The sequence below is a fragment of the Streptomyces sp. CB02056 genome (genome assembly GCF_001905545.1).
Taxonomy (GTDB): domain Bacteria; phylum Actinomycetota; class Actinomycetes; order Streptomycetales; family Streptomycetaceae; genus Kitasatospora.
The window spans coordinates 802,503-858,023 of sequence record NZ_LIPD01000001.1 but is presented as its reverse complement, the minus strand read 5'-3'; the positions used below and the strand labels follow the sequence as shown (position 1 = coordinate 858,023).

The following is a 55,521-nucleotide window of genomic DNA, read 5'->3' as shown; positions in this document are numbered from 1 at the left end:
CGCCGCGGCCGGCCTCACCCCGTCCACCGAACGCCTCGCCCTGCGCCTCGCCCACCCCCTGCCGCACCCCGCCGACACCCTGCCCCTGTGGCCCGGCATCACCCCCGTGCCACCGCACCACACCGCCCTGCTCGCCCCCGCCCGCCCCGCCCGCACCCTCGCCCACTGGCAGCCGCCCGCCCCCGAACGACCCCGCCCCGAAGCCGCGACGGCCCTGCGCCACGCCCTGCACCGCGCCGTCGCCGCCCGCACCCGCGACGGCGGACTCGTCGCCGCCGACCTGTCCGGCGGCCTCGACTCCACCCCCCTGTGCTTCCTCGCCGCCACCGGCCCCGCCGACCTGCTCACCGTCACCATCGGCTCCCTCGACCCCCACCACGAGGACGCCCCCTGGGCCGACCGCGCCGCCCGCCACCTGCCCGGCACCCGGCTCGTCCTGCCCGCCGAGGACCTCCCCGCGATGTTCGCCGACACCGACACCCCCGGCCCCCAGGGCGACGAACCGTTCGCCTGGACCCGCACCAGGGCCCGCGACGAGGCCGTCGCCCGCCTCCTCGCCGCCCGCGGCGCCCGCCTGCGCATCAGCGGCGAAGGCGGCGACGAAGTCCTCCAGGCCCTCCCCGCCTACCTGCGCACCCTCGCCCCGCGCCACCCCGCCACCGCCGCCCGCCACCTGCGCGGACACCGCGCCCGCCTGCGCTGGAAACTGCCCGACGCCCTCGGCGCCCTCGCCGACCCCCGCCCCTACCCCGCCTGGCTCGCCCACGCCGCCGACCGCCTCACCCACCCCGCGCCGCCCACCACCCAACTCCTCGGCTGGGGAACCGAACCCCGGCTGCCGCCCTGGGCCACCCCGCACGCCGCCGCCCTGGTCCGCGACCAGCTCAAGGCCCTGCGGGACGCACGGCCCCTGGCCCCGCAGCACGCCCAGCACCAGGTCCTGCGCACGGTCCGGCACAGCGCCTCCGCCATGCGCCAGCTCGTCGACGCCACCGCCCGCGCCGGCACCCCGTACAGCACACCCTTCCTGGACGACCAGGTCCTCGACGCCTGCCTGGCCGCCGACCCCGCCACCCGCGGAACCCCCTTCGCCTACAAGCCCCTGCTCACCACCGCCCTCGCCCCGGACGTCCCCGCCGACCTCCTGCGCCGCACCGGCAAGGGCGACTTCACCCCCGACGCCCACCAGGGCCTCGCCCGCCACCGCGCCCGAATCGCCGCCCTCACCGAGGACAGCGCCCTGGCCCGCGCCGGCCTGATCGACCCCGACGCCCTGCGCCAGGCCTGCCTCGGGCTCTACCCCACCGGCACCCCCTACGCCGCCCTGGACGCCACCCTCGCCTGCGAACACTGGCTGCGCGCCCACGGCAGCCGCCACCGCACCGCCGCCACCACCACCGGAGGGACCTGATGCCCGCCCAGCTGCGCCCTGACGTGACGCTCACCCCGACCGACGACGGCGCCGTCCTGCTCGACGAGCGCTCCGGCCGCTACTACCAGCTCAACCGCACCGCACTGCTCGTCCTGCGCTCCCTGCTGGACGGCCGCACCGCCGAGGAGACCGCCGCCGACCTCAGCGCCCGCCACCCGGTCACCGCCGACCGGGCGCGCGCCGACGTCGACCGGCTGCACGAGACCCTGCGCACCGCCGGACTGGTCACCGGCGGACCGGGCGCCGGCGGACCGGCCGGCACGGGAGCGGGCACGGCCGGATGAGCCTGCACGCCCACGCCACCCGCGCTGGCCGCCCGCCCTGGCACCGGCGGCCCGCCGCCCTCGCGGCGATCGGCGCGGCCCGGCTGATCGAGCGGCTCCCCCCGGCCCGCATCCGCCGGGTGATGCTCGCCCTGCGCCGCGGCGCCCGGCCCGCCGACCGCGCCGAGGCCCTCGCCGCCCGGCAGGCCGTGGTCGCCCTCAGCATGCGCTGCGCCGGCCAGGGCTGCCTCCAACGCTCCATCGCCACAGCCCTGTTGTGCCGCACCCGGGGCGCCTGGCCGACCTGGCGCACCGGCGTGCGCACCGCCCCGTTCCGCGCCCACGCCTGGATCGAGGCCGAGGGCGGCCCCGTCGACGAGCCCGCCGAACTCGCCCACTTCCACCCGCTGATCACCATCGCCCCGGAGCCCCGGCCGGGCTGGTGACCGGCGGAGGGCCGCGCGGGAAGTCGGCCCGGCTTCCCGCGGGCGGCAGGGGGCGCTACCGGTGCGGGGACGGGACGCCGGCGGCGCGCAGCCGGGCCTCGGTGAGCGCGGTCAGCCGGGCCGAGACCGGGGCCTGGTCGTCGCGGTGGCGGTCGATCAGCCGGTACTGGGTGGCGGCCCTGGCCCAGGCACGCAGGCCGGCCGGGTCGCCCAGCAGGGCGGGGTTGGCGAGGTAGTGGTCGGCCATGGCGGCGGCGAGCTCCTCGACCCTCGGATCGTCCGGCTCCCAGGCCTCGGCCTCCTGGCCGCGTCTGGTCAGTTCGACGAACCCCGGGTCGTCCAGGCGCAGTTCGAGCTGGGCGAGGAGGCCGTCGAAGCCCTCCGGCACCAGCGCCCGCGCCAGCACCAGGGCCTCGCGCTGCGCCGCCACGTAGTCGGGGCCGAAGCCGAGCCCGGGCATCCGCTCCAGGACCGCGCAGGCGCGGTCGGGCAGCAGGGCCCGGTCGCCGTCGGCGAGCCGGTGCAGGGTGTCGCGGCGCGCGGTCAGTTCCGTGATCCGCTCGGTCAGGCGCCGCTCCACGTCGGCGAGGGCGGTGGCGAACCGCTCGCCGTCGGCGTCGAGCAGCGGCCCGACCTCCGCCAGCGGCACCCCGGCGGCGGCCAGCGTCCGGACCTGCACCAGCCGCAGCAATTCGCCCGACCCGTACCGCCGGTAGCCGGAGGCGTCGCGCAGCGGCTCCTCGACCAGCCCCTGCCGGTGGTAGTGCCGCACCGTCTTCACCGTGACGCCGACGTACGCGGCCGCCTGCCCGATCGTGACTCCGTTTGCCATCCGTTCAGCCTGCCGTACGACCGGATGCCGTGGGGCCGGGCCCGGTGCCGAACACCTCGTCGACGAGCCGTCGCTGGGCGCTCTGGAACGCCGCGGCGACGGACACGTCGGCGTCGTCCACGTAGGTCAGCCCGGCGGTCAGGGTGGTGCCGCCGTCCGGCGAGCCGTACATCAGCGCGGCCGAGCCGATGGTGGCGCCGTTGTGGTGGAAGACGGTGCCCGTGTCCGTGGCCTGGGCGAAGATCCCCAGCCCGTAGCCGACCGTCGCCTCCGGCGCGCGCATCTCGGCCAGCAGGCCGGGCGGCAGCAGCCGGCCGCCCATCAGCGCGGAGAAGTACACGTGCAGGTCCCGGGTGGTCGAGATCATGTCGCCGCCGCCCGAGACCCAGGACGGGTTGTGCCGGGTGACGTCGACCGTCCGCTCCCGCCCGGCGTCCTCGTAGCGGTAGTAGCTGCGGCCGTGCGGCTCGGGCACCTCCGGCGAGGGGCCCGGGGCCACCGTCCCGGTCAGCCCCAGCGGCTCCAGGACCAGCCGCCGCAGCTCCTCGGCGAACGGCCGGCCGGTGACCCGCTCGACCACCAGCCGGGCCAGCACGTAGTTGGTGTTGGCGTAGCTCCAGCGCGCCCCCGGCGCGAACCGCGCCGGCCGGGACAGCGACAGCCGCACCAACTCCTCGGGCCGGTAGGTGCGGAAGCGGTCCTCCACCCACTCCCGGCCCCGCCACGGGACCCCCGGCACGAACGTCCCGTCCTCCTCCAGCTCGCCGGTGTGGTTGAAGATCCCGCTGGTGTGCTGGAGCAGCATCCGCACCGTGATCCGCCGGTCCAGCCCGAACCCGGGCAGGTGGTTGCTGGCCGGGTCGTCCAGGGCCAGCCGGCCCTCGGCCACCAGCATCAGCACCGAGGTCGCGATGAAGCTCTTGGTGACGCTGCCGACGCGGAAGTGCCCGTCGGCCGGCGGCCTCTCCTCGCGGCCCAGCTCGCGGGACCCGGCGGTGCCGACCCACTCGCCGTGCGCGTCGTTCACCCGCACCTGCACGCCGAGGAAACCGGATCCGGCGATCTCCTCGACCGCCCGTCGCAGCTCCGGGCGGTCCGGGCCGTGGGTGGAGTGGTGGGTGGACATGCTGCCCCCTCGTATCGCGGGGCCCGCGTCGTCGTCGGGCCCGATGAGAGGAGCCTCCACCCTGACCCAAGGTCAACCTCAACCGTGTTCCGGCTCACAGGCGCGGCCCGCCCGCGCGAGGCGGGAGGCGCGGGAGGCGGGGCGAAGCGCCCGGTGGGGTGGGCGGGGGAGCCCGGAGGCCGGGGCCGCCGTCGGCACGATCGGGAAGGCGGCGGCCCCGGCCCCGGTACGGGTTTCCGTACGGGCGGGGCATCGACCGCGGGGTTGCCCGTACGGCTGCGGTCGGCACCCATTCCACGACTTCAACAGGACTTGAAGTCAAGCCCCGCCCGAGGCGAGGCCCCGCCCGAGGGTGCCGCTCCGGGGCCGGGTAGCCTCGCTCCCGGCGGGGGCCCGCGGGGGACGGACACGTACACAACGGACAAGACGGACAGGGGCGGGCGGATGACGGAGCAGCACACGTACTGGCGGGCGTCGGACGGTTCGGCGGTCAGCGCCAGCCAGGCGCACATCGTGTGGACCAGGGCGGCCTACCCGGCCCTGGTGGAGGTGGCGCGCCGCTACCACGCGGTGATCAGCTACCCGGGCCTCGCCGAGGCGGTGCAGGAGGCCTCGGGGGTGCGCACCCGGATCAACCAGCGGCACTGGATAGGCAAGGTGCTGGCCCTGGTGATCCGTGAGGCGCACCGGCGCGGCGACCCACCGCTGACGGCCCTGGTGGTGCACGCCACCGACGGCAAGGTCGGGCCCGGCTACCAGGAGGTGCTGGCGGTGGCCGGACAGCCGCCGGTGGCCGCCGAGATGGACCGCGAGCAGCACGCGGCCGCCGCCCGCCTGGCCTGCTACCGGCACTTCGCCGCCGACCTGCCCGCCGACGGCGGCACGCCCGCCCTGGCCCCGCGCCTGCGGGCCTCGGTGGAGCGCAAGGCCGCCGTCGCCGCGCCGCCGCGCCCGCCGGCGATCTGTCCGAGCTGCTTCCTGGAGCTGCCCGCGACGCGGGTGTGCGACTCCTGCGGGGCGACCGTCGCGCCCTGAGCGCCACCGGTGAGCGGACGTCCCGGGCGGACGTCCCGAGCGGAGGCCCCGGGCGGACGCCACGTCACACGGCGGCGGGCAGCCGCCCGGGCATCTGCCAGCCCTCGGCGAGGCGGGAGGGGGCCAGGCGCCGCCCGTCGCCGAAGAACTCGCAGAACTTCATGATCAGCGGGTCCCAGCCGACCGGGTCGACGTAGTGGTCGCTGCCGGGCACCAGCAGGCTCTCCTCGACGTGGGCGCGCACCACCGTCACCTCGAAGGCGGTGCGCCCGCCGCCCGCCAGCGCCGTCGCCGACTCCACCCGGCACTCCAGCTGCACCGGGCACTCGGCGGCGCGCGGCGCCCGCACCAGCTCGCCGGGCACCTCGGTCAGCCCGGCGGCCTCGAACTTGCGCCGCTCGTGGCGGTAGCCCTGCCGCAGCCGGTACTCGGCGATCCGCGGCTTGGCGGTCAGCAGCGCGAGGGCGTCCACCGCGTCCACCTGCGCGGAGGACGCCAGGTTGAGCACGCACTCGCCCTCGCGCCGCAGGTTCTCGGCGGTCTGCGAGCTGTCGCCCAGGCCGAGCACGCACGACTGCCCCAGCCACCAGGCCGAGGACATCGGCATGAGGTTGGCGCTGCCGTCCTCGTTGCGCGAGCCGATCAGCACCACGGGGGTGCCGAAGTACAGGACCTTGAGATCGATGGCCTTGTGCACGGGAGACTGCCGTCCTCGGGAAATGGGGAATCGTTGCCGGTCACCGACTCTGCCGCCGCCCGCACGGGGGCGCTGGCGGTGATCGGACATCGAGTTCCGGAGGATGCGACTCCGGTTTCCCGAGGACGGCGTCCGCGCCCCGGCGACGGGCGGGACGCGGCGGCCCGCCGTCAGCCCACCGGCCCCCGGGCGGAGACCAGCCGGGCCCGGCCGTCGCGCAGCCGGTAGGACAGGCCCACCACGGCCACCTTCCCCTCGGCGATCCGCGCCGCCAGCGCCTGCGAGCGCTCCACCAGCAGGTCCACGGTCTGGCGGATGTGCTCGTCCACGATCCCGTCCCGGTCCTCGATGCCCGCCGCCCTGGCGGACAGCACGCTCGGGGTCACCCGCTCCACCACGTCCCGGACGAAACCGCCCGGCAGCTGCCCCTGCTCCAGGGAGTCCAGCGCCGCCGCCACCGCACCGCAGGAGTCGTGCCCCAGCACCACCACCAGCGGGCAGTCCAGCACGCTCACCCCGTACTCGATGCTGCCCAGCGCCTCCGCGCCGGTGACGTGCCCGGCGGTGCGCACCACGAAGAGGTCGCCCAGGCCCTGGTCGAAGATGATCTCGGCGGCCAGCCGGGAGTCCGAGCAGCCGAACAGCACCGCGAAGGGCCGCTGCGCCGGGGCGAGCGCCGCGCGGCGCCCGGCGTCCTGGTTGGGGTGCTCGGGGTTGCCCGCCACGAACCGGGCGTTGCCCTGCATCATCACCCGCAGCGCCTGGGCGGGGTCGGTCAGGAAGTCGTCCGTCGGACCGTCGAGCCGGGTGGGCTCGGGGCTGGGTATCGGTGTGGGGATCATGCCTGCACCCTAGATCGCCGCAGGTGGAGCCCGCAGCCGGGGGTCAAGGGCCGGACAGCCCCATGGACGGTCCCGAACGGCCCCGTACGGCCCCGTACGGCCGTGTACAGCCCCGTACGGCCCTGTTCGGCCCGTCCCGGGCGGCTACCGGGCTACCGGGCCGGCGGTTCCGGGGCGGGGCGCAGGGCGAGGACGGTGACGTCGTCGCGGCTGCTCCCGCCGCTCCAGCGCCGGGCCCGCCGGTCCAGGGCCTCGGGCAGGGCGTCGGCGGGGACGGCGGCGAGGTCGGCCAGGCCCCGTTCGACCGGGTAGAACGCGCCGGAGGCGTCCTGGGCCTCGGTGATGCCGTCGGTGAGCAGCACCAGCACCCCGTCCCCGGGCAGGGTGAAGCGCCGCTCGGGGCGCGGTTCGCCGGTGGCGGCCAGGGCGGCGAGGCCGAGCGGGAGCCCGGCGTCCAGGGGGACGGGCTCCACCCGGCCGTCGGGGCGCAGCAGGTAGGGGGAGAGGTGGCCGCAGTTGACGGCCCGCACCTCGGTGGCGCGGCCCTCGTCGTCGGTGCCCCCGTCGTTGCTGTCCGGGGCGCGGACGCAGAGCACGGTGGCCGTGACGAACCGTTCCTGCTCGCCGCTCTGCTCCGCGTAGGCGTTGTGCCGCTCCACCGCCGCCTCCAGGGCGTCGGCGACGGCGGTCAGCCGCGGCTCGCGGAAGGCCGCCTCCCGGAAGGCGCTCAGCACCGCGAAGCCCGTCCCGATCGCGAGCAGGCCCTTGCCCTGGACGTCGCCGACCAGCACCCGGGTGCCGTGCGGGGTCTCGGCGACGTCGTACAGGTCGCCGCCGACCATGGCGTCCTGCTCCAGCGGCCGGTACAGCCCGTCCAGGCGCACGTCCGGGGTGGTGACGGGCAGCGGGCGCAGCAGCTGGCGCTGGAGGGCGACGGCGACCTGCCGCATCCGCGACAGCTGCCGCTCGCGCCGCACCCGCCGCGCGCACAGGCCGATCACGGCGGCCTCGGCGGCGACCACGCCCAGCAGGGTGCCCAGGCGGGCCGGCAGGTCCCCGGGCGGGAACAGCACCGAGTGGGCCACCACCACGGCGGTCACCCACACCGAGGCCGCCACCGTCTGGGCCACGGTGCCCAGGCCCGCCAGCAGCGCGGGCAGGAACACCAGCAGCAGCACCAGGCGGGCACTGGTGCCGCTGACCGCCTGGACGAGCAGCACGGCGACGGTCGCGGCCAGCACGCCGAGCACCACCGCCCGGTTGCCGGGCGCGCGCGGGGCGGTGGGCTGCTCGTCCTCGCCGTCCACCCCTGTCGCCCTCTCCGCCGTCCGGCCCCCGCTCCAGGGTGGTCGGCGCGGCGGGGCGGGCGCGAGCGGGCTGCGCCGGGCGGGGGACGGGGTGGACGGACGGGCCGGGCGCCGTCTGTCGGTGGCAGTCGGTACGGTGGCCGGTGTGTCGTCCCCGTCCCCGTCCCCGTCTTCTACCTCGTCCCCGTCCGCGGGCCGCGTGCCGCTCGACGACCTCGTGCGGCTGCGCCGGGCCCGGGACCGGATGGACCGCGAGTACGCGCAGCCGCTGGACGTGCCGGCGCTGGCCCGCACCGCGCTGATGTCCTCCGGCCACTTCTCGCGCAGCTTCCGCGCCGCCTACGGCGAGACCCCGTACACCTACCTGATGACCCGCCGGATCGAACGGGCCAAGGCGCTGCTGCGGCGCGGGGACCTGAGCGTGACCGAGGTCTGCATGGCGGTGGGCTGCACCTCGCTGGGCTCCTTCAGCACCCGCTTCACCGAGCTGGTCGGGCAGAGCCCCAGCGCCTACCGGGCCCGCGACCACGAGCAGGGCGCGGCGATCCCGGCCTGCGTCGCCAAGATCGGCACCCGCCCGGTGCGGCGCGCGGAGGCCAAGGAGGCGAAGGAGGCCAAGGAGGCGAAGGGGAACGGGAGCGACGGCGGCCCCGGTGCTCCCGTAGCGTGACCGGCATGAGCATCGAACTCGCGCAGTGCTTCATCGCCGTCGACGACCACGACCGGGCGCTCGCCTTCTACCGCGACGTCCTCGGCTTCGAAGTGCGCAACGACGTCGGCTTCGAGGGCATGCGCTGGGTCACCGTCGGCTCGCCCGACCAGCCCGGCGTGGAGATCGTCCTGGAGCCCCCGCTGGCCGACCCGCACGCCTCCGAGGCCGACCGCCGGGCCGCCGCCGAACTCCTCGCCAAGGGCCTGCTGCGCGGCGTCATCTTCCGCACCGACGACTGCGACGCCACCTTCGAGCGCATCCGGGCGGCCGGCGCCGAGGTCCTCCAGGAGCCGATGGACCAGCCCTACGGGGTGCGCGACTGCGCCTTCCGCGACCCGTCGGGCAACATGCTGCGCTTCAACCAGCCGCGTACGGCGTAGCCGGGCGGGGGCGTGCGGCCTGAGGCTCGGGCGGTCCGGGCGGGCAGCGGGTAGTCGGGCAGGGCGATGTCGCCGGCCTTGGCGAACTGGGCGGCCAGCACGGGGCGCAGCGGCCAGCGGCCCATCCAGCGCATGGAGGCGGCACGCAGGCGGATCGCCAGGGCGCTGTCCGGGGCGTAGCCGCCCAGGCCGCCGGGCGGCAGCTCCTGGGCCCGGGTGGCGTAGGGGCGCATCAGCTCCTCGTAGCGGGCGAAGGCGGTGCGGAAGTCGCCTGCGGCGGCGGCGAGTTCACCGGCCAGCAGGTAGGCGCCGACCAGGGCGAGGCTGGTGCCGAGGCCGGTCAGAGGGCTCGGGCTGTACCCGGCGTCGCCGAGCAGGGCGACGCGGCCGCGGCTGTAGTGGTCGAGGTGGACCTGGCCGAAGGTGTCGAAGGCGAAGTCCCCGGCGGTGCGCATCCCGGCGAGCAGCCGGTCCACCTCCCAGCCGGCGCCGGCGAAGCGCTCGGCGAGCAGGCGCCGCTGGGCGGCGGTGTCGCGGCGGTCGTAGGCCGCGGGTGCGCGACGCAGGCCGAGGGAGGCCTTGACCTCGCCGGGCAGCCGGCCGGGGCGGGCGCCGGCGACCAGGCCGCCGGGGGCGTTGTACATCAGGAACCAGCCGTCGAGCTCGCGGGCGAGGGCGGGGTCGTGGACGGTGAACCAGGCGTGGCAGCCGCCGAGCGGCCGGTAGTGGGTGCCGTCGGTGCCGTCTGTGCCGTCGGGGCCGTCGCCGGGGCGGAAGGCGAGGCGGCGGACGGCGGAGTGCAGCCCGTCCGCGCCGACGACCAGGGCGAAGCGGCGGGCGGGGGCGTTCTCGAAGGTGACGGTGACGCCCCCGGCGTCCTGGTCGAGCGCGGTGACGGTGTCGTCCCAGAGGTACTCGACGCCGTCGGTGGCCTCGCGCAGCAGGTCGGCGAGGTCGCCGCGGAGGATCTCGATCTCGGAGACGATGCCCTCGCCGTCGAACAGCCCGACGGGTATCCGGGCGGTGGCCCGCCCGCGCCGGTCGACCAGGGCGATGCCGTGCTGCTCGACGCGCAGCGCGCGGGCCCGCTCCATCAGCCCCATCCGCTCGATCACGGTGCGCCCGGCGCCGCGCAGGTCGACGGCCTGCCCGCCGGGGCGCGGGCCGGCGGCGCGCTCGACGACGGTGGGGGTGAAGCCGTGGCGGCGCAGCCAGTAGGCGAGGGCGGGGCCGGCGATCCCGGCGCCGGAGACGAGGACGTCGGTGGCGGGGGCATCGGTGCCCGTCGGGTGGTCCAGGTGTTCCATGCCGCCGAATGTACGCCGTACGCGTCGGCGCCAACAAGCCTTGCAGTGGGGCTATTTGAGGCTGGTGCACTAGTGCGGTGGGGTGCTCCGGGGCAGGTCCGGCGGCGCGCGGGGGCGTTCGTGCGGGCAGACGGCCCGACGGGTGCACTAGTGCGGCACCATGGTGCGATGGAGAGCACTCGACAGACAGTCAGTTCCGGCTCGCCCCTCGAACCGCGGATCGGCTTCTCCCGCGCCGTGCGCAAGGGCAACCACGTCGCGGTCGCGGGCACCGCCCCGATCAGCGAGCAGGGCACGACGGTCGGCCAGGGCGACGTTTACGCCCAGACCGTCCGCTGCCTGGACATCGCCGAGGCCGCCCTGCGGGAGGCGGGCGCCACCCTCACGGACGTCGTACGGACCCGCGTCATGCTCACCGACATGAGCCAGTGGCGGGAGGCCGCGCGCGCCCACGGCGAGCGCTTCGCGCAGATCCGCCCGGTCACCACCTTCGTGGAGGTGTCGCGCTTCATCGACGAGCGCTGGCTGGTGGAGGTCGAGGTGGACGCGGTGATCGGCTAGCCGACGGGGCGGCCGGGGTCGAGGTCGTCGGGGTAGGGGCGGCCGGGGAGGAATGAAAGGCGGGACGGGTGCTGTTGTCGCTGGTCGAGATACCCCCACCCGTATTTTTTCGGGCCTCCGGACCTCCCGGACATCCGAGAACGGAGCACCACGTGAACCGCCCCGCCGAAGCCGTACGGCCCGCCGCCCCGCCCCCCGACGCCCCCGGCAGCGGCGGCGCCCCCGAGAACGGCCGACCCGGGCCGCTCGGCCGCCTCGGGGTGTGGTCGGCCCGGCACTTCAAGGCCGTCCTGGTCGGCTGGCTGATCGTCGTCATCGGCCTCGGCGCCTTCGCCCCCAAGGTCACCAGCGCGCTGTCCGGCGCCGGCTGGCAGGCCGACGGCTCCCAGTCCGTCCGGGTCCGCGAACTCGCCGAGCGGCACTTCGCCGGCAACGCCTCCTCCGCGATCCAGATCGTCGTCGCCGCCGACCGCCCCGTCACCGACCCGGCCGTCCAGAAGGTGATCACCGAGGCGCACGACCTCGCCGCCGCCGACCCGCGGGTGTCCACCGTCGTCACGCCCCAGCCCGGCGCCACCATCAGCCCCGACGGCCGCACCGCCGTCCTGCTCGCCGGCGCCGCCGCCTCGCCCGACGACATGGTCCGCGCCGCCGACGACCTCAAGGGACCGCTCGGCGCCCTGTCCACGGACGGCGTCAGCGTCCACGCCACCGGCGCCTCCGTCCTGTGGAGCGACTTCAACAAGGCCAACCACGACGCCATGATGAAGTCCGAGGTCATGTCCTGGCCGGTCACCCTCGCCATCCTGGTGCTCGCCTTCGGCTCCCTCGTCGCCGCCGGACTGCCCCTGCTGCTCACCATGGCCGGCCTCGCCGCCTCGGCCGGCTCCCTCGTCCTGATCAGCCACCTCTTCCCGGTGTCCGTCTGGGCGATGAACTTCGCCATGATGTTCGCCCTGGCCCTCGGTATCGACTACGCGCTCTTCCTCGTCATGCGCTTCCGCGCCGCCCGCCGGGCCGACGGCCGTTCCGCCGGTCGCGCCGACGAGGGAGCCGTGCGCGCCGTCGCCGAGACCATGGACACCGCCGGCAAGGCCGTCCTGCTCTCCGGCGCCACCGTCCTGGTCAGCCTCTCCGCCGTGATGCTCGTCCCCTCCCCGGCGTTCCGCTCGATGGCCGGCGGCATCATGCTCGCCGTCCTGTTCGTCCTCGCCGCCACCCTCACCCTGCTGCCCGCCGTCCTCGGCCGGCTCGGCCACCGCGTCGACGCCCTCTCCCTGCCCTGGACCAAGTCCACCCCACCCGCCTCCCCGCGCTTCGCCGCCTGGGGCGAACGCCTCTGGAAGCACCCGCTGCGCTACGGCGCCCTCGCCCTCGCCGCACTGATCGCCCTCGCCGCCCCCGTCATCGGACTGCGCACCGCGATGCCGTCCATCACCGTCCTGCCCGAGGACGCCAGCGCCCGCGCCGGCTACACCGCCGTCCAGCAGGCCTTCGGCCCCGGCGCCCCCGGCACCCTGCAGATCCTCACCCCCACCGACCGCGCCGCCGAGGTCGCCGCCCGGGTCGCCACCACCCCCGGCATCGCCGCCGCCATGCCCGCCCAGGCCGCCGCCGACGGCTCCGGCTGGTCGATGATCCAGGCCGTGCCCACCGTCGACCCCTCCAGCCCCGACCTCTCCGGCACCGTCCACACCCTGCGCGCCGAACTGCCCGCCGACACCATGGTCGGCGGCGCCGCCGTCGAGAACCTCGACCTGCAGCACCTGCTCACCGAGAAGACCCCGCTGGTCATCGGCGTCGTCATGGCCCTCGGCTTCCTGCTGCTCCTCGCCGCCCTGCGCGCCCCGCTGATCGCCGCCCTCGGCACCGCCGCCAGCCTGCTGTCCACCGGAGCCGCCTTCGGCGTCGCCCGCCTGGTCTTCCAGGACGGCCACGGGGCCGGCCTGCTGGGCTTCACCCCGCAGGGCTTCCTGGACGGCTGGGCACCGGTGTTCTTCTTCGCGATGATCTTCGCCATCGCGATGGACTACACCGTCTTCCTCCTCGCCTCCGCCAAGGAGCACTACGAACGCACCGGCGACCCCAAGGCCGCCATGACCGGAGCCCTGGCCCACTCCGGCCGGGTCGTCTTCGCCGCCGCCGGCGTCATGGTCGCGGTGTTCTTCACCTTCGCCCTGTCCGGCCCGCTCCCGCCCAAGGAGATGGGCATCGTCCTCGGCACCGCCGTCCTCCTCGACGCCGCCCTGGTCCGCCTCGTCCTGCTCCCCGTCCTGCTGCGCCTGACCGGGCACGCCGCCTGGCACACCCCCCGCTGGCTGGACCGGGTACTGCCGCGGATCACCTTCTCGCACGGCTGACGGCCCGCCCGTCCCCGCGCGGCCCCTGCCTCCGGCGACCCGCCGGGGGCAGGGGCCGACCGTTGCGGCCACCGGGTACCCGCTTCGCACCGCCGGTCCGGCGCCAGGCTCAGGGTGCGGGCGTGGGGCCGGCGGTCGGGGCGGGGGCGGTCAGGGTGTGGAGCAGGTCCTCGCCGAGGGTGAGGCCGGTGGCGGAGTGGTCGGGCAGCCCGTAGTCGCCGTACCAGTCGGCCGGGGCTTCGGGGTGCGGGCCGCTGACCGCGACCCGGCCCCGGCCGTACGGGGCGACGGCGGCGGCGGTGCGGCCGTTGGGGTAGCGGGCGAGGACGTCCGTGCCCGGGCCGTCGACGTCGAAGTACGGGCCGTCCTGGAAGTACATCCGCTGCGGGCGGCCGCGCCACAGGACGTCGACCAGGCCGTCCTGTTCGTCGGTGACGGTGGCGTCCGGGGAGCGGATGTACTCGCCGGAGTCGCCGGGCAGGAGGTCGAAGCCGGGGTCGCCGGCCAGGTAGCCGCCCATGCACAGCCCCAGGTAGCGGCCGCCGCCGCGCACGTAGGCGCGCACCAGGTCCGGGGTGAAGCCCGGTTCGCGGGCCAGCAGGTCCCACGCGGTGCCCACCTCCTGCCCGTTGGTGCCGCCCGGCTGCACGTACACCGCCGCGTCGGCCAGCGCCGCCGGGCCGAACCGCACCCGCTCCTTGGGCCCGATGAACCGCACCGCGAACCCGGCCCGCTCCAGCAGCCCCCGCGCCGCCTCCGGGCACCCCTCGCAGGCGGCCGGCCCCCGGTACACCAGCGCCGTCGGCCGCTCCTCGCCCCGTTGCGGCAGGGACCTCTCCGTCGGCTCGCCGCCGCACCCCGCCGTCACCAGCACCGCCGCCGCCACCAGTCCCAGCACCCGCCCGACCCGCACTCCCGCCACCCCTCCCGAAGGCCCCGCGCGGCCGCCCCTCGCCGTCCGCCGTGACGACGCTACGGCCCGCCGGGCGCGCACCGGGCGCGCGCCCCCCGATCGGGCGAACCCGCATGGCCGGGGTTGACGCGCGGGGTGCGGAGACACCGATGGCCCCCGCGCCGCCCCGAGGGCACAATGACCTGGTCCGACGGGCGGGAGGGGACCCATGGGGAAGACGGACGGCCTGCGGGGCGGGCGCGGACGGGCGGCCGGCGCGCTGCTGCTGCGCGGCCTGCTCGCCCTGCTGGGACTGGCGGTTGTGGCGATCGGCTTCGTCCGGTTCGACGCAGCGTACGACGCCCGCGGCGCCTACCTCGACGCACCCGCCTGCGGGGCCCGGGCCGCCGGGCCGCAGGAGGACTGCCTGCGCTCGGAGAGCGGCCGGGTGACGAGGAAGTGGGCGGACCCGGGCAACGACTCGACCTCGTACGGGATCGCGGTGGCGCGGGAGAACGGGCCGAGCGACACCTACCCGGTCAGGGAGTCGTTCTACGACGCCGTGGACGTCGGCTCCGTGGTCGAGCTGAGGCTCTGGCACGGCCGGGTCGCCGACATCGCCTACCAGGGCCGCCGCACCGAGCCGCCGAGCACCCCGTGGCTCGCCATGACCGGGGTCGCGCTGCTGGTCGGCGCGGGCACGACGTTGCTGGTCCGCGGCCTGACCGGGACGTTCCAGAGCGAGGGCGACTGGCGGGTCCCGCTGGGAACCGCGATCTCACTGTTCCTCGCCACCGGGTTCGGCGGCGCGCTGATGCTGTCCCAGCACTGGCCGTGGGGCCTGGCGATGGTCGTGGCGGCGGCGGCCTGGCTGGCCGCCGCCGCCCTCGCGGTGGTGCTGGCGCTGCTCTGAGCACACCCGCCGGACGGGTGCGGTGATCAGAGGGAGGCGCTGATCGAGGTGCCGGTGTGGTTGCCGGGCACGGCGGTGAGGTCGAGGTACTCCGGGGCGGTCCAGGTGCCGTCGCCGTGACGGGAGGTCAGCAGCACCCTGTTGTCGGCGGTGGCGACGGCGAACCGGGCGTCGGTGTCGACGGGCGCGGCGCTGACGCTGGTCCCGGCGGCGCCGGCGAGGGAGTCGAACGGCCGCCAACTTCCGTTCGCGTAGCGCACGGTGTGGTACTGCCCGCCGCTCGTGACGACGGCGACGTCGAGGTCCCTGTCCTGCGGGGTGACGGCGACGCCGGTCACCGGCGCGGTGGCCCCGGCGGCCCCGGCGACCGACGTCCAGGAGGACCAGGCCCCGGAGGCGAAGCGACGGGTGTGGGAGACCTTCCCCCCGGACACGGCGGCGATGTGCAGCTCCCCGCCGCGGACGCCGGCGGTGGCGATCGACGTGATGCCGGTGAGCGGCCCGGTCTCGTCGGTGACCACCCCGAAGACGCTCCACCGGCCGTTCGCGGGGCGGCTGCTGTGCAGGAGCCGCCCGTTCGCCACGACGACGATGTGCAGGGCGCCGTCCACGTTGGCGATGGAGACCTGGGTGATGCCGCCGAGGTCGGCGACGGTGGTGTTGAGGTCGACGAACTTCTGGCCCCAGCCGCCGTCCAGGTTGTGGACGGCGTAGTGCAGGTGCCCGTCACCGCCGAGCGCGAGGACGTGGGTGTCGCCGTCGATGCCGACCGAGGAGACGGCGCGCACACCGCCGATGTTCCCGGCCGCCGCCTGGACGTCCTCGTACGGCGTCCACGAACCGTCGTAGAGACGGGTCGTGAGGTACAGGTCGGCGTCGCCGCGCACCAGGGCCCGGGTCTTCCAGCCCCAGGACCTGGCCCGTACCTGCTGGACCCAGCCGGAGACGTCGTCGACCCGGGCGCCGTACGCGCCGGTGCGGGTCTCGCCGGCGGGGGCGCCCAGGCAGCCGCCCTGCCAGGAGCGGGAGGCGACGGCGACCAGCTCGGCCCTGCCGCCCGTCTCGCGGACCACCGGGGCGCCGGTGTCGCCCTTGCAGACCGCCGCGCCGCCCGTGCCGGTGACGCCGAGGCCCGTCGCGCCCACCGTGTCGAGCGAGAACGCGCCGGTGTGCAGCTTCAGCGGCGCCCACTCGTCCCTGGTGCGCCCGTACCCGGGCACCCGCAGCGGCTGCCCGGCGGCGGGGGCGGTGGAGGCGGCCGCGATCGGGGCGATGCCGTCGACGGGCGTCGCGAGGCGGGCCATGACCAGGTCACGGCCCTGGTACGGCACCAGCTCGGAGACCTCGGAGGTCTTGCCGCCGGAGGTGGTCAGGTCGGTGCGGCCGACGGTGGCGGTGGTCTTCCACTTCGGCGCACCGGCGGCCGGGGCCTGCGGCTGCGCCGGGTCGTCGGCGAAGCAGGAGGCCGCGGTGAGCACCCAGTTGCGGTCCACCAGGGCGCCGGTGCAGGTGCGCAGGCCGTCGCCGATCGCCAGGCGGGCGGTGTAGGCGTAGGAGCCGTCGGCGGCGGCGTCACCGACCACGGCGCCGGCCGGCGCGCAGGTGCCCAGCACGCCGGCGGCGGTGGCCGCGGCGAGTACGCCGGTGCGCCAGGAGCGGGACGGGGTCTTGCGGGGCATGGGGATTCCTCTTCGGGTCGGTTCCGGGCCCGGGGCGCTTCCGGGTTCCGGGCTCGGGTTCTGGGCGCAGGTTCCGGGTCGTTCCCGGGGGTCAGTACGAGAAGGCCCACTTCTGGGTGGGGAGGTCGTAGAAGGTCCACTGCTGGGCGCGGGCGCCGTCGGTCGTGAGCGAGTCGTCGATCTCCAGGGCCTTGCCGCTGTTGCGGTTCCTGAGGGCGTAGCCGCCGGCGGCCTTGACGAGGTCCCACTTCTGGGTGGGGAGGCCGTGGAAGGTCCACTGCTGGGCGGGGGCGCCCTCGGCCAGGAGGGAGTTCTCGATCTCCAGGGCCTTGCCGCTGTTGGCGTTGCGCACCTCCCAGGCGTCGTCGGCCCAGTGGAAGGTCCAGCGGGCGGTGGGCAGGCCGTGGCAGGTCCACTGCTGGGCGCGGGCGCCGTCGGTCAGGAGGGAGTCGTCGATCTCCAGGCACTTGCCGCTGTTGGTGTTGACGAGCGGGGTCGTCCAGTCGAGGGCGGCGGTCTGCTGGATCCAGCTCCCGAGGTCGTCGGTGCGGGTCTCGTACGCGCCGGTGTGCGTGGTCGGGGCGGCGCCGAGGCAACCGTTCTGCCAGGAGCGGCTGTTGACGGCGGCGAGTTCGTAGCGGTCGCCGACCTTGCGCAGGGCGGGGCCGCCGGTGTCGCCCTTGCAGACGGCGGCGTCCGCGGGGGCCTTGGCGGCGATGGCGAGGCCGGTCGGGTCGACGGCGCCGACGGTGAAGGCGGCGCTGTGGAGCTTGTCGGGCACCCACTCGGCCCTGGTGCGGCCGTAGCCCGTCACCCGCAGCTCCTCGCCCGGGGTGGGTGCGGTGGTGGCCACGGCGAGCGGGTCGACGTCGATGACCGGGTTGACCAGGCGCAGCATGACCAGGTCGCGGTCGGCGCGGGGGACCAGGTCGACGACGTCCCGGACCTGGCCCGCCGTGGTGCCGAGGTCGGTGCGGCCGACAGTGACGGTCGTCCTGAGCGCGGGCGGGCCGGCCGGGACGGTCGTCGGCCGGGCGGGGTCGTCGGCGAAGCAGGCGGCGGCGGTGACGACCCAGAACGGGTCGACGAGCGCGCCCGTGCAGGAGCGCTTGCCGTCGCCGATGTCCAGCTTGGCGGTGAAGGCGTAGGAACCGGCGGGCGCGGCGTCGCCGACCACGGCGCCGGCCGGGGTGCAGGTGCCCAGCACGCCGGCGGCGGTGGCCGCGGCCAGTACGCCGGTCCGCCAGGAGCGGGACGGGGTCTTGCGGGGCATGGGGATTCCTCTTCGGGTCAGCGGGCGACGGTCCGCCGGGCGGGGCCGCCGTACCGGGCGTTCGCCGGGGACGGCACGAGTCGGTGCGGTCAGCCCGTCGTGGGGATCTGGCCGACGACGGACCAGCCGGACCAGGCCCCGTCGCCGGCCTTGGTGGCATGGGCCATGACGCCGTCGGTGCCCTGGCCGAAGACCTCGGCGGTCCGGGTGTCCGGGTTGTAGACCGCGGCGGGGGAGCCGCCGAACTTCCAGCTGCCGGTCATGGTCCAGGCCGACCAGCCGCCGGCGCGGCTCCACGTCGCCCGGTACATGGAGGCGTCGGTGCCGGTGGCGAACAGGTCGAGGGTGTTGGCGGCCGGGTTGTGGAGGATGGCGGGGGTGCCGGCGAACTTCCAGTCGCTGGGGCCGATCACGTACCAGCCGGACCAGCCCTCGCCGTTGGTGTTGTAGAGGTGGGCCATGGTGCCGTCGGTGGTCAGGGCGAAGACCTCGGCGGTCCGGGTGTCCGGGTTGTAGACGGTGGTGGGGACGCCGCGGAACTTCCAGGTGCCGGTCATGATCCACGGTGTCCAGCCGCCGGCCCGGTTCCACGTCGCCCGGTAGATGGACCCGTCGGTGCCGGTGGCGAACACGTCGAGGGTGTTGGTGACCGGGTTGTGCAGGACGGCCGGTACGCCGACGAAGGCGCCTCCGGGGTTGAGGGTGAACCAGCCGTGCCAGCCCGCCCCTTCGGTGTTGTAGAGGTGGGCCATGACGCCGTCGGCGCGCAGGGCGAAGACCTCGGCGGTCCGGGTGTCCGGGTTGTAGACGGCGGTGGGGGAGCCGCGGAACTTCCAGTCGGCGGTCATGATCCACGGTCCCCAGCCGGTGGCGCGGCTCCACGTCGCCCGGTAGACGGACCCGTCGGTGCCGGTGGCGAACACGTCGAGCGTGTTGGTGACCGGGTTGTGGACGACGGCCGGGGAACCGGTGAACCGCGCGCCGTCGCCGAGGACGTACCAGCCGGACCAGCCCTCGCCGTTGGTGTTGTAGGCGTGGATCATGGCGCCGTCGCTGCGCAGGGCGAAGGTCTCGGCGGTCCTGGTGTCCGGGTTGTAGACGGTGCTGCGGCCCCCGGAACGGGCGGCGACCACGGCGGACCAGGCGGAGACGGCCTGCTGGATCCAGCCCCCGAGGTCGTCGACCCGGGTCTCGTACGCGCCGGTGTGCGTGGTCGGGGCGGCACCGAGGCAACCGTTCTGCCAGGAGCGGCTGTTGAGGGCGGCGAGTTCGTAGTGGTCGCCGACCTTGCGCAGGGCGGGGCCGCCGGTGTCGCCCTTGCAGACGGCGGCGTCCGCGGGGGCCTTGGCGGCGATGGCGAGACCGGTCGGGTCGCCGGCGCCGACGGTGAAGGCGGCGCTGTGGAGCTTGTCGGGCACCCACTCGGCCTTGGTGCGGCCGTAGCCCGTCACCAGCAGGTCCTCACCGGCGGCGGGGGCGGTGGTGGCCACGACGAGCGGGGTGATGTCGGTGACGGGGGTGGCGAGCCGGGCCAGGACGAGGTCGCGGTCGGTGCGGGGGACGAGCTCGGCGATCTCGCGGACCTGGCCGGTCGTGGTGGTGAGGTCGGTGCGGCCGATGGTGGCGGTGGCCTTGAGGGCCGGCGGGCCGGCGGGGACGGTCGTCGGCTGGGCGGGGTTGTCGGCGAAGCAGGCGGCGGCGGTGACGATCCAGTACGGGTCGACCAGGGCGCCGGTGCAGGCGCGCTGGCCGTTGCCGATGTCCAGCTTGGCGGTGAAGGCGTAGGAGCCGGCGGGCGCGGTGTCGCCGCTGACGGCGGGGGCTGGCGTGCCGGACAACAGGGTGCCGGCGAGGGCGGCGGCGGTGACCGTCCCGGCCGTCCATGCGGAGCGTGGGCGTGAGCGAACCATGAGGTGGCTTTCCTTCGTCTGCCGGGCGGTGGCGGTGGCGGTAGCGCCGGGGAAGCGCGGACCGGGGGTCACGCTGTGGCGGTGATCTCCAGCAGGGTGAACACGCGCTCCTGCGGGTCGGCGGTCTCCCCGACCGGCGTCCACTTGTTCTTCTGCACGTCGAAGGACTTGGCCTCGGTGCCCGTCTGCATGTCGACGCGTACGGCGTAGTCGTTGCCCTTGGCGCCGTAGACGGAGGGGAGTTCGAGGCTCAGGCGGCCGGTCGCGCCGGTGACCTGGAAGCAGAACCGGCCGTGGCCGACCGGGTCCGTGGTCGACATGCCCCGGGCGTTCACTTCGAGCAGGCCGGGGCGGCTGTCGCAGGTGGCGAGCAGGATGTGGCCGTCGCCGCTCTTCAGCTTGATGCCGCGCTCCTTGAAGATCCTGTCGGCCTCCGGGTACGCGAAGTCCTCGACGGCCGGCGGCGGGGTGTCGTCCGCGGTGACGGCCCCGGCGGTGGTGGTACCGGCCCCGGCGGCGCTCACGGTTCCGGCGGGCACAGGGGCGGCGCCGACCGTGGTCAGACCCGTCAGGGCGACGGCACCGGCGACGGCACCGACGGTCAGGCAGCGAATCAAAGGCTTCATGCTGGTGGGGCCTCCTCGTTCGGAATTCCACGGGCAAGGGAATGGTGTGATCGAAGTAAACGATGCGCCGACCCGGGCCTGCGCAGGGCGCTTCGCCATCGGGTCGGAGGCCTATTGGTATCACGGTCGCCGAGTTCCGTAAAAGGGTCGGGTTCGAGCCAATATTGCGGACCGAGCGGCCTGCGGCGATCCCCTTCGGAAACCGGTAGCCCGGCCTTGGGGCCCCCTCAAAGTGCCTCTGACCAGCTGTTTCTTCCACTCGACGTCCCAGCGTGCTCGATCCGTGGCATGGCTCGTGAATTCGGTATCGGACCCGTGGGTTCACGACCTGTGCGACAGTTTGACAGGTTGTTGTAGACGGTTCCGAAAATGCCTGGAATTCCAGTCGAAAAGCACTCAAGGAATTGAGGAGAAATGGTCGATAAATTATCCGGGATCACATTCCCGCCTAAGCGTCTCCGACGCGCCCGGCTGACCGCGGTGACGGCGCTGTCGCTGGCCATGGCGGTCTTCGGCACGACGGTGGCGGCGGCGGTCCCCGCCGATCCCGGGCCGGCGCCGCTGCCCGCGGGCGCGCGCACCCAGGTGGTCGAGGCGTGGGCGGCCGGCGGGTCGGCGGTCAAGGACGCGGCGGCCGCCGCGCTGGTCGGCGGCGATGCCCAGATCAGCGACTTCCTGGCCGCCGGCCTGCAGCGGGCGACCACCGAGGACGAGCGCCTCGCGGTCCTGAAGATGCTCGCCTTCGCCGACACCGGCGTGCGGGCCGCGGCGCAGCAGGCGCTGAACGGCACGGACGCGCAGCTGCACGACTTCGTGCTGACCGGCTTCCGGGCGCCGCTGCAGGAGGACCGGCGCGCGGCCGCCCTGGCCGCCATCGGCACGGGCGGCCGCGCCGTCCAGGATGCGGCGCAGAAGGCGCTCGACGACGGTTCCGCCAAGGCGTTGACGGACTTCCTCGGCGAGGGCCTCGCCCGGGCCCGGGAGGAGGACCAGCGGGTCCAGGTCACCAAGGTCCTGGCGACCGGCGGCCCCGAGGCGCAGAGGCTCGCGCAGCGGGCCCTGACCGGGACGGCCGAGGACATCACCGACTTCCTGGACAGCGGGCTGGAGCTGGCCCGCGCCCGTGACCAGGAGACTCTGACGATCAGCCAGCTGGTCGAGGCCGCGACGGAGGCCGGCAAGCGCGCCAAGGCCGAGACCGACGCGGCCAAGGCGGCGGGCGAGCGCGCGCAGGAGGCCTCCCGGCTGGCCAAGGAGGCCGCGCAGAAGGCCGCCGTGGAAGCCGAGGCGGCCAAGAACGACCTGGTGAAGGCCGGTCGGGCCGCGAACCGCGCGGCCGAGGCGGCGGAAGGCGCCGCCAACGCCGCGCGGACCGCGATCCAGGCCTCCAACACGGCGGTGGCCGCGGCCCGGACGGCGGCGAACGCGGCCCGCGGTGCGGCCAGTGCCGCGGCGGCCGCGAGTCAGGCCGCCACGCGTGCCTACCAGGCCGCCTCGGCGGCCCGCCAGGACGCCGGCCAGGCCCAGGCGGCCCGCAACGCGGCGCAGGCCGCCCGGGACGCGGCAGCCGGCGCCCGCAGTGCCGCGGACGCCGCCGCGAGCGCGGCCGTCTCGGGCGCGCAGGCCGGGCTCTCCGCGAGCTCCGCGGCCAGCGCTGCGCGCAACGCGGCGGACGCTGCGGACGCGGCGAGTTCGGCCGGGGTGTCCGCCGGCCAGGCCACGGCGCAGTCCCGGCGGGCTTCGGAGGCGGCCGCACTCGCCCGCAGCGCCTCCGCCTCCGCCGACGCGGCCGCCAAGCGGGCCAACTCGCTGGCCTCCCGCGCGGCTTCGGCCGCGAAGGACGCGCAGGCGGCCGCCAACGGGGCCGCCACCCACGCGGAGAACGCCGCGAAGGCGGCGGACGCGGCCGCCGACCAGGCGGGCAACGCCCAGGACTGGGCGAACAAGGCCACCGAGCACGCCAACGCGGCCGTGGCCGCCGCGAAGGTGGCGGGCGACGCCGTGGCGGTGGCGCAGAAGGTCGAGGTGCTCGCCCGGGAGAGCGAGCAGGAGGAGCTCGAGGCCGACGCCAAGGTCGGGGTCGAGGAGGCCACGACGCTCCGCAAGGACGAGCAGGAGGAGGAGCGGTCGCGGGAGACCGCCATGACCCAGGCGGCAGCGGTCGACGAGGCCACCCGGCAGCTCGTCGCCAAGGCCGCCGACCCGGCGGTCGACACCGCGACGGCGGCCGCCGCCGGCCGCCGGGCCGCCGTCAACCTGATGGCCAGCAGCGGCGCGTGGACCAGCCGGGCCGCCCAGGGCGCACTCTCCGGCACCGACCAGGACGTGATCGGCTGGGCCGTGTCGCAGTACCCGAAGGCCCTGCGGCAGGACGACCGGGAGAAGACCCTGGTGTTCTCCACCCTCGGCGGCCCCGGCCTGGCGGAGGCGGCGCAGCGGGCGCTGGCCGCCGACAGTCCGGCACAGATCGAGGCCTTCCTCACCCAGGGCATCCACGACGTCCAGGCCGAGGACAACCGGATCCGGACCCTCAAGCTGATGAACAACGCGGGCAAGGCGGTCACCGACGCCGGGAACGCCGCCCTGAACGACGGCTCCTCGAAGGCCCTGACCGAATTCCTGGCCACCACCTACTGGCAGGCCAAGGCCGAGGACGACCGGGTGTCCGTACTCGCCGTCATGGGCAAGGGCGGCCCCACCGTGGCGGCCCTCGGACAGGTCGCGATGGCCGGGCCGGACTCGATGCAGAGCGACTTCGTCGCGCGGAGCCAGTACCGGGCGGCCCAGAAGGACCAGGACACCGCCACCCACGTGGCGGCGGTCCGCGCGCTGATCGCGAGCGCCGCCCGGATCGCGGCGCAGGCGAATCAGGACGCGGCCGAGGCGTCCACGGTCGCGGCCCAGGCCCGCTCGGCCGCCGCGGAGGCTGGCCAGTGGGCCGACCGGGCCCGGGCGTCGGCCTCGCAGGCCAAGGGCTACGCGGACGAGGCACGCAACCGGGCCGCCGAGGCCGCGGCTTCCGCCACCGCCGCGGCGGCCTCCGCCCAGCAGGCCAATACCGCCTCCGTCACGGCGAAGCTGGCGAGCCGGCAGGCCAACTACTCCGCGAACCAGGCCGCCGTGTCGGCCCACAGCGCGGTGGCCTCGGCGGCCAACGCCGCCGCGTCGGCGGCCGAGGCCAGGGCCTCGGCGCTGGCGGCCGGCAAGAGCTCGGAGGAGGCAGGGCAGGCCGCCAACGAGGCCGGGAACATCGCGGCCCGCAAGCGCGAGCAGGAGCAGGCGGCGGAAGCGGCCAGGGCGGCGGAGCAGGCCCGGCAGAACGCCGCGAACAACGTCAATCCCGCCGACAACCCGGCCTACGACACGATCGGGCCGATCTCGGCGGGCATCGACTCCGGCGACGACTCCAGGGCCACGGCCCGTGAGTATGCCAAGCTGGCCAACAGTGTCAGCAATTACCTGAGCATTGCGGCCGGAGTGGCCAAGTACATCCCGGGCCCTTACGGGCGGGTCGCCTGGGCGGGCCTCACCGTGGCGTCGGTGGCCGCCAGCGGGGTGAGCGTCGTGCTGACCGGCTACGGGTACGGGTGGACCAGCCAGGAGTTCCGGGCTTCCCTCTTCAAGTTCGGGGAGAAGAGCCTCCTGCCCTTCATGCCGATCGACAAGATCGCGAAGTTCTCGGTAGGCGGGAAGGATCTGGTGAACAGGGGAACACAGGCCGTCGTCCGCTCGGGGTCCAAACTCATGCGCGGCATCAAGCGCTTGTGGTGACGCGGGCCGTGCGGCGGTGGCTCCGGCCACCGCCGCACGTCGCCGCGCACCCGGGCGGCGGTCGATGCCCGGCCGCCGTCCGCCCTCGCCCTACCGGCCGCGCCGCAGCGCCCCTGGCACCGCCGACAGGTCCTGCTCGGCGATCTCCGGGTGCGCCAGCAGCACTTCGCGGGCCGCCGCCAGCACCGGGCCGCCGCCCGCCAGGGCGAGGTCCTTGGCAGCCAGGCGGACCGGGAAGTCCGACCCCGTGCCGAACGCCCGGGCCGCCACCCCCGCGAGCGGCCCGGCCGACAGCACCTCCCGCGCCTGCTCCTGCGGAACGCCCAACTCATCGGCCACCGCCAGGACTTCGCCCAGGACGGTGACGGAGGCGACGATCGCGCCGATCACCACCACCTTCAGTGCCGCGCCCGCGCCCGGGCCGCCGCAGCGCCGTACCCGGCCCAGGTGCTCCAGGACCGGCTGCGCGCGGTCCAGGTCGGCGTCCTCGCCGCCCGCGAAGACCGTCAGGTCGCCGGTGGCCGCAGGGCCCGTGCTGCCCATCACCGGGGCGTCCACCAGGGCGACGCCGTCCGGCAGTTCGGCGCGCAGGGCGGAGGTGGCGCGCGGGCCGATCGAGGACATGTCGATCCACAGGGTGCCCGGGGCGAGGTCGGCCGTGAACCGTCCGGCCAGCTCGGTGACGGCCTCCGGGTCGGACAGCATGGTGACGACGACGTCCGCGCCGCGCACGGCCTCCGCCGGGGTGGTGGCCTCGGTGGCCCCGGCCCCGGTGAGGTCACCGGCGCGGCCGGGGGAGCGGTTCCAGACGGTCAACGGGTAGCCGGCGCCGGCGAGTCGGCGGGCCATCGGCAGGCCCATCCGGCCCAGTCCCAGAAAAGCGATCTTCTCCATGGCCGCCACGCTAGGCAGCCGCAAGCCAGGCGACAAGCGAATGTCCCGCATGGTAGTCATGCGGAATGGACATGGCTTGGCTGGACGTCTTCCGCACCGTCGCCCACCTGGGCTCCTTCACCGCCGCCGGCGAGCGGCTGGGCTTCACCCAGTCCGCGATCTCCCGCCAGATCGCCACCCTGGAAGCCGAGTTGGGCACACCGCTGTTCGACCGGCTGGCACGCGGGGTGCGGCTCACCGAGCACGGCCGGGCGCTGCTGCCGCACGCCGAGGCGATGCTGGAACGGCTCGACACCACCCGGCGCGACCTCGTCGCCCTCACCGAACTCACCGCCGGACGCCTGCGGGTCGGCGCCTTCGACAGCGCCAACGCCGCCCTCGTCCCCGGCGCCCTCGCCGCCTTCCGCGCCGCGCACCCGGACGTGGCGATCAGCCTCACCGAGGGACTGGCGGCGCACCTGCTGGACCTGCTCGCCGAGGGCGCGATCGACCTCGCCCTGGTCGCCTCGTACACCGAACCCGCCGACACCGGCGAGCAGTTCGACTTCCGTCCGCTCATGGACGACCCGGTGCTCGTCGCCCTCCCGCGCGGCCACCGCCTCGCCAGGCGCCGCCGCCTGCGCCTGGCCGAACTCGCCGACGAACCCTGGATCGCCGCCCGCCGCCACGCCGAATCCACCCTCCTCGCCGCCTGCGTCCGCAGCGGCTTCCAGCCCCGCATCGAGTACACCGTCGCCGCCTGGACCGCCAAACTCGGCCTGGTGGCCGCCGGGTTGGGCATCACCCTGATCCCCTCCCTCGCCGCCCGCGTCACCCGCCCCGGCATCGCCCTCATCCCCCTGCACCCCGACGACACCCCGGTCCGGCAGGTCTACACGGTCACGCGGCGCGGCCGGCGGGTGCCCCCGGCGGCCGAGGCCTTCGCGGCCCTCCTGCGCGAGGGCGCCGGTTAGCGGCACAGGGCGGGGAGAGCCGGCCCGGCAACGGCCTGGGCGCGAACAGCGACGTTGCTGCCGGAGCACGGCGGTGCCGGCCGACCGCCACCGGGCCGGCGTGCTGATCGCGTCACCGGTGCTGCGGCCGCGGGACTCCACGACCTGATCCGACGCCCAAGAGGGGCCGGGCCCGCTACTTGACCAGGTGGAAGTCCGGATGCCGAAGCCAGGCGGCCAGGAACTCCACGTCACCGACATGCCGGAACCAGCGGCCGGCGCCGCCCGTGTCGTAGGAGACCTCTGTCACCTTCCCCGGTAGGGATGCCACCAGTGCCCTCGCCCCGGCGAGGTCCGCGTCGCCGCGCGTCCCATCACGCGGAGTGGGACAGCCGAGGACGCCGTCGAAGTCGACCAGCGCGCCGAAACGGCGGGCCATGGCGAGGGCGAGGTGGCCGAGCAGCAGATGGTTCTCCGGCCCGGAGCAGTCGGCGCACAGGACCAGCCCCTGCACCGGGGGCGTCAGGAAGGCCGAGTAGTCCTCGTCGTCCGCCGGCAGGTACTCGTCCTCCGACAGGACGAAGCCGCCGACGCCGACCGGATCAAAGTCCCGCAGCCCCAAGGGCGAAGCCTCCCGTACCCGGAAGGCCAGATCGCCACCGGCCTCGGTCCTGACCGGCTCGCAGAAGGTCTCCAACCACGGGACCACTCCGGCCAGGACGTCCCCGAAGGAGCAAGGTTCGAAGAGCCACAGCCCGACTGCCGGTCCCGACACGATGCCTCCAGACGCGCGTGGTCCGGTGCCACGGGCAGCCCCGGTTCTACCAACTCCTGGAGGCACATGCGTGATCGTTGACGCGACACGTCCTAACGGCGCGCGGCGAGGACGGCGGTCAGGATGCTGACCGCCGGGCCGCCGAGGAGCAGCACGGCCGGGTGGCGGGGCCGGGACTGCAGGGTCAGGCGGAAGCCGCCCACGCGGAACTCCAGGAACGGGCGAGGGGGACGGGAACGCTGCTGTCGGCGCATGGGGATCTCCGTGGATGGGACGACTTCTCGGTACAGCGCCCATCACAATGGTCTGCACGGTGGTTGCGTCAGGTCGCAACCGGAACTTGCGGTGGGAGAGCGCAACTTGCCGAGGGTGCAACACGGAGACCGGCACGGGGTGCCCGTGCGGAGGGGGCTGGCCCCGCTGGACGAGCGGCTGTCGGAGCCGGAGCGGCTCTGTGCGGAGCGCCTGCGCGAGTTGCGAGAGCGGATCGGCCTTACCTCGGAGGAGTTGGCCGACCGGCTGAGCGGGGACGGGATCAGCATCGACAGCACTCGGCTGTCGAAGTTCCTCAACGGCCGGGAGGTGCCCCGCCGGGAGATCGCGGCCCGGCTCCACCTTCTGGTGGCCGAGCGCGAAGGTGTACCGGTCGACGCCGACGAGCTTGCGCGGACCCGGTCGGCCATGTACGCGGCGGCGCGCGTCCGCAGTCCGCTCCAGGCCCGGGAGTTCGAGCTTGCCACGGCCCACGAGGACCTCTGTCGCCACCGTGCCCGGACGGTCCAGGAGCTGGCCGACCTCCGGAACGAGCTCGAAGACGAGCGCAAGCGGCGGAAGGACGCAGAGGCCGCGTTGGAGAACCTCGGCATCCGCAGCCGGGAGGAGGCCCGCATGCTGACCGGGGAACGGGACGCGGCGCTGGACCGCATCGCCCAGCTGGAGAACCAGATCCGGCAGGCGGGGGCCGTGCTCAGGCTCCGTGAGAGGGATGTTGCGGCCCTCGACCAGCTCATGTCCGCAACAGACACCGAACTGGTGCTGTGGGAGATGGGCGGCCCGGGTGGTCTGACGGGGATCCGTGCGGCGGTCGTCTGCCTGCGGGACGCCGACGAGGACGCGGCCGCGGACCGCCTCATCGAGCGTATCGCGTGCGGCTACTCCGTGCGGGACGTCATGCGTCTCGTCGCCGAGTTCGAGGCCATGCGCCGCGTCTACGACAGCACCGGTGTCGAACGAGCACTTGCCCGGTTGCGAAAGCCCGTCGACCTCTTCCACTGGCTCTCCGGCGAGGGCCGCGAGAGCAAGGCGCGGTCGGATGTACTGACGGCGGTGGCTTCGTTCGCGCCGGTCGAGCACCTGGTGCGGATTCACAAGGCCTGTGTGGAACATGGAAGTTCCGAGCTGGACCAGGCGCTGCGGAAGGCCATGGTCGCGGAGCGGCGAGCGGTCCCGGAGGACATCGACGACGTGTGGGCCGAGGACCTCCGGAAAGGACTGGCCGCCCTGAAGGAGTGGAGGGCGACCAGTCCGTAGCCGCCCTTCCTCAGCAGACGGTGTCCGCCGCCGGCAGCGCCCCCGTCGACAGGTAGGTGTCCACCGCCGCGTTCGCGCACGGGCTGTAGCCGTTGAGGGTGAGGGTGTGGACGCGGCCGGGGACGGTGACCAGGCGGGAGCCGGGCAGGCGGGTGTGGAGGGCGAGGGCGCCCTGGTAGGGGGCGTGGGTGTCGCCGGTGGCGTGGAGTTGGAGGGCCGGGACGGTGTTGCGGACCTCGACCGGCGGTTCCAGCGGGGCGCCGCGCCAGGAGGCGCACGGGACGGGGCCGTTGTAGACCGGGCCGAAGACCGGCTCGGCGGCGCGGGAGCGTTCGACGGCGTCGCGGTACCACGCGGCCGTGCGCGGCATCGCCACGTCGTCGCACACGATGGCGACCGTGGACGACAGGCCGGCGCCGGCCTCCGGGCCCGGGGCGAGGAGCATGGTCAGCAGCTGGTGCAGGGCCGGGCCCGCCTGTACCGGCCGGCCGTCGGCGGCGTCCAGCAACTGGCGCAGCGCGTCCGCGTATTCGGCGCTGTCGCGGTCGTCGCTCTGGAAGACCGCGAGCAGGACCGGCAGCAGGGCGCCGTCGAGCCGGTAGCCGTCGACGGCGATCGGCGTCGCCTCGGCCCGGCGGACCAGGCCCTCGACGGTGGACCGCACCGCCGCCGGGGTGGCGCCCAGGTGGTGGGCGGCGTCGCGCGGCGCGGCCCAGGCGGCGAAGTCGTCGAGGGCGCGCTCGTTGGCGCCGCCCATGTCCTGGAACACCCCGATGCCGTACCGCGCCGGGTCGAGGGCGCTGTCCAGCACCAGCCGGTCGACGCGCCGGGGGAACAGCTGCGCGTACACCGCGCCCAGCATCGCGCCGTAGGACTGCCCGAAGAAGGAGGTCCGCTGCTCGCCCAGCGCGGCGCGCAGCACGTCGACGTCCCGGGCGGTGTTGCGGGTGGTCAGGTGGGGCAGCAGGTCCGGGTACTTGCTCCAGCAGGCGTCCGCGTCGGCCTTGGCCAGGCGCCAGGCCTGCTCGAAGCCGGCCTGGCCGGTGCCGGTCGAGCGCAGCCAGGTGCCGCGCGTGAGGCCGCAGTTGGGGCCGCCGGCGCCGACCCCGCGGGGGTCCATGCCGACGAGGTCGTAGGCCGCCGCCGTCCCGGGCGCCAGCTGCTCCCGCAGCGCGGCCGGCATGTCCAGCCCGCGCTCGCCGGGCCCGCCGGGGTTGGTCTGGAGTATCCCGCGGCGCTTGGCGGGGTCGGCGGAGCGGATCCGGGAGACGGCCAGGGAGAGGGTGCGGCCCCGCGGCTCGCGGTAGTCCAGCGGGACGGTCAGGGCCGCGCACTCGGCGCCGGCGGCGGCCAACTGCGGTTCCTGGCAGGCGGACCAGGCGAGCGGCTGGCGGTGGAAGCGCTCCAGCGGGTCGGCGGCGGGGGAGGCCGAGGACGCGGGGGAGGCGGGGGCGGCCGCGCCGAGTACGGCGGCCGCGGACAGGGCGAGGGCGGCGGCGAGCGCCGGTGCGGTCTTCATGTGGGCCACCCTAGAAGGGAGTTGACCAGCGCAGGCCCCCGGGTCCCGGAACTGCCTTGACCTCAAGGCGGCTTGAGGTCCTACGGTCGGTCGTGTCCTGACGGACAGGTGAAGGAGCACCGGACATGACGATCAAGACCTACGAACCGCAGACCATCGCCGCCCAGCCCATCGGGGCGTGGACCGGCGAGCTCTTCCGCCGCCTGGTGGTGGACGGCCTGCGCGTGCAGCTCGCGGTGGAAGGCCTCACCCAGCCGCACTGGTGGACGCTCAACCACGCCGCCGGCCGGCCCGGCGGGTGGACCCGCACGACCCTGGCCGAGCGGCTCGCCCCGTACGACGACCAGGGCACCGCCTTCGACGCCGTCTTCGACGACCTGATCGCCCGCGGCTGGCTGACCGAGGACGCCGACGGGGCGTTCACCCTGACCGAGGAGGGCGAGGCCGGCCGCCTGCGCGCCCGCGAGCGCAACCTGGCGGTCAGCGAACGCGCCCACGAGGGCATCGGCACCGAGGAGTTCGTGACCACGATCAATGTGCTGCGCCGGATGGTGGCGAACCTGGGCGGCAACGGGAACCTCCCCGACTGACGGCGCCCGGGCGGTACGGGGGAGGCCGAGGACGCGGGGGAGGCGGGTCGGCGGGAGGAAATTGACCCATGGAAACGGTCGCTGATTGCCACCTGATCGTGGGTCTTTCCGGCCATAGGTTGGTCACATGACGACGACGAAGAACACCGCCCCCGCCACCACCACCGCCGCCCCCGTGCTGACCCGCTGCGCCGAGGCCGAGATCTGCGCCGACCCGAGCTCCACCATGACGCTGCTCGCCGACTCGGCCCCGGGCGAGGGCGGCTTCACCGTCTACCGCTCCACCTTCGCCGCCGGCGCCCCCGGGGCGCCCGCGCACTTCCACACCCGGGCCTGGGAGCTGTTCTTCGTGATCGGCGGCTCGCTGCGGGTGCTGGTCGGCGAGGAGGTCACCGTGCTGGGCGCGGGCGACTTCCTGGCCGTGCCCCCGCACACCCCGCACGCCTTCGCCGCCGCCCCGGGCTCCGAGGCCGACGTGCTGTGCGTGTTCGCGCCCGGCATGGACCGCTTCGACTACCTGCGCCTGCTGGGCAGCGTCATGCGCGGCGAGACCGCGCCGGGGGCGATCGCGGCCTCGTCCGAGCGCTTCGACAACCACTACGTCGACAGCCCCGCCTGGCGCGCGGCCCTGGCGGGCGACGGCGCCTGAGACCCGCGGGGCCGCTCGACGGGCCGGGTCCTCGACGGGCCGGGGCGCTCGACGGGCCGGGGCCGCCCGGGTGTGGAACGGTGGAAGACCGGAAGTCCCGGCTGCGAGAGGAGTGGCCATGTCGTCGAAGCGCCGCCGCAAGAAGAAGGCCAGGGCCAAGCACGGGGCCAACCACGGCCGCCGCCCCCAGTGCTGAAACGCGGCTGAACGGGTGAGCCGGTGAGCGGGTGAGGGCGCCCGGACGGGCCCGGAGAGGCCGTCCGGGCGCCCCGGCCCCACCGGGCACCCCCCGCTCAGAGCCGCCCGCGCCCCGCGAAGCCGCCGCGCGCCACCTTGTGGTACTGGCAGTGGTCGACCCAGCCCGCGCCGAAGGCCAGCTCCAGGACCACGCCCCGCCCGTCCGCACGGGCCTCGTCCAGCAGTCGTGCCGCGTCCGCGTCCGGCGGGGTCTGCTCCAGCACGAAGAGCCGGTTGGGGTACGGGCCCGCCGGGATCGGGTCCCGGGGCGGGATGCCGGGCCGGTCCCAGGTCAGCTTCGCGCCGGGGCTGGACAGGCAAGGGGGGTCCATCCGCCAGCCGTTGGCGTCGACGCCGCCGTCGCGGTACCAGCGCAGCGCGTGCTCCAGGCTCCCGTGCGGGTCCGGCCCCTGCCCGTTGGCCTGCCAGTCGGCCACGTTCGCCGCCTCGATCCGCGCCAGGACGTCGAGGACGTCCTCCCGGACGACGAAGTAGGCGCGGGCGTGGATCCGGCAGACCAGCAGGGTGTCCCGGGGGTGGTCCAGGCCGTAGGTGGACGGGCGGGTGGACTGGTCCAGCACCTGGGTCAGCAGGTGTTCGACCCCCTCCACCGCTCCCAGCGCCTCGACCAGCGCCCGGATCCGTTCCCGCTCCGCCGCCCGGGCCGCCCGCGCCGTCGGTGAACCGATCAGCCTGAGCTTGCGCCGCTCGGTCGGCCAGTGGTGCGCCCGCAGCGACTGCACGCCGTTGAGGAGCGGGTTCACCAGCATGACGACGAGGTACACGAGGCTCGTCGCCACGTCCTTGAGCAGCTTCTTCACCGGCAGGGATCCTCTCGGGTCGCGCGCGTCCGCGTCCACACCCTGGCCCGCCCGCGCCGCGGCCCGCAATCTGCCCCCGTACTCAACTCCCCAGCGTGCCCGAGCCGTTGCCGAGAGCGAGCACGAGCGCGAGCGCGAATGCACGCCGTCCGCCGCCGCCCGGACCGCGTGCGGACGGCGGCGGGACGCTGCCGCTACTTGGTGCAGGTCACGTCGGCCTCCGGCAGGCGCCCGCCCGCCAGGTAGGCGTTGACCGTGTCGTCCACGCACGCGTTGCCGTACGTCCCGTACAGCCCGTGCTGGTCGGCGCCCCGCAGGGTCAGCAGCCGGGAGCTGGGCAGCAGCCCGTGCAGGGCGACGCCGTCCCGGTAGGGGGCGCGCGGGTCGCCGGTGGCGGAGAGGATCAGCGCCCGGGCGTCGCGGCGCACCTCGGTGGGCGCCTCGCGCGGGGCGTCCAGGAAGGCGCACGGGGAGATGTTGTCGAGCAGCGGGCCGGACAGCGGGTAGCGGGCGCGGTCGCGTTCGATCCGGCGCCAGTACTCCTCGGGATCGCGCGGCGCCGCACCGTCCGCGCACAGGATGGCCTGGGAGACGCTGCCGGCCTGCGAGCCCTGCGGGGTGAACAGGAAGCGCAGCAGGGCGGTGGTCTCGGCCGAGGGGGTGACCGGCCGGCCCGCCGCGGCCTCGGCGAGCACCGCCATCAGCTCGGCGAGGCCCGCCCGTTCCGGGTCGGAGTCGCCCTGGAGGTTCCCGAACACCAGCAGCGGCACCCGGGTGTCGTCGAGTTCGAAGGCGTCCGCGCCGGTGCCGAGGACGAGCGGGCGCGCCGAGGCCGCCCCGACCGTCCGCAGCACCCCGGCGACCACCTCCTCGCGGGTGCGGCCCAGCCCGTAGGTGTCGTTGCGCCGCGCCGCCCAGTCCGCCCAGTCGGCGAAAGCCCGCTCGTTCGCCTGCACCATGTTGGGGAGCAGCTCCGGCCCGACGTGGTCCGGGGCCAGCGCGCCGTCCAGGACCACCCGGTCGAAGCGGCCGGGGAACATCTGGGAGTACACCGTGCCCAGGTAGGTGCCGTAGGAGAGGCCGAGGTAGGAGATCCGCCGCTCGCCGAGCGCGCCCCGCACCACGTCCATGTCCCGGGCCGCGTCGCGGGTGCTCGCGTGCGGCAGCAGGTCCCCGGCCGCCGAACGGCACCGGGCCGCGAGGTCCCGCTGGAAGGCGACCTGGCGCTCGAAGGAGGCCCGGGTGGTCCCGGCGGAGGTGATGTTGTAGCCGATCGGCCAGTCGCAGTCGAGGGGGGCGCTGCGGCCGGCGAAACGCTGGTCCAGCCCGACGATGTCGAAGCGGGCGGCGGTGTCCTTCAACGCGGCGTGCACCCTCGTCGGCGCGCCGAGCGTCGGACTGCCGGGGCCGCCGTCGTTCAGCAGCAGCGTGCCGATCCGGTGGCGGGTGTCGGTGGCCTTGATCCGGGAGAGCGCGAGGGTGACGGTGCGTCCGCCGGGGTCGCCGTAGTCGAGCGGCACGGTGACCTCCGCGCAGCGGGCGCCGGCCTTCTCGAGGTCGGCGCCCACCTGGTCGTCCGGGCCCTGGACGCAGCTGTGCCAGTCGGGGCGCTGCTGGTAGTAGCTGTCGAGCGCCTGGGCGGTGGCGGCCTGGGCGGGGACGGTCGCGGCGGCCGTGGTCAGGGCGGCGGCGAGGGCGAGGCCGGCCGCGAGGGTGCGGCGGCGGGCGCGCGGCCCGGCGGGGCGTGGTTCGGTGCGGTGTGGCTCGGCGGTGCGGGGGCGTGGTTCGCTCATGACGTCTCCTCGGCGGTGCGGGGCCCGGCGCGGGCCGTGGCGAAGGCAGGGGTCGTGACGACGATCGCGGTACCGGCGGCCGTGTCTACGGAGGACACCTGCACCTGTGCGAGCTGACGGTACGTCAAAAAACGGACGCCGGGGACCGGATGGCCAGTGTCCACGGCATTGACATCCCCGCCCGCCCGAAGTGGAGGTCTCCCGTCCGGCCCGCCGTCGCCGGGCGGGCCGGACGGCGGGCGAGGCCGCTGTCGGTGGCGTGTCCTACGGTGATGCCGTCGGTGGGTACGCGGTGCCCGCCCGAGCACCGCCCGATGGAGACGACGATGACCCGCACCACCCCGAAGCGCGCCGTGGACCTGGAGCAGCTGTTCCCCGAGCTGGTGCCGCTGCGCCGCGACGCCGTACGCCTCCACCCGCGCGCCGGCAGCCCGTCCGCGGCCGAGAGCTCGGTCGGCGGGCCGCCGCTGTGGCCCGCCGACGAGCCGTGGCCGCTGTGCCCGAGCACCAGCCACCCGGGGGAGTGGGGCGGGCCCGCCGCGGAGGGGCCGGTGCCGCTCGTCCCCGTCGTCCAGATCCACCGCCGGGACGTGCCCCAACTCGCCTTCCCCGCCGGGACGGACCTGCTCCAGGTGCTCTGGTGCCCGTTCATCATCGGCCGCTGCCCGACCGCGACGCCCCTGGTGCGCTGGCGGAGCTCCGAGGAGGTCGGCCCGGCCCTCGCCGCCGTGCCGCCGACCGTGGGCACCGCGCCGAAGGACAGCATCCCGGCGCCGTGCGTCCTGCACCCCGAGCCGGTGGTCGACTACCCGAGCTGGGACATGCCGGAGGACCTGGGCCCGGAACTGCGCGTGCGGATGGAGGAACTGCGGGCCCGTACCGGCCTGCGGTACGGCTACCACCTGGCCGAGGCGCCGGGGATCAAGCTCGGAGGGTACCCGGGCTGGACCCAGGAGCCCTGCTGGCCGGACTGCCCGACCTGCGGGCGGACGATGGAGCACCTCCTGACGGTGAGCAGCTGGGAGTACGACGGCCAGTCGTACCGCACCTGGCTCCCGCTGGAGGACCGGGACGACGAGACCGGCGAGGAGCGCCGGGACGCCGACGGCGGCCGCGGGGCGCACAGCCCCGCCGGGCTGATGATCGGGGACGCGGGCGGGGTGTACGTCTTCGAGTGCCGGTCCTGCCCGGACCGCCCGGTGGACCACCACTGGGACTGCTCCTGAGGCGCCGCCGCCCGTCCGTCCCCCGGCGGGCCTCAGTGCCCGCCGGGGGCGGACGGGCAGGCCGGAGCCCTTCGCCGGGCCTAGGTCTCCGGCCCGTTACGCCGTCCGTGGCGTCCCGCCTACGGTCCTTGCCGTGGATACGACGGACACGACGGATACGACCGGCATTCTGGACGAGGCGCTCCAACGACTGCACGCCTCCGGGCCCGAGCGGCTCGGACGGCTCACCAACCACGCGCCGATGGCCGTCGAGGCCCTCGCCGCCCACGGACAGGCACGGTCCGTGCACCGCTGGCTCGACCTGTACGCGCGCAAGCTGGAGGACTTCCCGCCGTGCGTCGAGCCGGTCACGGCCGCCAACTGGCGTGCGGCGCTCGGCGATCCGAGCCGCGCGGCCGACTGGATCGACCACTTCGAGCGCCAACTCGCCGACCACCCCTGGCGCGAGGTGCTCGCCCGCTGGTGGCCCCGGCTGCTGCCCGGCCTGTACGGCGGCTCGACGCACCCGGTGATCCGGGTGGGGCACGCCGTGCGCACCCTGCTGTCCGGCGGCGAGGCCACCGGGCCCCGGCTGGCCGAACTCGCCCACGGCCTCGGCTACTGGGCCGCCCGCCACCGGCCCGTCGCCGCCCTCGCCACGCTGTCCGGCGTGCTGTCCGACGCGACCGCCGCCCTCGACGCGGTGCCGCCCATCGCCCTCCAGGACGGCGGCTTCCCCGCCCGGCTCGACCGCGTCACCGCCCTGCCGGCGTGGGCGGCCGGGGTCACGCGGCCGCAGGAGGCGGCCGACCGCCTCGCGGAACTCGTCCGGGCGGCGACCCACCGCTACGCCGCCTACGGGCACGGCGAGGAGACCATGCTCGTCCACGCCGCCACCGCGCCCAACGCCGTGCTGCGCGTCCTGCCCGCGCTCCCGCCGGACCTGTGGCCGGCCGGCCTGCGGGCGGCCTGGACGGCGTCGGCGGCCGTCACCGCGATGTACGCGCCGACCGAGCCGGCGGCCTGCACCCCGCCGGGCACCCTCACCCCCGAGGAGGTCTTCGAGCGGGCCCTGGCGCACGGCGACGAGCACGTGATCAAGCTGGCGGACACCGCCCTCGACGTCGGCGACGCCCCCGCCCTGGCGGCGGCGCTGCGCGCGATGGAGCTGAGCGCCCCGCTGGGGTGAGGCGGGCGCGGGGCCGGACGCGGAAAGGAAATCGGTACCGGGGAGCGTCGTCGGATCCGGCGGCTTGAACGTGTACACCGGGGCGGCAACTCCCCGATGGCGCATGCCCTCCGACCCTCTGGCCCCGTCGACCCCCTCCGACCCCGACGGCTCCGACGGCCCCGCCCCGGGGCGTCCGGCACCCCACCGCAGTCCCGCAGGACGGCATGCCCTCCGAAGAACGGCGCCGCCACCGGGTGCTCCGCAACCGCGCACCCCACCACCTTCACCGCGAAGGAGTCCTGACCATGCGGAAGCTCATCGTCGACCTGGTCGAGCGCACCGTCGCCACGTACGCCGTGGCGTTCCTCGGCCTGCTGCTGGCCGACAAGTTCGACCTCACATCGATCGGCTCGCTCAAGGCGGCGGCGGTCGCGGCGCTGCCCGCGGCCCTGACCGTGCTCAAGGGCGCGGTGGCCACCCGCATCGGCGACCCGGACTCGGCCGCCCTGCTGGGCCGCAGCAACCGCGAGTAGCCGGCCCGGCATAGCAGGGGGCGGGGCGCCATCCGGCACCCCGCCCCCTGCAGCGCAATTGACGGCCAGTCAGTTGCCGACCGGGAACTCGTCCCCCCGGATCGCGGTGATGAAGGAGCCCCAGGCGGCGGCCGGGAAGAGGAGGGCCGGGCCGTGGGGGTCCTTGGAGTCACGCACGGGGACGAGACCGGGAAATCCGGGGGCCACCTCGATGCAGTCGCCGCCGTTCGTGCCGCTGTGGCTGCTCTTGCGCCAGCTGGCCGCGTCGAGCTCGTTCCGCATCATCCCTGAACCCTTCCATCGCCTCGGCGATCAGCGTGAGCGACTCGCCCGCCGTGTGCGCGTCGCCGCGCAGGCGATCATAGCGGTGCCGATGCCCGGAAACGATGATCGGATCATCACAGGGATTGCCCTTGTCAAGGTTCTCGGAGTACACCGAGTGCTGGCCATCCGGCATCTCCAGAATGACCATTGAGGAGTTGATGATCGTCGTCCGAGCCGTGAACGGCACGATCTGAAGGACGATGTTCTCGCGCCGGGCGATGTCCAGCAGGTGCTGCATCTGCCGCATCATCACCCTCGGTCCGCCGACCACCGATCGAATCGCGCTCTCGTCCAGGAGGACCACCAACTGCGGCCCGCCCTCGGCGAGGAAGCGCTTCTGCCGTGCGAGCCTCGCCGCGACCCGCCCCTCGATCACTTCAGGGTGCTCACCCGTTCCGCCTGCCTCGAACATCGCTCGCGCGTAGTCCCGGCACTGAAGCAGCCCGTGCATGTAGTCGGTCTGGAACACGTAGGCCCCGACCGCCTCGGCCTCCGAGTCGGCATGGGTCTGGAACCAGTCCGGATGGTCGATCTGTGCGCTCCAGTCGACCCCGTTGCACAGCCGCTTCAACAGGCCGCCGGTGTTCAGCAGCCGTTCGGTTTCCTCGAGTTCGTCGGCCGGAGGCTTCCGCCGTCCGCTCTCGGTCCGCGAGATCACCGTCCGGTCGAGGTGGAGTTCCTTGCCCAACCGCTCCTGCGTGTAACCCGCCGACTCCCGCGCGTGGCGGACCTCTTCACCGAACAGGATCGCGGAGCTCGCCGTCGGTCCCCGCTTGATCTTCCGCCGTGCCATCACTACCCCCAGCTCGCACGCCACGTGCTCAACACGCGTATCGGGAGGCCACCGTATCCCCGTACTTCGGCGTTCAGTACCGGAATGCGGTCTTTCGCTCGCACGGGGTAGTGGCGCGCGCCCCCGGCGTGCGCCCTTGCCGCCGACCGCTGTTCGGACGGGACAGGCCCGGTTCCCGACAGGCGTGTGCGGGAAGCCGGCCGGGCCGGCTTCCCGCACCGAGGGTGCTCGCGTTCCTCACCTATGCCGTGGGGCGGTCACTGGTTCCAGTCGACCGTGGAGATGCCCCCGAGGTCCTGCGCGATCCTGGAGAGCGGCTGGATGTAGGTGTAGGGCCTCATCGAGTTGCCGGTTGAACCACCGGTCACCGTGCCGACAGCCTTGCTGCCGTAGAGGGCGGCCCCTCCGCTGTCACCGCCTTCGGACTGCATGCCGAGGACCTTGACCTGGTTGTACGAGGTGTACGTCTCCTCCCGCCCGTCCGGCAGCCTCCTCACCGTGGTGTAGGTGGAGATGCCGTCCAGGAACATGCCGCACCGCCAGCCGCTTGTCACGCCCGAGGCGCAGATCTGCCCGCCGTCGGGTATCTCGTTGTCCGCGTTGCGGATGTAGCCGTCGTAGAGGTTGTAGCCGTCGGAAGTCTTGACTGCGCGCCCGCCGGGGGTCCAGCTCCGCGGGTTGTCCATCGCGATCAGCGCGTAGTCCGAGGCGGGGAACTGCCGGTCGGCGATGTGGCCGATCCGGGTGTTGCCCTGGTTGTCCGGCCAGCTGTCGTCGCGCCGGACCGCCGGGTTCGACTGCCCCAGCCAGCAGTGGCCGGCGGTCACCAGGTAGGTCACACCGGCCTGTTTGATCATGATTCCGGCCGAGCAGGTGCCGGTGTTGTTCTCGTCCCGCAGGCCGTCGCCCCCGACCAGGCCGGTCCGGGCGTAGGCGGTCCCCTGGTGGGTGGTGACGCTGACCTTCGCACGGTCGGCGTCGGTGATGCCGGCCGTCCGCAGCATCGCCTCGGCGTCCGTGCCGGCCGGCACGTCCAGCACGACACGGTTGGTCCGGCTGTCCAGGGACCAGGAGCTGTCGCCCGGCGTCAGCTTCTTCTCCGCGGCCGCGTCGAGCCGCTCGTGCACCTCCCGGAGTTCGGCGGTGGTGTAGGCGGCGCGCTGCGGGATGATGCCGGCGGCCCGGGCCGCGCGCTCCCCCTCGTCGTCCAGCACGTTGGCGTGGACCTCGCCGTCCATCACGTCGAGCCACACGCCCGCGGCCCTGTCACCCTGGCTGTCGCGGAACGCCCGGGCGGTCTTCGACAGCCCGCCCTCCGCGGCGAGGCGCTGCGCCACCTGCTGCTCGGGGAGCCCGAGTTGCTGCGCCAGCGCGTGGGCGGCGCCGCCCGGGGCGGCCGGGGGCGTCAAGGCGACGGTTCCGGTGGCCGAGGCCACGGCCGAGCTCTGGGCCGCGGCCGGTGCCAGGGTCACCCCGGCGAGCAGGAGCGCGGCTCCGGCCCTGGCGAGGGTCTTCCTGGAGACCTTCATGGTCATCTCCTTCGTGCGGATCGAACGTGTTGAGGTGAGAGGGGAGCGAGCGGGCGCCGGGCCACCGCTCAGGCGAGGATGTTCATCTGCGAGGACATCAGCCGGTACTGGCCGGAGGCGTAGTCGTAGGAGACGTAGCCGGTCCAGTACGCGCCGACCAGCGAGTCGGTGAGCTCCCGGGTGAAGGTGTACGAGGTGCCGTACGAGGCCCACTGCCAGGCGCCCGAGACGTAGGAGTTCACGCCGCACTTGTCCGGATCGCAGTTGTACAGCCCGACCCAGTCGTACTTCCCGACCGGGTTGCCGTTGTAGTTCCAGCCGATCGTGACGACCTGGGTCTCCTTCACGTGGACGGCGGCGGCCCAGGTGCCCGGCGCGGACTGGGCCGCCGCGGCGCCCTGGGCGGGCAGCGCGCCCAGCAGGGCGAGGGCCAGCGCCGCCGCCTTCGTCGACAGGGCCACCGGCTCAGTCGATGTGGGAGCGGTGGGACTCGATGATGCGGTACTGGCTGGAGGCGTAGTCGTAGGAGATGTAGGCCGTCCAGTAGTCGCCGCTGACCGCCGGGACGCTGGTCAGGTACGAGGTGCCGTGGTTGTAGGCCCACTGCCAGGTCTCGTAGTTGTCGATGCCGATGGCGTTCGGGTCCCGCTTGTAGAGGCCGATCCAGTCGTACTTGCCGACGTTGTTCGGCGGGGTCCAGTTGATCTGGACGTAGCCGCCGTTCTTTTCGGCCCAGGTCGTGGGCGCGTCCGCCGCCAGCGTCGAGTTCGGCGCGCCCTGGACGCTCCGGACGCCTGCGGGCACCGCCGCCGAGGCGGTGGCCGTGCCCGCGAGGGGCAGGGCGACGGCCGTCACCAGGGCCGCGACGGCGGCGGCACGGGTGCGATGGGGAATGCGGGACATGCGAGTCCTCCTGGGTCGTCTGCCGGCGGTGCCACCTGGCGGCCGCCGAGTCCGTGACCGGACCAGGAACACGCTCGTGGACTCCCGCAGACAAGCGGTCAACGTCCTGTCGACACCCTGGTCGCCACGGCCGCGGACACCCCGCCCGGCGCCCCGGGTAGACAACCGATGAACGGCGAAACGGCGAACTCCCGTACCACGCCCATGATTTCAGGAGGACAGGCCTCCGCAACGGGAAGGCCGCCGCAGGCGGCGGGGAATGCGGGGGATGCGGGGAGGGGCGGTGGCGGGGCCTGTCACAAGTGGAGTGCCCGCCACCGCCGGAGTGCAGAGAGACCGCCTCGGGCCACCGGGGCCGGGCGGTCTCTGCTGTTCGGGCGGGCCCATGCGCCAACACGGCCCGCTGCCGATGTTCCCGAGATGTTGGAGTGAACAGCGCCCCCCGGGTTCCGGACCCGCAGGTCCGGGTGACGCCGCTGTCAATCGTCACACCCGGCCAGGACGGCTTACAAGGGCGCGCTGCACAAAGGCGCATCAAAATCCGGTTTCGATTCGTTGAACTGCGGCTTTCTGGTACGACGTTCGCAAGATTTCAGGTAGGGGCCGGGACTGTCGCGCATCAATCCGCGCGATGTTCGCCGAACCGATTGGGATTCACCCATATGCCTGACAGAGTGTCATCCAACGGGCACCCCGTGCGACGCCAACCGCACAAGTGCCCACCCGTTGGAGTGGACAGTGATATAGGAGGGTTCCCTCGATGACGAGGAAGCGGAACAAGCGCGTCCCCATCCCCTGCGCGGACGGCGTCCCGAGGCCCGCGCGCCGCCCGGCCCCGCCCTGGCCGTTCGTGGCCGGACAGTCGTCCGTGACGGCCGTGACCGCCGGCCAGGTGGCCGTGGTGATCGTCGTGGTCGTCCTGACGGTCGCGCTCACCGCCGCCCTGGTGGCGACCGGCATGTCCGCCGGAGTGGCGCTCGAACTGACCACCGGAGGCTGGCTGTTGGCCTCCAGGATGCAAAGGGGACGGGCCTAGGGGAGAGCGCCTGCCTGCGATGGGACGCCGAGAGAACCCGATCGAGACGACCGAGCCGGCGCTGAGCCGACTGGCCGCCTGGCTGCGGGAGCAGCGCGAGCAGGCCGGGTTGACGTACAGTCAGCTCGCCGTTCGGACCAACTACCACGCCACCACCCTGCAACGGGCCGCCAGCGGACGCTCCCTGCCGAGCTGGAAGGTCGTCGAGGCCGTCACCGGCGAATGCGGCGGCGACCTCAAGACGGCCCGGCGCAAGTGGGTCCACGCCAACTACTGGGCCCACGTGCCCCGCCCCTCGGGGAGCCGGCGGCTGCGCGCACCGAGGCGGGTCGACCCCCAACAGGTCGACTCCTTCGCCGACTTGCGCCGGGCGATGCACGAGATGCGCCGCAAGGCCGACTGGCCCTCCCTGCGGGAACTGGACCGCCGGGCCCGCGACCGGGGAGGGCGCCTGCCCTCCAGCACGCTGGCCCTGGTCCTCAAGGGCGAGGCCCCGCTGCGCAAACCCGTCTTCCTCGCCTACATGGAGGTCTGCGGGGTCCGGGAGGCCCGCCGCGCCCTGTGGGCGGCGGCCTGGGACCGGACGAACAACGCCCGCACCCCGTTCCCGGTCAACTCGCGCACGTACCAGAGCGAGTTCACCCGGGCCATGCAGTCCTCCAGCGCCGGGACGTCGACGGACATCCTGTTCCGGCTCTGGATGACCCTGCGCACCAACCTGGCCGCCGACCGCGACGACGGCCCCGGCCACTCCGGCGCGGCGGGCCGCGGAGGCACCGACGACAACCCGCCGGTGCTCGTGTGACCCGGTCCGCGGCCGGGACGCGCCACCCGCGTCCCGGCCGCGGGCCCCAGCCACCCACGGACGGGCACCCGCCCGCGTCCCCGTCGCGGGCCGGCATCCGCCCGCGGGCCGGCGCCCGTCCGCGCCACCTGCGGGAAACCTCGGGACACCTCGGGAAACTCGGGACACCACCATGCCGACACCACCACGCCGCCCGGCCGCCCCCGGGCCCGCCCTGGGCCTGTGGGCGCTGCACGACCTCCACCTGCGCCACTACCTGGACTACGCCGCGCTGCTCCTGTCGCCCGCCGACGCGCCCCTGGCCGTCCGCGCCGCCTTCGAGGAGCTCGGCGGCCACTGGCTCGACGCCCTGGCCACCGCCAGCCCGGCCGCCTGCGCCTGGCAGGCGGTGCGCCGCCGCGTCTGCGCCCTGGCCGGCCCCCGGCCGCTCGGCCCGGTCGCCCACCTCACCGCCGCCCAGCAGGACGTCCTGCTGCTGCACCTGGTCCTCGACCTGTCCGCCGCCGAGATCGCCGCCCTCACCGGCACCGAACCCGCCGCCGTCCACGTCCAGCTCCGCTCCCTGGCGGCCGCCCGCCGCTGAGCGGCCCCGCCCGGGGTGCCCCCGCCGCGCGGCGCCCGGGGCCGGGCCGGCGGGCCGGCCCGTACGGCCGGCGGCGCACCCGGACGTCACCGGTGCGCCGAAGAAGAGCGCCGCGAGAATTCCCGTTTCGGCCCGAGGCCTGTTACGGTCGTAGGAGTTGCAGTTTTGGTTCCCATGAACTCTGTGTGCGCCTGCTGATTCCCATCGCAGGCGTATTTTTTTTCTGAGATCCCGGCGGGTCATCAGTGCGGCGACGAGTAGCCCGCGCAGTGCGGTCTACAGCGCCTTAGAAGGAGAATTTCCCATGGCTTTCGGCACCGTGAAGTGGTTCAACGGGGAAAAGGGCTTCGGCTTCATCCAGCAGGAAGACGGCGGCCCGGACGTGTTCGCCCACTACTCGAACATCAACGCCTCGGGCTTCCGTGAGCTGCTCGAGGGCCAGAAGGTCGAGTACGACGTCACGCAGGGCCAGAAGGGCCTCCAGGCGGAGAACATCCGCCCCGTCGCTCTCTGACATTTCCCGCCGCACGATTCTCGAATCGTAGAGGGAACCGGGGCCCGTACCGCACAGGCGGTACGGGCCCCGGCCCATGTCCGCCCGCCGTCGCCGACCGTTTTCCTTATTCGCGAACCGGAATAAAACGGGCATGAGGGAATCCGCCCGCGCGCCGGACCCGCCGGACCCGCCGTACGAGCCGGACCCGCCGACGCGAACCGGTCCACGCCTTCCCGCCCGCCGCCGACCGTCCCGTGCAGAAGCCGGCGGTCGCGCCCGCCCCGGGTTGAGCCCGGCGGCGGACCGGGACCGTAGACGTGGACGGGGCGCCCGCTGCCGGAGCGGGCGCCGCGGCGCGAGGAGGCAGGCGTGCTCAGGTTCCACGGCGCATGGCGGATCACCGTGGTCGGCACGAGCGCCGACTTCGACCAGCGGGCGGTCGTGCGCGGCGCGTACGGACTGCGGGTGCTGCCGGGGCGGGTCGGCGCCACGATCGCGGTCGACGAGGAGAGCTGGACGCTGTCCCTGGAACACCGCCCGCGGGGCCGCACCTGGCAGCCCAACCTGCGCACCACCCCCGGTCCGGTCACCGAACACGACGGCCTGCGCAGCCAGTTGCTCACCAGCAACGACCGCCACTGGCCGGGCAAGCCGCTCGGCTACGTCAACTTCGTGCTGCGCCTGGAGCAGAGCGTCGCCCCGACCGGCATCCCCCCGCTGCCGTCGCCGTCGCCGGGGGAGCGCGGGCGGGCCACCCGGTAGCCCGACGGCGGGTCCGGGGGCTACCCCCAGGCCGGAGCGGCCCGCTGGCCGGGTGTTGCGGCGGGCGGACGCCGAGTTGACTGGTCGTATCCGCACCAGCCGACCGACCGAAAGGCCGTCACCCGTGTCGTTCCGCACGACCGTCCGCACCGCCCCCCGCACCACCGCCGCCCGTACGACCGCCGGCGAGCCCGCCTCCCGCCGCCGCGGCGCCCGGATCGCCGCCGTCGCCGCCCTGGCCGCCGCGCTGGGCGCCACCGCCATGAGCGGCAGCGCCTCCGCGATCGTCAACGGCCGTGACTCCACCGAGCGTTACCCCTTCATGGCCACCCTCCCGCTGAGCGCGAAGCAACTCGCCGACGGCGCCTGCGGCGGCACCCTGATCGACCGCCAGTGGGTGCTGACCGCCGCCCACTGCGTGGTGGGCACCGAGGACACCGGCGTCACCCTCAAGGGCACCGTGCGCATCGGCAGCGCCCACCGCGACAGCGGCGGCAGCGTACGGAACGTCGAGCGCGTCGTCGTCCACCCCGGCTTCGGCTTCGGCGATGGCGCCACCCGCCCCAACCACGACGACCTCGCCCTCGTCCGCCTGGACCGCCCCGCCGCCGGGCAGCCCATCCGCATCGCCGACCACCCCGGAACCCCCGGCACCCCCACCCGGCTGCTCGGCTTCGGCACCGTCGTCGACACCCAGGACTACCAGCAGATGGTCTTCCCCGACCGCCTCCAGGAACTGCCCAGCCGCATCGGCGCACCGGCCGACTGCGCCCCCGGCTACGCCGACCCCACCCGCCTGTGCACGCTCAGCCGCGTCCCGCAGGCCATGGCCTGCTTCGGCGACTCCGGCGGCCCCCAGATCCAGCGCGGCCGCGGCGGCCGCTGGGAACTGGTCGGCACCACCTCCGGCCCCGGCGCCCCCGGCGTGCCCTGCGCGGACGGCCCCGGCCTGTACACCGACGTGCCCGCCTACGCCCCCTGGATCCGCGCCACCATCGCCGCCGGCTGACGGCCCGGCACCACCACGCGGCTAAAGTCCCAGGTGAGAACCGTCGCGCCCGAGGAGAGCCCGCCATGCCGACCGACCCCGCCGCCACCGCAACCCCCGCCCCCGCCGCGCGCCCGCACCCCGCGCGCCTCGGCCTGGGCACGGCGGCCGTCGGCCGGCCCGGCTACATCAACCTCGGGCGCGACACCGACCTGCCCGCCGACCGCACCGTCGACGCCCTGCGCGCCCGCACCCACACCCTGCTCGACGCCGCGTACGCCGCCGGCGTCCGCTACCTCGACACCGCCCGCTCCTACGGCCGCGCCGAGGAGTTCCTCGGCCAGTGGCTCGCCGAACACCCCCGGGCCGCCGCCGAGGTGACGGTCGGCAGCAAGTGGGGCTACACCTACACCGCCGACTGGCGGACCAGCGGAGTCGCCGCACACGAGGTCAAGGAACACTCGACGGCCGTCTACGACCGCCAGATCCGCGAGACCCGCGCCCTGCTCGGCGACCACCTGGACGTCTACCTCGTCCACTCCGTCACCCCCGACAGCCCCGCCCTCACCGACCCCGCCCTGCACCGGCGCCTCGCCGCCCTCGCCGCCGAAGGCGTGCGGGTCGGCCTGTCCACCAGCGGCCCCGCCCAGGCCGACACCATCCGCCGGGCCCTCGCCGTCACCGCCGACGGCCGACCGCTGTTCACCGCCGTCCAGGCCACCTGGAACCTGCTGGAGACCTCCGCCGCCCCCGCCCTCGCCGAGGCCCACGCGGCCGGCTGGCTCGTCGTGGTCAAGGAGGCCATGGCCAACGGCCGCCTGGCCGGCCGCAACGCCACCGGCCCCGACACCGCCGCCCTGCGCACCCTCGCACAGCACACCGGCGCGACCGCCGACGCCCTCGCCCTGGCCGCGGCCGCCGCCCAGCCCTGGGCCGACACCGTCCTCTCCGGCGCCGCCACCCCCGACCAGCTCACCTCCAACCTCGCCGCCACCCACCTGCGCCCCACCCCCGAGGACCTCACCGCCCTCGCGCCCATGGCCGAGCCCGCCGAGGCCTACTGGCGCACGCGGGCCGCACTGCCCTGGTCCTGACGGGGCGCCCGCCGCCGGGCGCTGTCGGTGCCCGCCCCTACGGTGGGCCGCATGATCGAGCACCCGGACCTCGCCGCCGCCCTCGCCGCCCTGCCCGTCGACCTGCCGCCCGGCCGGCTGGTCACCGAGGAGGACGGGCGGGAGCCGCTGCTGTGGATCAGCGACGACCCCGCGCCCGCCGGGCTGTGGCGGCAGCTGCACCGCGCCCACCCGCAGACCGGCCTGTGGCCGCTGCTGCTCAGCCCGCTGGACCACACCGACGACGACTACCGGCCCTGGCTGTCCGGCGAGCTGTACCCGGCCGAGGCCTCCGAGCCCTCCCGCTACGACCCGCAGGCGCTGCTGCGCGGCTGGTGGAGGCAGGTCGACGAGGACGAGGACGGGGACGCGAGCGAGGACGCCGGGATCCTGGACGAGGCCCTGGCCCCCTACGGCCGCACCTGGCCCGGCCCCGCCCCCACCGCCACCGTGCCCGACGGCGCCGCCGGCACCGAGGCCCGGGAACTGGCCGAGGTGCTGGGCTCCGTCAAGGACGTCCGCCTCGGCCTGGTGCGGGCCGGCAGCGGCGCCGAGGCGCTGACGGTCTGCGGCTGGGGCGGCCCGGCGAACCACGCCGGCACCGGCAGGATCGCCGCCGTGCTCGCCGACTGGGAACGCCGTTTCGGCGCCCAGGTGGTCGAAGTCGGCTTCGCCACCCTGGAGTTGAGCGTCCCCGTGCCGCCCGCCACGCTCGCCGAGGCGCTCCCGTTGGCCGCCGAGCACACCGCCTTCTGCCCGGACCTCGTCTTCCAGGGCACCGGCACCCTCACCGCCTACGCCGAGCAGCTGGTGGGCGCCCACCAGTGGTCCTTCTGGTGGGACTGACCTGACCCCGGGGGGTACGGGGCCGGGGGCCCATGCCCCCGGCCCCCGCCCGGCGGCCGAGCGCCGCCGGTGTGGCATGCTGCGCCGGGCCGCGAACCGAGCGCGAGCACCGACCGCACCCCCCCCGAGGAGCACGCCCTGAACACCGCCTGCGCCGAAGCCCTGTCCGCAGGACTGCTGGTGCTCGTCCTGGTCTGCGCCGTCGCCCGGCCCTGGGGCTGGCCGGAGGCCGTCGTCGCCGTGCCGGCCGCCGCCCTGCTGGTGGCGACCGGCGCCGTCCCGCTGGAGCACGCCACCGCCGAAGCCGCCCGCCTCGGACCGGTGATCGGCTTCCTGGCCGCCGTCCTGGTCCTGGCCAAGCTCTGCGACGACGAGGGACTGTTCCGCGCCTGCGGGGCCTGGATGGCGCGCAGCGCCGCCGGACGCCCGCGCCGCCTGCTGGTCCAGGTGTTCACCGTCGCCTCGGTCGTCACCGCGGTGCTCAGCCTGGACGCCACCGTCGTCCTGCTCACCCCCGTCGTCCTGGCCACCGCCGCCCGCCTCGGCGCCCGGCCCGCACCGCACCTGTACGCCTGCGCCCACCTGTCGAACACGGCCTCGCTGCTGCTGCCCGTCTCCAACCTGACCAACCTGCTCGCCTTCACCGCCAGCGGCCTGAGCTTCGGCCGCTTCGCCGCCCTGATGACGCTGCCGTGGCTGGCGGCGGTCGGCGTCGAGTACCTGGTGCTGCGCCGCTGCTTCGCCGCCGACCTGGACGCCGCCCCGGCCGAGACCCCCGAGACCGGACCGGCCCCCGCCATGCCGGTCTTCGCCCTGGCCACCGTCGGCTGCACGCTCGCCGGGTTCGTCCTCACCTCCGCGCTGGACGTCAACCCGGCCTGGGCGGCGGCCGCCGGCGCCACCGTCCTGGCCGCCCGCGCCCTGGCCCGCGGCCACGCCACCCCCGCGACGGTGGTGCGCTCGGCCGCCCTGCCGTTCCTGGCGTTCGTCCTCGCCCTGGGCATCGTGGTGCGCGCGGTCGTCGACAACGGCCTGGCCGCCGGCCTCGCCCACCTCGTCCCGTCCGGCACCGCGCTGCCCGCCCTGCTCGCCACCGCCGCCCTGGCCGCCGTCCTCGCCAACGTCATCAACAACCTGCCCGCCACCCTCGCCCTGGTGCCGCTGGCCGCCCCCGTCGGGCCCGGCGCCGTCCTCGCGGTCCTGCTCGGGGTGAACATCGGCCCCAACCTCAGCTACGCCGGCTCGCTGGCCACCCTGCTGTGGCGCGGCATCGTCCGCGACCGCGGCGTACCGGTGGACCTGCGCGAGTTCACCCGCCTCGGCCTGCTCGCCGTCCCCGCCACCCTCACCGCCGCGGTCCTGGCCCTGTGGGCCTCGCTGCACCTGATCGGGGTCTGACCGGGGCCTTGACGTTCCGGCCCGCCCACCGGGGCCGGGCCGGGCCTACGCGGGGCGCAGGACGGGATCGATCCCCGCCAGGACTTCGTGCAGCCGGCGAGCCCCCGAGGCACCATGGTCGTCGGTGCCCATAGCAAGCCTCGCGTTGCCGAGTCGTGGCGGAGCAGGAAGTCGGCGGGTCCGACGTCCCGCGTCGGGGAGTGGCCGGCGGGCCCGGGCCGGTCAGTACTCGGAGCTGGGGGCCGGTGTGACCGGGCCGAGGTCCGGTGCGTCGCGCAACTCCACCGCCGTGCCGTGGCGTTCGAGTTCCAGGACGACCAGTTCGTTGGCGCCGGCCCGCCACAGCGGGGCGGGGGCGTAGAGGGTGCGCTGGGGGCCGGCGGCGCAGTGGCGGCCGAGCAGGAAACCGTTGAGCCAGAGCAGTCCGCGGCCCCAGTGGGGCAGGGCGACGAACGCGTCGGCGGGGGAGGGGAGTTCGGCGGTGAAGCGGTGGAAGGCCGGTTCCCCGTCGCGTACCCCGGCGTCGTCGGTGAAGCGCAGCGCGGACAGGTCGGTCAGCGGCAGGGGGCGGATCTGCCAGTCGAAGAGCCGCTGGTGGCCGTGCGAGACGCCGCGGGTGATGCCCTTGCGGTCGTCCATCTGCGGGCCGTAGTTCACCCGGCCCAGTGCCTCGACCAGGATGTCCAGCACGACGCCGTCGGGCCCGGTGGCCAGCGGCAGGGTCGCGCCGGGGGAGTTGCGCTCCAGCGTCCCGAGCGGGCGGCCGTCCGCGAAGACCTGCGCCCGGTCGGCCAACCCGTCGATGCGCAGCGGCAGTTCGGGGCGCGGCCCGGGCACGCGGGTGCGGTAGTGGATCAGGCCGCGGTCCTGCCCGACCTGCTCCATCGGCAGCGGTGCGGCGTGCCGGCGCGGCCGCGACAGCGCGTCCAGGGCCTCGGCCAGGGGCGCCCGCCCGTGCGCGCGCTCCAGCCGCTGCGGCGCCACCCGGGGTACGGGGGCGGGCAGTTCGCCGTCCGGCAGGGGCAGGTAGCGGCCGATGACCTCGCGCAGGGCGTGGAACTTCTCGGTCAGCTCGCCGGCCTCGCCGATCGGCGCGTCGTAGTCGTAGCTGGTGACGGTCGGCTCGTAGCCGGCGTCCAGCGGGTGGGCGCCGGAGTGGTTGGCGCCGGACCACAGGCCGAAGCTGGTGCCGCCGTGCGCCATGTAGAGGCTGACGGAGGCGCCGGTGGCGAGGAGTTCGTCGAGCGAGGCGGCGGTCTCCTTGGGGTTGCGGACGTGGTGCGGCAGGCCCCACTGGTCGAACCAGCCGATCCAGAACTCCATGGCGGTCAGCGGGCCTTCGCCCTGGTGGCGGCGGAGCACCGCGAGGCGCTCGGGCGCGCGGGAGCCGAAGGTGGCGGTGGCGAGGTGACCGGGGATGGCGCCGCCCTGCTGCATGGTGTCGTGGGCGCCGTCGGCGGTGAACAGCAGGCAGTCCACGCCGCGCCGCACCAGGCCGTCGCGCAGGTGGGCGAGGTAGGCGGCGTCGTCGCCGTAGCTGCCGTACTCGTTCTCCACCTGCGCCGCCACCACCGGCCCGCCCCGGCTCGCCAGCAGCGGCAGCAGCTCGGGCGCCAGCGCGTCGAACCAGCCGTCCACCTCGGCCAGGTACGCCGGGTCCGCGCAGCGCAGCCGCAGCCCGTCCACCGCGAGCAGCCGGGCGGGCAGCCCGCCGAACTCCCACTCCGCGCAGATGTACGGGCCGGGGCGCAGGATCACGTCCAGGCCGAGGCCGCCGGCCAGCCGTACGAACCGGGCCACGTCCCGCCAGCCGGTGAAGTCCACCGTCCCGTCGGGCAGTTCGTGGAAGTTCCACGGGACGTAGGTGTCCACCGTGTTCACGCCCAGCGCCCGCACCCGCCGCAGCCGGTCCTCCCACAGCCGCGGGTGCACCCGGAAGTAGTGCACCGCCCCGGCCACCACCCGGTGCGGCACCCCGTCCCGCACGAACCCGTCCGCGTCGTACCCGAGCATGCGCACACCCCGCCTTCCCGCAGGACACCCCCGCGGGCCCCGGAGGCCCCGGAGACCCGGCACCGCCGAGCCTAGCGAGGAACCGGCCATGGGGGCCGCCCGTGCTCAGGTGTCGTAGCAGCCGTTCCAGGGGGCGGAGAAGGCCAGGCCGTCCGGGTGGAGCTCCATCCAGACGCCGTCCTCCTCGTCCTCCTCTTCCTCGTCCACCTCCAGGACCAGGCCGAACAGGGCGCCTTCGAAGCGGACGTCGAAGGGCGCGATGGCGATGTCCTGGTAGTGCCGCCCCGGCAGGGCGTCCAGCCACTGCTCCAGCAGCCGCCGGGCTGCGCCGATCGCCTGCTGCTCGCCGTCTGCCGTCGTGCCGGTGAACTCGATGCGCGAGCCCAGGTGGCGGCCGGCCTCGTCGAAGCGGTGGAGGACGGCGTGCCAGCGCTTCTGCGGCTGCCAGTCGTCGCCGCTCCAGCCCTCGCGGTAGGCCGCGACGACGGTCGCGTAGAACTGGCCGCCCTCGCACCGCCCGATGGTGCGGGTGCGGTAGTCGGGCTGGTAGCCGATCGGGATGACCTTGGGAACGTTCACGGGCCGAACCCTAGCTCCCACCTGCGACAACGCGCGCCGACGGGGGCCGGGACGCCGGTGGCCTCGGGGTCAGCCGGTCGGCCGCACCACGGGAGGGAGCGTGATGACCGGGCCGATCGGCCGGCAGCCGTCGTACGTCATCGCCTGAAAGGGCGGGCAGTGGGCGTTCGTCGGCCCCGGCGCGGGTGGCGCGGGCAGCTCCGGCCTCGGCGGGACGGTCCAGTCGGGGGACGGCTTGGCGGCCGGTGCGGCCGGGGCCTTCGACCGGGCGGCCGGTGCGGCGGGCGGGGCCGGCGTGGTGGGCGCGGCCGGGGGCCGGGGGCGGGAGGTGGCCGGCTGGGCGGGCGGCTCCGTCCCGGCGTCCTGCGTCGCGGCGACCGGGACCACCGTCTCGGCGGGGTCGGGGTCGGTGCTCGCCGGGGCCGGAGCCTCCGCCGGAACCGGAGCAGAGCTCTCCGCCGGGGCGCCGGGTGAGGGAGCGGTCGAGGCGCTCGCCGAAGGACTGGCCGAGGCGGCAGGGCTCGCCTGGCCGCCCGGCCCGGCCGAGGCGCCGCCCGGGGACGCGGCCAGCAGTGCCACGCCGATCCCGGCCGCCCCGAGGACGCACACCCCCGCCGCGATGCCCAGTGACCGCCGCCGACGGCGCGTCACCTCGCCGTCCGCTGCCACTGTCGAGCCGTCCCGCATCTGGACCCCTCCCTGTTCTTCCTATGATCATGCCGCCGAACCGCGCGGATGCTAGCAGGCGCCGCGACGCGCAGCCGTAGCCGGGGGCGCGGGAGAACACGAGAGGGAACGACGGTGCACACAACCGACATCAGCGGGCTTCTGGAGCTCATGCCCCCGCCCGAGGGGGCCGGTGAATCCGGTGACTGGGCGATGGTCGAGTCGGCGTGGGGTCTGCGGTTCCCGCGCGACTACGTCGAGTTCGTCGCGCGGTACGGGGCGGGGGAGATCGACCGGTCCCTCGCCGTGTTCGCCCCCGACGAGCTGATGCCGCCGGACGCCCCGCAGCCGGGCATGCGCGGCATGACGGAGGAGGCGCGCCTGCTCTTCGAGGAGGAGGGCGAGCCCACCGGCGAGGTGCGCTCCGCTGGACAGATCGTCGCCTGGGGAGCGTCCTGCACCGCCGACACGCTGGCCTGGCTGACGGTCGGCGACGACCCCGACGCGTGGCCGGTCCTGGTCCTGGACCGCGACGGGGGCGCGCCCCGGGTCTTCGGCCCGGGCATGGTCGGGTTCCTCCACGGGGTGGTCTCCGGGGCGGTCAGCCCGAGTCCCGTCGGCGCCGTCGTCGCCTGGGGCGAGGAGCCGCCCCGCTTCGTCCACTGGCGGGCGGGGTAGCGGCCGGCCCGGGCCGGAGCCGCGTGCGTCCGCTACCGCGGCGGCAGGCCGAGGGTGGGGAGGTGGTCGGCCATCAGGAGGGCGACGAGTTCGCGGCGGGAGCGGACGCCGGTCTTGTGGAGGATGGCGGTGACGTGCTGCTGGACGGTGGGCACGGTCAGGTGGAGCAGCGCGGCGATGTCCTTCGTGCTGGCGCCGCGCACCGCGTGCAGGGCGACCTGCTGTTCGCGCGGGGACAGGCCGTGGGCGAGGATCGCCAGCGGCAGGCGCTGGACGGGGGAGGCCGGGGAGGCGACGACGGCGACGCCGCCGCGCCGGCCGTCCAGCGGGGAGGCGTGCAGGGACAGCCACTGGCCGTCGGGGGTGCACACCCGCACCTCGGCGGGGCCGCCGCGGCGGGCGGCCTGGCGGGCGACGGTGAGGAAGCCGCTGGGCACCCCGCCGGTGTGGGCGGTGGGTTCGGCCATCCGTCCGATCAGTTCGCGGGCCGCCGCGTCCGCCGAGCGCAGCCGCCCGTACCGGTCCAGGATGGCGACGGCCGGGGCGGGGACGGGCGGCAGGGGGCGGGCGCCGCGCAGGGCGGCGAGGTGGGTGTCGCGCAGGGCGGCGCCGATCGGGGCGGCGACGCGTTCGGCCAGGCGCAGGTCGGGCAGGTCGTAGCGGCCGCGGGCGCGTTCGCGCATGAACGCCGCGGAGCCCCAACGGCCGCCGCCCACATCGAAGTTGATCCGCAGCTCGTCGCCGTAGCCGCAGGGGTTGAGCAACTCCCGGTAGCGGACGCTGCGTTCGGGGCGGCCGTCGGTGGCCCGGTCGACGGTCTGCGCCCGGTGGCCGGCGGTGCGGATCGCGGTGAAGGTGGTGGAGTCCTCGCCCTGGAGCTCCAGGTGCACGGCCTGCTCGAACTGGGCGGGGTCCAGGCCGTCGGCGACGGTGGAGGTGGGGAACCCGGTGACCGGGTCGTTGCCGTGCCAGCAGCCGCCGTCGTAGCCGAGCGGTTCCAGCAGCAGGGTGTGCAGCTCGCGGAACAGTGCGGCCGCGGGTAACCCGGAGGACGCCAACTCGCCTATGGAACCCAGGACTTCCCGCTCAACCTCACGTCGTTTGGCCACGGACGGAATCCTACGGACGCAGGGTCTCCGTGTCCGGTGAACGGACGAGGAAGGACGGGTACGGAGCGATGCGGGGGAGGCGCCCGCCCCCGCCGGCGACCGGCGTTCCCGTCCGTCACCGGCCGTCGCGCTCGCGCCACCAGGCGACCGTGGCCCGCAGCTGCTCCTCCAGCGGCGTGGCGCGCACCGTGAACGCGGCCTCGTACGCGGAGCAGTCCACCGTGAACGGCCGGTCGAACTGGTAGCGCGTCTCCCGCAGTTCGCGCAGCAGCGGGGAGAACAGCCCCGCCACGGCCAGCGCCGCCGCGGGCAGGCGGCGCACCGGGACCGGGCCGCCGCCGGCCTCGGCGGCCAGCCGCTCGACCATCGCGCGCACCGACAGCGGAGGGGCGGTGGGCACGTGCCAGGCCCGGCCCCAGGCCCGCTCCTCGCCCGCGAGTTCGGCCATCGCCCGGGCCACGTCCGGCAGGTAGGTCCAGCTGTGCGGGGCGTCCGGGTCGCCGAGCGTCGCGACCGGGCGGCCCTTGAGCAGGTTGGGCATCACCCGCGCGGCCAGGTGGCCGCCCTCGGTGACGCCGGGGCCGAAGAAGTCCGATGCCCGCACCTCCACCGCCCGGATCCGCCCGGCCTCGTGCAGCGCCCGCGCCCGCTCCCAGGCCGCCGCCCGCACCCGCCCCTTGGGGCCGGTCGCGGCGAGCGGCAGGTCCTCGGTCAGCGGCCCCGCCACCGGCCCGTAGCCGTACAGGTTGCCGAGCATGACCAGCACCGCGCCGCTCTCCTCGGCCGCCGCGCACAGCGAGGCGCTCAGCGCCGGCCAGAGCCGCGCCCACTGCGGCAGCGGCGGCGCGGCGCAGCCGTGGACGGCGACGGCACCGCGGGCGGCCCGCGCCAGGGCCGCGGGGTCGCTCGCGTCCAGGGGGAGGTGCTCGACGCCGGGGACGGCCGGCCCGACGGGGCGTCCGGTACGGGTGGCGACCCGGACCTCGTGGCCCTGTTCGGCCAGCAGGCGGGCGGTGGCGGCCCCGGCGGGCCCGTGTCCGACGACCAGGTGGAAGCTCATCCGCCACACCCTAGTGGTGGCCCCGGACGGGCGGGGCGCGGTGCGATATGTAGCCGGGTGGGGGGAATGGGAGATTCGGCAAATAATTGGTATGGCAGTCGTAAAAGTAGATCTATGCTGTTGGCGTTTCATGATCCTTCGTACAAAGCAGGTCTCGCTCAAGATGAAGCTGCCCCGGGTGTCCGCCGTCGTCGCGGCCGCCGTTCTGGCCCCCGCCGTCCTCTTCCCCACCACGGCCTCGGCCACCGACACCCCCAAGCCGACCGGCGTCTCCGGCCCCGACACCGGCTCCGACTCCGCCAAGGACACCGCGCCCCAGGCCGACGGCCAGGAGCAGCGCGACCGCGCCGAGGTCAAGCGCATCCTCGCCGACCCGAAGAGCGGCGTCGGCGTGCGCGAGGCGGCCGAGAAGGCCCTCAAGGGCGGCGCCGCCGAACTGCGCCACTTCCTGGACGTCGAGTTCGACGAGCAGACCAGGATCGACAACCAGGTCCGGGTCTCCCAGATCTACGCCACCGGCGGCCCGGCCGTGAAGGCGGCCGCCAAGGCCGCCCTCCGCGGCACCGACGAGGACATCACCGCGTTCCTGACCACCGGCCAGTACGTCGCCCGCGCCGAGGACGAGGACCGCGCCAAGATCGCGGCCATCATCGCCGACCCGCTCACCGGCCCCAAGGTCCGCGAGGCCGCCGAGAAGGCCCTCAAGGGCGGCGCCGCCGAGCTGCGCCACTTCCTCGAGGTCGAACTCGCCGAGAAGCAGCAGCCCGACAACCTGCTGCGCCTCACCCGGATCGCCGACGGCGCCGAAGGGGCCGGCCCCGCGCTGCG

At 75.0% G+C, this 55,521-nt stretch carries 55 protein-coding genes (2 of these 55 running past the window's edge); 28 read left to right on the top strand and 27 right to left on the bottom strand.

The features are described 5' to 3' along the window. The 3 genes in view from AMK13_RS03830 to AMK13_RS03820 are tightly spaced (each overlapping or abutting the next) and all read left to right on the top strand, a layout consistent with a single transcriptional unit that may run on beyond the window. Positions 1-1,411: the 3' portion of an asparagine synthase-related protein gene (locus tag AMK13_RS03830; RefSeq protein ID WP_074001098.1), read on the top strand. It extends 422 nt beyond the left edge of the window; 1,411 of the gene's 1,833 nt are visible here — the last part of the coding sequence; the start codon falls outside the window, past its left edge; the stop codon is at positions 1,409-1,411. Beyond that, positions 1,411-1,716 (top strand): lasso peptide biosynthesis PqqD family chaperone, encoded by a 306-nt coding sequence (locus tag AMK13_RS03825; RefSeq protein WP_074001097.1) that lies wholly within the window; start codon positions 1,411-1,413, stop codon positions 1,714-1,716. The genes AMK13_RS03830 and AMK13_RS03825 overlap by 1 nt, the downstream gene beginning before the upstream one ends. Beyond that, positions 1,713-2,141 (top strand): lasso peptide biosynthesis B2 protein, encoded by a 429-nt coding sequence (locus AMK13_RS03820; protein ID WP_074001096.1) that lies wholly within the window; start codon positions 1,713-1,715, stop codon positions 2,139-2,141. The genes AMK13_RS03825 and AMK13_RS03820 overlap by 4 nt, the downstream gene beginning before the upstream one ends. Positions 2,142-2,196: 55 nt before the next feature. Here AMK13_RS03820 and AMK13_RS03815 read toward each other — a convergent pair whose 3' ends face one another. Both AMK13_RS03815 and AMK13_RS03810 read right to left on the bottom strand, forming a co-directional pair. Further along, positions 2,197-2,973, bottom strand: a complete 777-nt coding sequence (locus AMK13_RS03815) for a MerR family transcriptional regulator (protein ID WP_074001095.1) — start codon at positions 2,971-2,973, stop codon at positions 2,197-2,199. A 4-nt stretch (positions 2,974-2,977) separates the two neighbouring features. Continuing rightward, positions 2,978-4,099: a serine hydrolase domain-containing protein gene (locus AMK13_RS03810; RefSeq protein WP_074001094.1), complete on the bottom strand. Its 1,122-nt coding sequence runs from the start codon at positions 4,097-4,099 to the stop codon at positions 2,978-2,980. Positions 4,100-4,543: 444 nt separating this feature from the next. Between AMK13_RS03810 and AMK13_RS03805 the strand changes: the two genes are divergently transcribed. Further along, a complete protein-coding gene (locus AMK13_RS03805; RefSeq protein ID WP_074001093.1) occupies positions 4,544-5,134 on the top strand; it encodes a hypothetical protein in 591 nt (196 codons plus the stop codon). 64 nt (positions 5,135-5,198) lie between these two features. On the opposite strand, the gene AMK13_RS03800 is transcribed toward AMK13_RS03805, so the two are convergent. From AMK13_RS03800 to AMK13_RS03790, 3 genes are all read right to left on the bottom strand, one after another. Then, positions 5,199-5,831, bottom strand: a complete 633-nt coding sequence (locus tag AMK13_RS03800; protein ID WP_049654167.1) for a flavin reductase family protein — start codon at positions 5,829-5,831, stop codon at positions 5,199-5,201. A 170-nt stretch (positions 5,832-6,001) separates the two neighbouring features. Beyond that, a complete protein-coding gene (locus AMK13_RS03795) occupies positions 6,002-6,580 on the bottom strand; it encodes a carbonic anhydrase (RefSeq protein ID WP_049654174.1) in 579 nt (192 codons plus the stop codon). 245 nt (positions 6,581-6,825) lie between these two features. Further along, positions 6,826-7,980: a PP2C family protein-serine/threonine phosphatase gene (locus AMK13_RS03790; protein WP_074001092.1), complete on the bottom strand. Its 1,155-nt coding sequence runs from the start codon at positions 7,978-7,980 to the stop codon at positions 6,826-6,828. Positions 7,981-8,224: 244 nt separating this feature from the next. On the opposite strand from AMK13_RS03790, the gene AMK13_RS03785 reads away from it, so the two are divergent. Both AMK13_RS03785 and AMK13_RS03780 read left to right on the top strand, forming a co-directional pair. After that, positions 8,225-8,650, top strand: a complete 426-nt coding sequence (locus tag AMK13_RS03785; protein ID WP_380786318.1) for a helix-turn-helix transcriptional regulator — start codon at positions 8,225-8,227, stop codon at positions 8,648-8,650. A gap of 5 nt (positions 8,651-8,655) precedes the next feature. Continuing rightward, positions 8,656-9,072, top strand: coding sequence for a VOC family protein (locus AMK13_RS03780; RefSeq protein WP_049654179.1), 417 nt, complete (start codon positions 8,656-8,658; stop codon positions 9,070-9,072). On the opposite strand, the gene AMK13_RS03775 is transcribed toward AMK13_RS03780, so the two are convergent. Further along, the gene (locus AMK13_RS03775; protein ID WP_074001090.1) at positions 8,997-10,379 is read right to left on the bottom strand and encodes an FAD-dependent monooxygenase; all 1,383 of its coding nucleotides are present in this window, start codon (positions 10,377-10,379) and stop codon (positions 8,997-8,999) included. The genes AMK13_RS03780 and AMK13_RS03775 overlap by 76 nt on opposite strands. A 168-nt stretch (positions 10,380-10,547) precedes the next feature. Between AMK13_RS03775 and AMK13_RS03770 the strand changes: the two genes are divergently transcribed. Both AMK13_RS03770 and AMK13_RS03765 read left to right on the top strand, forming a co-directional pair. After that, complete coding sequence (locus AMK13_RS03770; protein WP_074001088.1) at positions 10,548-10,940, top strand: RidA family protein; 393 nt, start codon at positions 10,548-10,550, stop codon at positions 10,938-10,940. A gap of 152 nt (positions 10,941-11,092) precedes the next feature. Further along, positions 11,093-13,300 (top strand): MMPL family transporter, encoded by a 2,208-nt coding sequence (locus AMK13_RS03765; RefSeq protein ID WP_074001086.1) that lies wholly within the window; start codon positions 11,093-11,095, stop codon positions 13,298-13,300. Between the two features lie 109 nt (positions 13,301-13,409). On the opposite strand, the gene AMK13_RS03760 is transcribed toward AMK13_RS03765, so the two are convergent. After that, positions 13,410-14,222: a hypothetical protein gene (locus tag AMK13_RS03760; protein WP_206745844.1), complete on the bottom strand. Its 813-nt coding sequence runs from the start codon at positions 14,220-14,222 to the stop codon at positions 13,410-13,412. Positions 14,223-14,421: 199 nt separating this feature from the next. Between AMK13_RS03760 and AMK13_RS03755 the strand changes: the two genes are divergently transcribed. Then, complete coding sequence (locus AMK13_RS03755) at positions 14,422-15,105, top strand: hypothetical protein (RefSeq protein WP_074001085.1); 684 nt, start codon at positions 14,422-14,424, stop codon at positions 15,103-15,105. A 26-nt stretch (positions 15,106-15,131) separates the two neighbouring features. On the opposite strand, the gene AMK13_RS03750 is transcribed toward AMK13_RS03755, so the two are convergent. The 4 genes from AMK13_RS03750 to AMK13_RS03735 all read right to left on the bottom strand — a co-directional run bounded on the left by AMK13_RS03750 (position 15,132) and on the right by AMK13_RS03735 (position 20,593). Further along, positions 15,132-16,784 (bottom strand): trypsin-like serine protease, encoded by a 1,653-nt coding sequence (locus AMK13_RS03750; protein ID WP_074001083.1) that lies wholly within the window; start codon positions 16,782-16,784, stop codon positions 15,132-15,134. A gap of 91 nt (positions 16,785-16,875) precedes the next feature. After that, entirely contained in the window at positions 16,876-18,057 is a 1,182-nt protein-coding gene (locus AMK13_RS43335; RefSeq protein WP_074001082.1) for an RICIN domain-containing protein, read from the bottom strand. Between the two features lie 89 nt (positions 18,058-18,146). Then, on the bottom strand, positions 18,147-19,967 hold the full coding sequence (locus AMK13_RS44500; protein WP_074001081.1) for a trypsin-like serine protease: 1,821 nt from the start codon (positions 19,965-19,967) through the stop codon (positions 18,147-18,149). Between the two features lie 68 nt (positions 19,968-20,035). Continuing rightward, a complete protein-coding gene (locus AMK13_RS03735) occupies positions 20,036-20,593 on the bottom strand; it encodes a hypothetical protein (RefSeq protein WP_234348716.1) in 558 nt (185 codons plus the stop codon). Between the two features lie 480 nt (positions 20,594-21,073). Here AMK13_RS03735 and AMK13_RS03730 point away from each other — a divergent pair, with 480 nt between their 5' ends. Continuing rightward, on the top strand, positions 21,074-24,364 hold the full coding sequence (locus AMK13_RS03730; protein WP_074001079.1) for an ALF repeat-containing protein: 3,291 nt from the start codon (positions 21,074-21,076) through the stop codon (positions 24,362-24,364). A gap of 90 nt (positions 24,365-24,454) precedes the next feature. Here the strand turns inward: AMK13_RS03730 and AMK13_RS45715 are convergent, their stop codons facing one another. Next, a complete protein-coding gene (locus tag AMK13_RS45715) occupies positions 24,455-25,258 on the bottom strand; it encodes an NAD(P)-dependent oxidoreductase (protein ID WP_074001078.1) in 804 nt (267 codons plus the stop codon). 71 nt (positions 25,259-25,329) lie between these two features. Here AMK13_RS45715 and AMK13_RS03720 point away from each other — a divergent pair, with 71 nt between their 5' ends. Next, positions 25,330-26,211, top strand: a complete 882-nt coding sequence (locus AMK13_RS03720; RefSeq protein WP_241852733.1) for a LysR family transcriptional regulator — start codon at positions 25,330-25,332, stop codon at positions 26,209-26,211. A 175-nt stretch (positions 26,212-26,386) separates the two neighbouring features. On the opposite strand, the gene AMK13_RS03715 is transcribed toward AMK13_RS03720, so the two are convergent. Continuing rightward, the gene (locus tag AMK13_RS03715; RefSeq protein ID WP_074001074.1) at positions 26,387-26,965 is read right to left on the bottom strand and encodes a DUF6368 family protein; all 579 of its coding nucleotides are present in this window, start codon (positions 26,963-26,965) and stop codon (positions 26,387-26,389) included. 92 nt (positions 26,966-27,057) lie between these two features. Continuing rightward, on the bottom strand, positions 27,058-27,219 hold the full coding sequence (locus tag AMK13_RS43330) for a hypothetical protein (RefSeq protein WP_158077666.1): 162 nt from the start codon (positions 27,217-27,219) through the stop codon (positions 27,058-27,060). A 91-nt stretch (positions 27,220-27,310) separates the two neighbouring features. Between AMK13_RS43330 and AMK13_RS03710 the strand changes: the two genes are divergently transcribed. Then, on the top strand, positions 27,311-28,495 hold the full coding sequence (locus AMK13_RS03710; protein ID WP_158077665.1) for a helix-turn-helix domain-containing protein: 1,185 nt from the start codon (positions 27,311-27,313) through the stop codon (positions 28,493-28,495). 10 nt (positions 28,496-28,505) lie between these two features. Here AMK13_RS03710 and AMK13_RS03705 read toward each other — a convergent pair whose 3' ends face one another. Further along, positions 28,506-30,014 carry an alpha/beta hydrolase gene (locus AMK13_RS03705; protein ID WP_074001067.1) on the bottom strand — a complete coding sequence of 503 codons (1,509 nt, stop codon included), beginning with the start codon at positions 30,012-30,014 and terminating at the stop codon, positions 28,506-28,508. Between the two features lie 125 nt (positions 30,015-30,139). Here AMK13_RS03705 and AMK13_RS03700 point away from each other — a divergent pair, with 125 nt between their 5' ends. Together AMK13_RS03700 and AMK13_RS03695 are read left to right on the top strand one after the other, a co-directional pair. Then, the gene (locus tag AMK13_RS03700; protein WP_049653576.1) at positions 30,140-30,604 is read left to right on the top strand and encodes a MarR family transcriptional regulator; all 465 of its coding nucleotides are present in this window, start codon (positions 30,140-30,142) and stop codon (positions 30,602-30,604) included. A 127-nt stretch (positions 30,605-30,731) separates the two neighbouring features. Beyond that, positions 30,732-31,253: a cupin domain-containing protein gene (locus tag AMK13_RS03695; RefSeq protein WP_049653577.1), complete on the top strand. Its 522-nt coding sequence runs from the start codon at positions 30,732-30,734 to the stop codon at positions 31,251-31,253. 293 nt (positions 31,254-31,546) lie between these two features. Here AMK13_RS03695 and AMK13_RS03690 read toward each other — a convergent pair whose 3' ends face one another. Together AMK13_RS03690 and AMK13_RS03685 are read right to left on the bottom strand one after the other, a co-directional pair. Continuing rightward, complete coding sequence (locus tag AMK13_RS03690) at positions 31,547-32,311, bottom strand: hypothetical protein (protein WP_074001065.1); 765 nt, start codon at positions 32,309-32,311, stop codon at positions 31,547-31,549. 194 nt (positions 32,312-32,505) lie between these two features. Further along, positions 32,506-34,104 carry an alpha/beta fold hydrolase gene (locus AMK13_RS03685; protein ID WP_079271791.1) on the bottom strand — a complete coding sequence of 533 codons (1,599 nt, stop codon included), beginning with the start codon at positions 34,102-34,104 and terminating at the stop codon, positions 32,506-32,508. A gap of 326 nt (positions 34,105-34,430) precedes the next feature. Between AMK13_RS03685 and AMK13_RS03680 the strand changes: the two genes are divergently transcribed. The 3 genes from AMK13_RS03680 to AMK13_RS03670 all read left to right on the top strand — a co-directional run bounded on the left by AMK13_RS03680 (position 34,431) and on the right by AMK13_RS03670 (position 37,013). Next, positions 34,431-35,330 (top strand): DUF1963 domain-containing protein, encoded by a 900-nt coding sequence (locus tag AMK13_RS03680; RefSeq protein WP_074001063.1) that lies wholly within the window; start codon positions 34,431-34,433, stop codon positions 35,328-35,330. Positions 35,331-35,463: 133 nt separating this feature from the next. Next, positions 35,464-36,498, top strand: a complete 1,035-nt coding sequence (locus tag AMK13_RS03675; RefSeq protein WP_074001059.1) for a questin oxidase family protein — start codon at positions 35,464-35,466, stop codon at positions 36,496-36,498. 287 nt (positions 36,499-36,785) lie between these two features. Continuing rightward, positions 36,786-37,013 (top strand): holin, encoded by a 228-nt coding sequence (locus AMK13_RS03670; protein WP_049657972.1) that lies wholly within the window; start codon positions 36,786-36,788, stop codon positions 37,011-37,013. Between the two features lie 69 nt (positions 37,014-37,082). Here the strand turns inward: AMK13_RS03670 and AMK13_RS44490 are convergent, their stop codons facing one another. The 5 genes from AMK13_RS44490 to AMK13_RS03645 form a co-directional block, all read right to left on the bottom strand. Beyond that, a complete protein-coding gene (locus AMK13_RS44490) occupies positions 37,083-37,220 on the bottom strand; it encodes a DUF397 domain-containing protein (protein WP_241852732.1) in 138 nt (45 codons plus the stop codon). Next, positions 37,183-38,130 carry a helix-turn-helix domain-containing protein gene (locus AMK13_RS44485; protein WP_074001221.1) on the bottom strand — a complete coding sequence of 316 codons (948 nt, stop codon included), beginning with the start codon at positions 38,128-38,130 and terminating at the stop codon, positions 37,183-37,185. Before AMK13_RS44485 ends, AMK13_RS44490 begins: the two co-directional genes overlap by 38 nt. A 257-nt stretch (positions 38,131-38,387) precedes the next feature. Next, positions 38,388-39,659 carry a S1 family peptidase gene (locus AMK13_RS03655; protein ID WP_074001057.1) on the bottom strand — a complete coding sequence of 424 codons (1,272 nt, stop codon included), beginning with the start codon at positions 39,657-39,659 and terminating at the stop codon, positions 38,388-38,390. Between the two features lie 68 nt (positions 39,660-39,727). Beyond that, complete coding sequence (locus tag AMK13_RS03650) at positions 39,728-40,120, bottom strand: hypothetical protein (RefSeq protein WP_049657962.1); 393 nt, start codon at positions 40,118-40,120, stop codon at positions 39,728-39,730. 4 nt (positions 40,121-40,124) lie between these two features. Then, positions 40,125-40,562 (bottom strand): hypothetical protein, encoded by a 438-nt coding sequence (locus tag AMK13_RS03645; protein ID WP_049657959.1) that lies wholly within the window; start codon positions 40,560-40,562, stop codon positions 40,125-40,127. Between the two features lie 760 nt (positions 40,563-41,322). On the opposite strand from AMK13_RS03645, the gene AMK13_RS03640 reads away from it, so the two are divergent. The 9 genes from AMK13_RS03640 (at position 41,323) to AMK13_RS03600 (ending at position 48,588) form a co-directional block, all read left to right on the top strand. Then, on the top strand, positions 41,323-41,598 hold the full coding sequence (locus AMK13_RS03640) for a hypothetical protein (protein ID WP_074001056.1): 276 nt from the start codon (positions 41,323-41,325) through the stop codon (positions 41,596-41,598). A 19-nt stretch (positions 41,599-41,617) separates the two neighbouring features. Further along, positions 41,618-42,403 (top strand): helix-turn-helix domain-containing protein, encoded by a 786-nt coding sequence (locus AMK13_RS03635; protein ID WP_049657953.1) that lies wholly within the window; start codon positions 41,618-41,620, stop codon positions 42,401-42,403. 172 nt (positions 42,404-42,575) lie between these two features. Continuing rightward, positions 42,576-42,986: a sigma factor-like helix-turn-helix DNA-binding protein gene (locus tag AMK13_RS03630; RefSeq protein ID WP_074001055.1), complete on the top strand. Its 411-nt coding sequence runs from the start codon at positions 42,576-42,578 to the stop codon at positions 42,984-42,986. Positions 42,987-43,290: 304 nt separating this feature from the next. Beyond that, on the top strand, positions 43,291-43,500 hold the full coding sequence (locus AMK13_RS03625) for a cold-shock protein (RefSeq protein WP_049660537.1): 210 nt from the start codon (positions 43,291-43,293) through the stop codon (positions 43,498-43,500). 351 nt (positions 43,501-43,851) lie between these two features. Then, positions 43,852-44,244, top strand: coding sequence for a hypothetical protein (locus tag AMK13_RS03620; protein ID WP_074001054.1), 393 nt, complete (start codon positions 43,852-43,854; stop codon positions 44,242-44,244). Between the two features lie 124 nt (positions 44,245-44,368). Continuing rightward, positions 44,369-45,253 (top strand): S1 family peptidase, encoded by an 885-nt coding sequence (locus AMK13_RS03615; protein WP_241852731.1) that lies wholly within the window; start codon positions 44,369-44,371, stop codon positions 45,251-45,253. A 65-nt stretch (positions 45,254-45,318) separates the two neighbouring features. Further along, on the top strand, positions 45,319-46,326 hold the full coding sequence (locus AMK13_RS03610; protein ID WP_074001053.1) for an aldo/keto reductase: 1,008 nt from the start codon (positions 45,319-45,321) through the stop codon (positions 46,324-46,326). 51 nt (positions 46,327-46,377) lie between these two features. Then, positions 46,378-47,190, top strand: a complete 813-nt coding sequence (locus AMK13_RS03605) for a DUF4253 domain-containing protein (protein WP_074001052.1) — start codon at positions 46,378-46,380, stop codon at positions 47,188-47,190. A gap of 138 nt (positions 47,191-47,328) precedes the next feature. Continuing rightward, positions 47,329-48,588 carry an SLC13 family permease gene (locus AMK13_RS03600; protein WP_074001219.1) on the top strand — a complete coding sequence of 420 codons (1,260 nt, stop codon included), beginning with the start codon at positions 47,329-47,331 and terminating at the stop codon, positions 48,586-48,588. A gap of 222 nt (positions 48,589-48,810) precedes the next feature. On the opposite strand, the gene AMK13_RS03595 is transcribed toward AMK13_RS03600, so the two are convergent. From AMK13_RS03595 to AMK13_RS03585, 3 genes are all read right to left on the bottom strand, one after another. Next, positions 48,811-50,601 carry a glycoside hydrolase family 35 protein gene (locus AMK13_RS03595; protein ID WP_074001218.1) on the bottom strand — a complete coding sequence of 597 codons (1,791 nt, stop codon included), beginning with the start codon at positions 50,599-50,601 and terminating at the stop codon, positions 48,811-48,813. 105 nt (positions 50,602-50,706) lie between these two features. Further along, entirely contained in the window at positions 50,707-51,180 is a 474-nt protein-coding gene (locus AMK13_RS03590; protein ID WP_074001051.1) for a hypothetical protein, read from the bottom strand. Positions 51,181-51,249: 69 nt separating this feature from the next. Beyond that, a complete protein-coding gene (locus AMK13_RS03585) occupies positions 51,250-51,867 on the bottom strand; it encodes a hypothetical protein (protein ID WP_074001050.1) in 618 nt (205 codons plus the stop codon). 114 nt (positions 51,868-51,981) lie between these two features. On the opposite strand from AMK13_RS03585, the gene AMK13_RS41665 reads away from it, so the two are divergent. Next, positions 51,982-52,524, top strand: coding sequence for an SMI1/KNR4 family protein (locus tag AMK13_RS41665; protein ID WP_074001049.1), 543 nt, complete (start codon positions 51,982-51,984; stop codon positions 52,522-52,524). A gap of 32 nt (positions 52,525-52,556) precedes the next feature. Here the strand turns inward: AMK13_RS41665 and AMK13_RS03575 are convergent, their stop codons facing one another. Further along, positions 52,557-53,633 (bottom strand): helix-turn-helix transcriptional regulator, encoded by a 1,077-nt coding sequence (locus AMK13_RS03575; protein WP_074001048.1) that lies wholly within the window; start codon positions 53,631-53,633, stop codon positions 52,557-52,559. A 115-nt stretch (positions 53,634-53,748) separates the two neighbouring features. After that, positions 53,749-54,693, bottom strand: coding sequence for an NAD-dependent epimerase/dehydratase family protein (locus AMK13_RS03570; protein WP_074001047.1), 945 nt, complete (start codon positions 54,691-54,693; stop codon positions 53,749-53,751). A 130-nt stretch (positions 54,694-54,823) separates the two neighbouring features. On the opposite strand from AMK13_RS03570, the gene AMK13_RS03565 reads away from it, so the two are divergent. Further along, a protein-coding gene (locus AMK13_RS03565; RefSeq protein ID WP_143204470.1) for an ALF repeat-containing protein crosses the window boundary here: on the top strand, positions 54,824-55,521 show its start. It continues 946 nt past the right edge of the window; 698 of the gene's 1,644 nt are visible here — the first part of the coding sequence; it begins with the start codon at positions 54,824-54,826; its stop codon lies off the right edge, out of view.

Coding starts and splice junctions, on each gene's coding strand:
- AMK13_RS03640 (WP_074001056.1), top strand. CDS start 41,323: ATGACGAGGAAGCGGAACAAGCGCGTCCCCATCCCCTGCGCGGACGGC.
- AMK13_RS03595 (WP_074001218.1), bottom strand. CDS start 50,601: ATGCTCGGGTACGACGCGGACGGGTTCGTGCGGGACGGGGTGCCGCAC.
- AMK13_RS03655 (WP_074001057.1), bottom strand. CDS start 39,659: ATGAAGGTCTCCAGGAAGACCCTCGCCAGGGCCGGAGCCGCGCTCCTG.
- AMK13_RS03735 (WP_234348716.1), bottom strand. CDS start 20,593: ATGAAGCCTTTGATTCGCTGCCTGACCGTCGGTGCCGTCGCCGGTGCC.
- AMK13_RS03695 (WP_049653577.1), top strand. CDS start 30,732: ATGACGACGACGAAGAACACCGCCCCCGCCACCACCACCGCCGCCCCC.
- AMK13_RS03825 (WP_074001097.1), top strand. CDS start 1,411: ATGCCCGCCCAGCTGCGCCCTGACGTGACGCTCACCCCGACCGACGAC.
- AMK13_RS03810 (WP_074001094.1), bottom strand. CDS start 4,099: ATGTCCACCCACCACTCCACCCACGGCCCGGACCGCCCGGAGCTGCGA.
- AMK13_RS03785 (WP_380786318.1), top strand. CDS start 8,225: ATGGACCGCGAGTACGCGCAGCCGCTGGACGTGCCGGCGCTGGCCCGC.
- AMK13_RS03645 (WP_049657959.1), bottom strand. CDS start 40,562: ATGTCCCGCATTCCCCATCGCACCCGTGCCGCCGCCGTCGCGGCCCTG.
- AMK13_RS03770 (WP_074001088.1), top strand. CDS start 10,548: ATGGAGAGCACTCGACAGACAGTCAGTTCCGGCTCGCCCCTCGAACCG.
- AMK13_RS03585 (WP_074001050.1), bottom strand. CDS start 51,867: ATGCGGGACGGCTCGACAGTGGCAGCGGACGGCGAGGTGACGCGCCGT.
- AMK13_RS44485 (WP_074001221.1), bottom strand. CDS start 38,130: ATGGCACGGCGGAAGATCAAGCGGGGACCGACGGCGAGCTCCGCGATC.
- AMK13_RS03610 (WP_074001053.1), top strand. CDS start 45,319: ATGCCGACCGACCCCGCCGCCACCGCAACCCCCGCCCCCGCCGCGCGC.
- AMK13_RS03775 (WP_074001090.1), bottom strand. CDS start 10,379: ATGGAACACCTGGACCACCCGACGGGCACCGATGCCCCCGCCACCGAC.
- AMK13_RS45715 (WP_074001078.1), bottom strand. CDS start 25,258: ATGGAGAAGATCGCTTTTCTGGGACTGGGCCGGATGGGCCTGCCGATG.
- AMK13_RS03680 (WP_074001063.1), top strand. CDS start 34,431: ATGACCCGCACCACCCCGAAGCGCGCCGTGGACCTGGAGCAGCTGTTC.
- AMK13_RS03700 (WP_049653576.1), top strand. CDS start 30,140: ATGACGATCAAGACCTACGAACCGCAGACCATCGCCGCCCAGCCCATC.
- AMK13_RS03570 (WP_074001047.1), bottom strand. CDS start 54,693: ATGAGCTTCCACCTGGTCGTCGGACACGGGCCCGCCGGGGCCGCCACC.
- AMK13_RS03815 (WP_074001095.1), bottom strand. CDS start 2,973: ATGGCAAACGGAGTCACGATCGGGCAGGCGGCCGCGTACGTCGGCGTC.
- AMK13_RS03720 (WP_241852733.1), top strand. CDS start 25,330: ATGGCTTGGCTGGACGTCTTCCGCACCGTCGCCCACCTGGGCTCCTTC.
- AMK13_RS03635 (WP_049657953.1), top strand. CDS start 41,618: ATGGGACGCCGAGAGAACCCGATCGAGACGACCGAGCCGGCGCTGAGC.
- AMK13_RS03625 (WP_049660537.1), top strand. CDS start 43,291: ATGGCTTTCGGCACCGTGAAGTGGTTCAACGGGGAAAAGGGCTTCGGC.
- AMK13_RS03670 (WP_049657972.1), top strand. CDS start 36,786: ATGCGGAAGCTCATCGTCGACCTGGTCGAGCGCACCGTCGCCACGTAC.
- AMK13_RS03605 (WP_074001052.1), top strand. CDS start 46,378: ATGATCGAGCACCCGGACCTCGCCGCCGCCCTCGCCGCCCTGCCCGTC.
- AMK13_RS03750 (WP_074001083.1), bottom strand. CDS start 16,784: ATGCCCCGCAAGACCCCGTCCCGCTCCTGGCGCACCGGCGTACTCGCC.
- AMK13_RS03795 (WP_049654174.1), bottom strand. CDS start 6,580: ATGATGCAGGGCAACGCCCGGTTCGTGGCGGGCAACCCCGAGCACCCC.
- AMK13_RS03685 (WP_079271791.1), bottom strand. CDS start 34,104: ATGAGCGAACCACGCCCCCGCACCGCCGAGCCACACCGCACCGAACCA.
- AMK13_RS03755 (WP_074001085.1), top strand. CDS start 14,422: ATGGGGAAGACGGACGGCCTGCGGGGCGGGCGCGGACGGGCGGCCGGC.
- AMK13_RS03780 (WP_049654179.1), top strand. CDS start 8,656: ATGAGCATCGAACTCGCGCAGTGCTTCATCGCCGTCGACGACCACGAC.
- AMK13_RS43330 (WP_158077666.1), bottom strand. CDS start 27,219: ATGCGCCGACAGCAGCGTTCCCGTCCCCCTCGCCCGTTCCTGGAGTTC.
- AMK13_RS03820 (WP_074001096.1), top strand. CDS start 1,713: ATGAGCCTGCACGCCCACGCCACCCGCGCTGGCCGCCCGCCCTGGCAC.
- AMK13_RS44500 (WP_074001081.1), bottom strand. CDS start 19,967: ATGGTTCGCTCACGCCCACGCTCCGCATGGACGGCCGGGACGGTCACC.
- AMK13_RS43335 (WP_074001082.1), bottom strand. CDS start 18,057: ATGCCCCGCAAGACCCCGTCCCGCTCCTGGCGGACCGGCGTACTGGCC.
- AMK13_RS03705 (WP_074001067.1), bottom strand. CDS start 30,014: ATGAAGACCGCACCGGCGCTCGCCGCCGCCCTCGCCCTGTCCGCGGCC.
- AMK13_RS03805 (WP_074001093.1), top strand. CDS start 4,544: ATGACGGAGCAGCACACGTACTGGCGGGCGTCGGACGGTTCGGCGGTC.
- AMK13_RS03630 (WP_074001055.1), top strand. CDS start 42,576: ATGCCGACACCACCACGCCGCCCGGCCGCCCCCGGGCCCGCCCTGGGC.